Source organism: Allobosea sp. (assembly GCF_030695125.1).
In the GTDB taxonomy this organism is placed as follows: domain Bacteria; phylum Pseudomonadota; class Alphaproteobacteria; order Rhizobiales; family Beijerinckiaceae; genus Allobosea.
Map to the genome: position 1 here is coordinate 1 of NZ_JAUYTP010000085.1, position 56,232 is coordinate 56,232.

The 56,232-nt window shown below is 69.2% G+C and carries 50 protein-coding genes and 1 riboswitch; of the genes, 36 read left to right on the top strand and 14 right to left on the bottom strand.

The features are described from left to right. The 6 genes from Q8S38_RS24195 to Q8S38_RS24220 all read left to right on the top strand — a co-directional run. On the top strand, positions 1-823 hold an 823-nt coding region (locus Q8S38_RS24195), incomplete at its 5' end, for a methyl-accepting chemotaxis protein (protein WP_305682872.1). Positions 824-889: 66 nt separating this feature from the next. Then, complete coding sequence (locus tag Q8S38_RS24200) at positions 890-1,372, top strand: chemotaxis protein CheW (protein WP_305682873.1); 483 nt, start codon at positions 890-892, stop codon at positions 1,370-1,372. Positions 1,373-1,379: 7 nt separating this feature from the next. Continuing rightward, entirely contained in the window at positions 1,380-2,261 is an 882-nt protein-coding gene (locus tag Q8S38_RS24205) for a CheR family methyltransferase (RefSeq protein ID WP_305682874.1), read from the top strand. After that, positions 2,258-3,343: a protein-glutamate methylesterase/protein-glutamine glutaminase gene (locus Q8S38_RS24210; protein WP_305682875.1), complete on the top strand. Its 1,086-nt coding sequence runs from the start codon at positions 2,258-2,260 to the stop codon at positions 3,341-3,343. The genes Q8S38_RS24205 and Q8S38_RS24210 overlap by 4 nt, the downstream gene beginning before the upstream one ends. Before the next feature lie 49 nt (positions 3,344-3,392). Further along, positions 3,393-5,150: a hypothetical protein gene (locus Q8S38_RS24215; protein WP_305682876.1), complete on the top strand. Its 1,758-nt coding sequence runs from the start codon at positions 3,393-3,395 to the stop codon at positions 5,148-5,150. A 174-nt stretch (positions 5,151-5,324) separates the two neighbouring features. After that, entirely contained in the window at positions 5,325-5,777 is a 453-nt protein-coding gene (locus tag Q8S38_RS24220; protein WP_305682877.1) for a Ros/MucR family transcriptional regulator, read from the top strand. 149 nt (positions 5,778-5,926) lie between these two features. On the opposite strand, the gene Q8S38_RS24225 is transcribed toward Q8S38_RS24220, so the two are convergent. Next, entirely contained in the window at positions 5,927-6,868 is a 942-nt protein-coding gene (locus tag Q8S38_RS24225) for an acetamidase/formamidase family protein (protein ID WP_305682878.1), read from the bottom strand. 193 nt (positions 6,869-7,061) lie between these two features. Here Q8S38_RS24225 and Q8S38_RS24230 point away from each other — a divergent pair, with 193 nt between their 5' ends. Beyond that, positions 7,062-8,495 carry an amidohydrolase family protein gene (locus Q8S38_RS24230; RefSeq protein ID WP_305682879.1) on the top strand — a complete coding sequence of 478 codons (1,434 nt, stop codon included), beginning with the start codon at positions 7,062-7,064 and terminating at the stop codon, positions 8,493-8,495. Between the two features lie 30 nt (positions 8,496-8,525). Here the strand turns inward: Q8S38_RS24230 and Q8S38_RS24235 are convergent, their stop codons facing one another. Next, a complete protein-coding gene (locus Q8S38_RS24235) occupies positions 8,526-9,185 on the bottom strand; it encodes a TetR/AcrR family transcriptional regulator (protein WP_305682880.1) in 660 nt (219 codons plus the stop codon). Between the two features lie 90 nt (positions 9,186-9,275). Here Q8S38_RS24235 and Q8S38_RS24240 point away from each other — a divergent pair, with 90 nt between their 5' ends. From Q8S38_RS24240 to Q8S38_RS24250, 3 genes are read left to right on the top strand one after another with little or no spacing between them, the layout of a single operon-like run. Next, on the top strand, positions 9,276-10,511 hold the full coding sequence (locus Q8S38_RS24240) for an efflux RND transporter periplasmic adaptor subunit (RefSeq protein ID WP_305682881.1): 1,236 nt from the start codon (positions 9,276-9,278) through the stop codon (positions 10,509-10,511). Between the two features lie 5 nt (positions 10,512-10,516). Continuing rightward, positions 10,517-13,672, top strand: coding sequence for an efflux RND transporter permease subunit (locus tag Q8S38_RS24245; protein WP_305682882.1), 3,156 nt, complete (start codon positions 10,517-10,519; stop codon positions 13,670-13,672). A 34-nt stretch (positions 13,673-13,706) separates the two neighbouring features. After that, complete coding sequence (locus Q8S38_RS24250) at positions 13,707-15,212, top strand: efflux transporter outer membrane subunit (RefSeq protein ID WP_371125965.1); 1,506 nt, start codon at positions 13,707-13,709, stop codon at positions 15,210-15,212. A gap of 36 nt (positions 15,213-15,248) precedes the next feature. Here Q8S38_RS24250 and Q8S38_RS24255 read toward each other — a convergent pair whose 3' ends face one another. After that, positions 15,249-16,703 (bottom strand): protein adenylyltransferase SelO, encoded by a 1,455-nt coding sequence (locus tag Q8S38_RS24255; protein WP_305682883.1) that lies wholly within the window; start codon positions 16,701-16,703, stop codon positions 15,249-15,251. Positions 16,704-16,829: 126 nt separating this feature from the next. On the opposite strand from Q8S38_RS24255, the gene Q8S38_RS24260 reads away from it, so the two are divergent. From Q8S38_RS24260 to paoC, 14 genes are all read left to right on the top strand, one after another. Next, entirely contained in the window at positions 16,830-19,445 is a 2,616-nt protein-coding gene (locus tag Q8S38_RS24260; protein ID WP_305682884.1) for a bifunctional acetate--CoA ligase family protein/GNAT family N-acetyltransferase, read from the top strand. A 302-nt stretch (positions 19,446-19,747) separates the two neighbouring features. Beyond that, a complete protein-coding gene (locus tag Q8S38_RS24265) occupies positions 19,748-20,215 on the top strand; it encodes a (2Fe-2S)-binding protein (RefSeq protein WP_305682885.1) in 468 nt (155 codons plus the stop codon). Between the two features lie 99 nt (positions 20,216-20,314). Continuing rightward, positions 20,315-22,522 (top strand): xanthine dehydrogenase family protein molybdopterin-binding subunit, encoded by a 2,208-nt coding sequence (locus Q8S38_RS24270; protein ID WP_305682886.1) that lies wholly within the window; start codon positions 20,315-20,317, stop codon positions 22,520-22,522. Next, the gene (gene soxX / locus Q8S38_RS24275) at positions 22,519-22,971 is read left to right on the top strand and encodes a sulfur oxidation c-type cytochrome SoxX (protein WP_305682887.1); all 453 of its coding nucleotides are present in this window, start codon (positions 22,519-22,521) and stop codon (positions 22,969-22,971) included. The genes Q8S38_RS24270 and soxX overlap by 4 nt, the downstream gene beginning before the upstream one ends. Next, positions 22,934-23,428, top strand: coding sequence for a thiosulfate oxidation carrier protein SoxY (locus tag Q8S38_RS24280; protein ID WP_305682888.1), 495 nt, complete (start codon positions 22,934-22,936; stop codon positions 23,426-23,428). Before soxX ends, Q8S38_RS24280 begins: the two co-directional genes overlap by 38 nt. An 11-nt stretch (positions 23,429-23,439) precedes the next feature. Then, positions 23,440-23,763: a thiosulfate oxidation carrier complex protein SoxZ gene (soxZ, locus tag Q8S38_RS24285; protein WP_069053729.1), complete on the top strand. Its 324-nt coding sequence runs from the start codon at positions 23,440-23,442 to the stop codon at positions 23,761-23,763. A 167-nt stretch (positions 23,764-23,930) separates the two neighbouring features. Beyond that, positions 23,931-24,677, top strand: coding sequence for a sulfur oxidation c-type cytochrome SoxA (gene soxA / locus Q8S38_RS24290; RefSeq protein WP_305682889.1), 747 nt, complete (start codon positions 23,931-23,933; stop codon positions 24,675-24,677). Positions 24,678-24,845: 168 nt separating this feature from the next. Further along, a complete protein-coding gene (locus Q8S38_RS24295; protein ID WP_305682890.1) occupies positions 24,846-26,330 on the top strand; it encodes an alpha/beta hydrolase in 1,485 nt (494 codons plus the stop codon). A 282-nt stretch (positions 26,331-26,612) separates the two neighbouring features. Further along, a complete protein-coding gene (locus Q8S38_RS24300; RefSeq protein WP_305682891.1) occupies positions 26,613-27,491 on the top strand; it encodes a LysR substrate-binding domain-containing protein in 879 nt (292 codons plus the stop codon). Positions 27,492-27,600: 109 nt separating this feature from the next. Next, a complete protein-coding gene (metC, locus tag Q8S38_RS24305) occupies positions 27,601-28,785 on the top strand; it encodes a cystathionine beta-lyase (protein ID WP_305682892.1) in 1,185 nt (394 codons plus the stop codon). Between the two features lie 103 nt (positions 28,786-28,888). Further along, entirely contained in the window at positions 28,889-29,905 is a 1,017-nt protein-coding gene (locus tag Q8S38_RS24310; protein WP_305682893.1) for an amino acid ABC transporter substrate-binding protein, read from the top strand. A gap of 474 nt (positions 29,906-30,379) precedes the next feature. Continuing rightward, entirely contained in the window at positions 30,380-31,030 is a 651-nt protein-coding gene (gene paoA, locus Q8S38_RS24315; protein WP_305682894.1) for an aldehyde dehydrogenase iron-sulfur subunit PaoA, read from the top strand. After that, complete coding sequence (locus Q8S38_RS24320; protein WP_305682895.1) at positions 31,027-31,977, top strand: FAD binding domain-containing protein; 951 nt, start codon at positions 31,027-31,029, stop codon at positions 31,975-31,977. Before paoA ends, Q8S38_RS24320 begins: the two co-directional genes overlap by 4 nt. Positions 31,978-31,981: 4 nt before the next feature. Then, positions 31,982-34,189 (top strand): aldehyde oxidoreductase molybdenum-binding subunit PaoC, encoded by a 2,208-nt coding sequence (gene paoC, locus Q8S38_RS24325; RefSeq protein WP_305682896.1) that lies wholly within the window; start codon positions 31,982-31,984, stop codon positions 34,187-34,189. A gap of 85 nt (positions 34,190-34,274) precedes the next feature. On the opposite strand, the gene Q8S38_RS24330 is transcribed toward paoC, so the two are convergent. The 5 genes from Q8S38_RS24330 to Q8S38_RS24350 form a co-directional block, all read right to left on the bottom strand. Continuing rightward, on the bottom strand, positions 34,275-35,021 hold the full coding sequence (locus Q8S38_RS24330; RefSeq protein WP_305682897.1) for an ABC transporter ATP-binding protein: 747 nt from the start codon (positions 35,019-35,021) through the stop codon (positions 34,275-34,277). Beyond that, positions 35,018-36,058, bottom strand: a complete 1,041-nt coding sequence (locus tag Q8S38_RS24335) for a FecCD family ABC transporter permease (RefSeq protein ID WP_305682898.1) — start codon at positions 36,056-36,058, stop codon at positions 35,018-35,020. The genes Q8S38_RS24330 and Q8S38_RS24335 overlap by 4 nt, the downstream gene beginning before the upstream one ends. Next, complete coding sequence (locus Q8S38_RS24340) at positions 36,055-37,170, bottom strand: ABC transporter substrate-binding protein (RefSeq protein WP_305682899.1); 1,116 nt, start codon at positions 37,168-37,170, stop codon at positions 36,055-36,057. The genes Q8S38_RS24335 and Q8S38_RS24340 overlap by 4 nt, the downstream gene beginning before the upstream one ends. A gap of 46 nt (positions 37,171-37,216) precedes the next feature. After that, on the bottom strand, positions 37,217-37,690 hold the full coding sequence (locus Q8S38_RS24345; protein WP_305682900.1) for a copper chaperone PCu(A)C: 474 nt from the start codon (positions 37,688-37,690) through the stop codon (positions 37,217-37,219). A gap of 262 nt (positions 37,691-37,952) precedes the next feature. After that, complete coding sequence (locus Q8S38_RS24350; RefSeq protein ID WP_305682901.1) at positions 37,953-38,351, bottom strand: DUF2946 family protein; 399 nt, start codon at positions 38,349-38,351, stop codon at positions 37,953-37,955. Between the two features lie 145 nt (positions 38,352-38,496). On the opposite strand from Q8S38_RS24350, the gene Q8S38_RS24355 reads away from it, so the two are divergent. From Q8S38_RS24355 to Q8S38_RS24380, 6 genes are all read left to right on the top strand, one after another. Then, complete coding sequence (locus tag Q8S38_RS24355; RefSeq protein WP_305682902.1) at positions 38,497-39,723, top strand: GTP-binding protein; 1,227 nt, start codon at positions 38,497-38,499, stop codon at positions 39,721-39,723. A gap of 85 nt (positions 39,724-39,808) precedes the next feature. Then, a riboswitch (cobalamin riboswitch) is annotated at positions 39,809-40,004 on the top strand. Between the two features lie 127 nt (positions 40,005-40,131). Then, positions 40,132-40,977: a class I SAM-dependent methyltransferase gene (locus tag Q8S38_RS24360; protein ID WP_305682903.1), complete on the top strand. Its 846-nt coding sequence runs from the start codon at positions 40,132-40,134 to the stop codon at positions 40,975-40,977. After that, on the top strand, positions 40,974-42,527 hold the full coding sequence (locus tag Q8S38_RS24365; RefSeq protein ID WP_305682904.1) for an ABC transporter substrate-binding protein: 1,554 nt from the start codon (positions 40,974-40,976) through the stop codon (positions 42,525-42,527). The genes Q8S38_RS24360 and Q8S38_RS24365 overlap by 4 nt, the downstream gene beginning before the upstream one ends. Then, positions 42,524-43,516, top strand: a complete 993-nt coding sequence (locus Q8S38_RS24370; RefSeq protein WP_305682905.1) for an ABC transporter permease — start codon at positions 42,524-42,526, stop codon at positions 43,514-43,516. The genes Q8S38_RS24365 and Q8S38_RS24370 overlap by 4 nt, the downstream gene beginning before the upstream one ends. After that, complete coding sequence (locus Q8S38_RS24375) at positions 43,513-44,349, top strand: ABC transporter permease (RefSeq protein WP_305682906.1); 837 nt, start codon at positions 43,513-43,515, stop codon at positions 44,347-44,349. Before Q8S38_RS24370 ends, Q8S38_RS24375 begins: the two co-directional genes overlap by 4 nt. Next, the gene (locus tag Q8S38_RS24380; RefSeq protein ID WP_305682907.1) at positions 44,349-45,860 is read left to right on the top strand and encodes an ABC transporter ATP-binding protein; all 1,512 of its coding nucleotides are present in this window, start codon (positions 44,349-44,351) and stop codon (positions 45,858-45,860) included. Before Q8S38_RS24375 ends, Q8S38_RS24380 begins: the two co-directional genes overlap by 1 nt. On the opposite strand, the gene Q8S38_RS24385 is transcribed toward Q8S38_RS24380, so the two are convergent. Both Q8S38_RS24385 and Q8S38_RS24390 read right to left on the bottom strand, forming a co-directional pair. Next, entirely contained in the window at positions 45,842-46,063 is a 222-nt protein-coding gene (locus Q8S38_RS24385) for a hypothetical protein (protein WP_305682908.1), read from the bottom strand. The two genes, Q8S38_RS24380 and Q8S38_RS24385, sit on opposite strands and share 19 nt — an antisense overlap. A gap of 28 nt (positions 46,064-46,091) precedes the next feature. Then, a complete protein-coding gene (locus Q8S38_RS24390; RefSeq protein ID WP_305682909.1) occupies positions 46,092-47,351 on the bottom strand; it encodes an MFS transporter in 1,260 nt (419 codons plus the stop codon). Between the two features lie 129 nt (positions 47,352-47,480). Between Q8S38_RS24390 and Q8S38_RS24395 the strand changes: the two genes are divergently transcribed. The 3 genes from Q8S38_RS24395 (at position 47,481) to Q8S38_RS24405 (ending at position 49,978) form a co-directional block, all read left to right on the top strand. Further along, a complete protein-coding gene (locus tag Q8S38_RS24395; RefSeq protein WP_305682910.1) occupies positions 47,481-47,720 on the top strand; it encodes a hypothetical protein in 240 nt (79 codons plus the stop codon). A gap of 352 nt (positions 47,721-48,072) precedes the next feature. Further along, positions 48,073-49,158, top strand: a complete 1,086-nt coding sequence (locus tag Q8S38_RS24400; protein ID WP_305682911.1) for an alpha/beta hydrolase — start codon at positions 48,073-48,075, stop codon at positions 49,156-49,158. Between the two features lie 124 nt (positions 49,159-49,282). After that, positions 49,283-49,978, top strand: coding sequence for an alpha/beta hydrolase family protein (locus Q8S38_RS24405; protein ID WP_305682912.1), 696 nt, complete (start codon positions 49,283-49,285; stop codon positions 49,976-49,978). Positions 49,979-50,019: 41 nt separating this feature from the next. On the opposite strand, the gene Q8S38_RS24410 is transcribed toward Q8S38_RS24405, so the two are convergent. Both Q8S38_RS24410 and Q8S38_RS24415 read right to left on the bottom strand, forming a co-directional pair. Further along, on the bottom strand, positions 50,020-51,018 hold the full coding sequence (locus Q8S38_RS24410; protein WP_305682913.1) for an NAD(P)H-quinone oxidoreductase: 999 nt from the start codon (positions 51,016-51,018) through the stop codon (positions 50,020-50,022). Between the two features lie 192 nt (positions 51,019-51,210). Then, complete coding sequence (locus tag Q8S38_RS24415; RefSeq protein ID WP_305682914.1) at positions 51,211-51,450, bottom strand: hypothetical protein; 240 nt, start codon at positions 51,448-51,450, stop codon at positions 51,211-51,213. A 205-nt stretch (positions 51,451-51,655) separates the two neighbouring features. Between Q8S38_RS24415 and minC the strand changes: the two genes are divergently transcribed. From minC to minE, 3 genes are read left to right on the top strand one after another with little or no spacing between them, the layout of a single operon-like run. After that, positions 51,656-52,405: a septum site-determining protein MinC gene (gene minC, locus Q8S38_RS24420; RefSeq protein ID WP_305682915.1), complete on the top strand. Its 750-nt coding sequence runs from the start codon at positions 51,656-51,658 to the stop codon at positions 52,403-52,405. 32 nt (positions 52,406-52,437) lie between these two features. Then, positions 52,438-53,253: a septum site-determining protein MinD gene (gene minD / locus Q8S38_RS24425; RefSeq protein WP_305682916.1), complete on the top strand. Its 816-nt coding sequence runs from the start codon at positions 52,438-52,440 to the stop codon at positions 53,251-53,253. Next, positions 53,250-53,513: a cell division topological specificity factor MinE gene (gene minE, locus Q8S38_RS24430; RefSeq protein WP_305682917.1), complete on the top strand. Its 264-nt coding sequence runs from the start codon at positions 53,250-53,252 to the stop codon at positions 53,511-53,513. The genes minD and minE overlap by 4 nt, the downstream gene beginning before the upstream one ends. A gap of 50 nt (positions 53,514-53,563) precedes the next feature. Here the strand turns inward: minE and Q8S38_RS24435 are convergent, their stop codons facing one another. Both Q8S38_RS24435 and Q8S38_RS24440 read right to left on the bottom strand, forming a co-directional pair. Then, positions 53,564-54,811, bottom strand: coding sequence for an MFS transporter (locus Q8S38_RS24435; protein ID WP_305682918.1), 1,248 nt, complete (start codon positions 54,809-54,811; stop codon positions 53,564-53,566). Continuing rightward, positions 54,811-56,214 carry an NAD(P)-binding domain-containing protein gene (locus tag Q8S38_RS24440; RefSeq protein ID WP_305682919.1) on the bottom strand — a complete coding sequence of 468 codons (1,404 nt, stop codon included), beginning with the start codon at positions 56,212-56,214 and terminating at the stop codon, positions 54,811-54,813. Before Q8S38_RS24440 ends, Q8S38_RS24435 begins: the two co-directional genes overlap by 1 nt. Positions 56,215-56,232 lie beyond the last annotated feature (18 nt).

Genomic DNA, 56,232 nt, shown 5'->3' on the forward strand with positions numbered 1-56,232 from the left:
CGAGCAGGCCTCGTCCACCGAGGAGGCCTCGTCCTCGATGGAGGAGATGGCGGCCAACGTGAAGCAGAACGCCGAGAATGCGGCGACCACCGAGAAGATGGCCGGCCAGTCGGCCAAGGATGCGGAAGCCTCCGGCATCGCCGTCGGCAAGGCGGTCGATGCGATGCAGACCATCGCCCAGAAGATCAACATCGTGCAGGAGATCGCTCGCCAGACCGACCTTCTGGCGCTGAACGCAGCGGTGGAAGCCGCCCGTGCGGGCGAGCACGGCAAGGGCTTCGCGGTGGTGGCCTCCGAGGTGCGCAAGCTCGCCGAGCGCAGCCAGGCGGCCGCTGCCGAGATCGGCACGCTCTCGGTCGATACGGTGAAGGTCGCGCAGGAAGCCGGCGCGATGCTGGCCAAGCTCGTGCCCGACATCAAGAAGACCGCCGAACTGGTCGAGGAGATCACCGCCGCCTGCCGCGAGCAGGATGTCGGCTCGAGCCAGATCAACCAGGCGATCCAGCAGCTCGACAAGGTGACGCAGCAGAACGCAGCGGCGTCCGAGGAGGTCTCCGCCACCTCCGAGGAACTCGCCGCCCAGGCCGAGCAGCTCCAGACCACCATCTCCTTCTTCAAGCTCGACGAGCGGGCTGCGGCGGTCGAGCCCGTCGCCGTCACCCGGGCGGTCAAGCAGCTGCGCGGCAAGGCCGCCAGCATGGCCGCGGCTATCGCGCCCAAGAAGGCGCCCGCCCGTGCCGGCCGCAAGGTCGGCAATGGCGGGTTTGCCTTCGACATGGACGGGGGCGAGGACCAGGACGACGCCGCCTTCCACCGCGTTTGACCGGTGCGCGCGGCCCTGGCGCCAGCCGGGGCCGCCTTCTGACCGCTTTTCCCCCGCGAGGTCACCATGGCTGATACCGCCCAATATCTGACGCTCGGCATCGACCAGGAGCTGTTCGGCATCGACATCCGCAATGTCCGGGAGATCCTCGACATGCGGCCGATCTCGAAGCTGCCGCATGCGCCGAACTTCCTGCTCGGCATGATCGATGTCCGCGGCGCCGGCTACCCGATCGTCGATCTGCGCACCAAGCTGGGCCTTCCCCGCGCCGAGCCCACCGACGCCACCCGGATCATCATCCTCGACGTGCCGGTCAAGGGCCGCACCATGGGGGTCGGCTTCGTCGCCGACCGGGTCTTCGAGGTCACGGGGCTCGATGCCGACCACACCGAGGCGGCGCCCGATGTCGGTGGCCGCTGGCAGTCGAACTACATCGCCGGCATCGGCCGCAAGGGCGAGGCCTTCATCGTCGTGTTCGATCTCGAACGGCTGATGGAATCCGACGATCTGCCGGGACTGGCTGCGATGGCGCCGGAAAAGGCGGCCTGAGGTGAGCATGCAGACCGCAACGGACGCCTACGATCACCTGTCCGACAAGCATTTCAAGGCCATCGCGGCGTTCATCGAGACGCGCGTCGGCATCAAGCTGCCGCAGACCAAGCGCACCATGGTCGAGGGTCGCTTGCGCAAGCGGGTCCGGGCGCTCGGCCTGCCCGGTCTTCAGGCCTATGGCGCGCATCTGTTCGAGCGCGGCGGGCTGGCTGACGAGACCATCCACCTGATCGACTGCGTCACCACCAACAAGACCGACTTCTTCCGCGAGCCGAGCCATTTCGAGTTCCTGCGCGACGTTGCCGTGCCGCAGCTCACCCTGCGCCAGGGGGGGCGGCCGCCGCAGCTCAAGGTCTGGAGCGCCGCTTCCTCGACCGGCGCCGAGGCCTATACGGCGGCGATGGTGCTGCAGGATCTGGTCGCGGCGGGCAAGGTGGCCCGGTTCTCCATCCTCGGCACGGATGTCTCGACCGAGGTGCTGCGCGACGCGCGCGCCGCGATCTACCCGCGCGCCTTCGTGGCGCCGGTGCCGGCGCCGATGCAGCAGCGTTATCTGATGCGTTCGAAGAACCCGCGCGAGGATGTCGTCCGCGTCACGCCGGAACTGCGCCGCACGGTCCATTTCGAAAGGCTCAACCTGATGGACGAAGCCTACCCGTTCGACCGGGACGTCGACGTCATCTTCTGCCGCAACGTCCTGATCTATTTCGACAAGCCGACGCAGAACGCGGTTCTGTCTCGGCTCGCCTCGCATCTGCGCCCGGGAGGTTATCTGATGCTCGGCCATTCGGAATCGATGGCCGGGAGCGGCGTCGACGCGCTTCGCTCGGTCGTGCCGACCGTCTACCAGACCGCGTCCGCGGCGGGCGCGAGGTCGGCGGCATGACCCGCAAGCCCATCCGCGTCCTCATCGTCGACGATTCGGCTTCCGTCCGCCAGGTGATGAGCTCGATCCTGACGGAGGATCCGGGCATCGAGGTGATGGGCACGGCGGCCGACGCCTTCGCCGCCGCCCGCCGCCTGCAGACCGAACTGCCCGATGTCATGATCCTCGACATCGAGATGCCCGGCATGGACGGGCTCACCTTCCTGCGCAAGATCATGGCGCAGCGGCCGATCCCCGTCATCATCTGCTCGACGCTGACCGAAGCCGGCTCACGGGCCCTGTTCGATGCGCTGGAGGCCGGCGCCGTCGACGTGCTGCCCAAGCCGCGCGTCGACACGCGCACGGCGCTGCTGGAGACCGCCGACCGCCTGCGCCATGCCGTGCGCGCCGCCGCCCAGGCCAAGCTGCGCCCGCGCGAACCGCGGATGGCGATCGAGAAGAAGCTGACGGCGGACGCGATCCTGCCGCCGCCGGTGCCTGGCCGCGTCCGGCATGCGACCGACAGAATCGTCTGCATCGGCATCTCCACCGGCGGCACGGAAACCCTGCGCGAGGTCCTCGAGCAACTGCCGGCGAATTGCCCGGGAATCGCCATCGTCCAGCACATGCCCGAGAAATTCACGCTCGCCTTCGCCAGACGGCTGAACGGCCTCTGCGCGATGGAGATCAAGGAGGCCGAGGATGGCGACGAGGTCTCCACCGGCCGCGTCCTGATCGCGCCGGGCAACCGCCACATGCTGCTCCAGCGCGTCGGCCAGCAATACCGCGTCGCCATCAAGGACGGGCCGCATGTCTCGCGCCACCGCCCCTCGGTCGACGTGCTCTTCCGCTCGGCCGCGCAATATGCCGGCGCCAATGCGCTCGGCATCATCATGACCGGCATGGGCGACGATGGCGCCCGCGGTCTGCTCGAAATGCGCAAGGCCGGTTGCCGTACCCTCGCGCAGGACGCCGAGAGCTGCGTCGTCTTCGGCATGCCCAAGGAGGCGATCGACCTCGGCGCGGCGGAACGGATCGTCAAGCTCTCTCGTGTACCACAGGAGATCATGGCCTGGCCGCAAGCTACGCCAGGACCGGGTTGAGGGTGTGCCGATGCGTGTGGCGTCTGACATGGGAGGAGGAGGAGGGGCCATGGTGACGTTGGCGGACGATCCGTCTCTGTCGCGGCTGATCCTGGCGCTCGAGGGCACGGCCCGCGAGATCGACGTCACCTTCGCTCGGGCCGGAAGCCAGCTCGGCGAAGGGCTGGGCCTGTTCGAGGGGCTCAAGGAACGCCTCTCGACCCTCTCGACCGAACTCTCGGGAGACGGGATCGCCCAGGCGGGCGCGACCCTGTCGGGGCTCGCCGGCGAACTGCGCGCCATCAAGGAGGGGCTGCAGTGCGAGACCGGGGTCCTGCAGGACCTCGCGGTCCACAGCAAGGACGCGTCGCAGGCGCTCGACCGTTTGCTCGAACACATGCGGCTGATCACGATCCTGGCCCGCAGCGCCCGCATCGAGGCGGTCTCGGTGCAGGCGGCGGGCCGCGATTTCGGCGATTTCACCAGCGAGATCGTCACCCTGACGACGCAGGCGCAGCGCACCATCCAGAACTGCGCCCGCGATCATGACCATCTGAGCGCCTTGCTCGGTTCCGCGCTGGCGGCCCAGCGCGATTTCGAGGAGCGCTATGGCGAGGCCCTGACCGCGCTCGCCGACGATCTCGAACGGACGCTGGCCGAGGTCGCCCAGCGCCAGCAGCGCAGTGTCGCGCTGACCAGCGACGCCGCGCAGCACTCCGGCAAGATCGCCATGGCCGCCGGCGGCGCGATCATTTCCCTGCAATCGGGCGACAGCATCCGCCAGCAGCTCGAACATGCGATCAAGGCCCTGCGCCTGCTCGCGGCGATCTCCGCCGGGACCGGCGCGGGCGCCGATCTCGACGCCCGGGAGCGGACCGCCGCCAATCTCGTGCTGCGCCAGCTCGAGGCGGCCCAGCTCGACGAGAGCGCGCAGACCCTGTCGCAGGATGCGGAGTCCATCGAAGCGGCGCTGGCGCTGCTGGAGGGCGACACCGCCGGCCTGCTCGATCTGGTGCGCTCGCTCTACCAGGCCGATGGCGGCCATTCCGGCTCCTTCCTTGCCGACCTGGAGACGAACCTGGCCGAGGCCGCCGACCTGCTGGCCAAATGCGACAGGGCTCGCGCCGGTGTCGACCGCGTCACGGCCACGCTCACCACCGTCCTGCAGACCTGCCAGGAAACGGTCGCGGCGCTGGCGGGCACCGTCTCCAGCATCGTGCTGATCGGCATGAATGCGGGCTTGCGGGCCGCCCGGATCGGCACCGAGGGCCGCAGCCTCGTGGTCATCGCCCAGGAGCTCAAATTCGCAGCCGACCAGGTCGCAGGCGATGCCGCGCTGCTGACCCCGACCTTTGCCAGCATGCAGCAGGCCTCGGCCGGGCTGACGAGCCCGGGTCGCCTCGACGCGACCCATTTCACGGCGCTGAACGAGGCCATGGGCGATTCGCTCTCGGCCATGCGCCAGACCGGGGACCGGCTCGGCGCGACGCTCGCCCAGCTGACGCGCGAAGGCGGCGGTTTCGGCGCCGTCGTGGCGGCCGCGCGGCTGTCTTTCTCCAATGCGGGCGCGATGAGCGATCTGATCGCATCGAGCGCGGTCGAACTGGCCCGGTCGGGAGCGGAGGCGAGGATGCCGGAGGATGCCGGCGTCGCCGAGCGGGTGCGCGGGCTGATAGAGCAGCACGTCTGGCCGAGCTACACCATGGTCGGTGAACGCAAGATCCACCAATCCGTTATGGGCTTACTCTTGCCGGCGCAGACCGGCGGCGCAGAGCCTTCAATCGTCGTCGCCCAGGCCGAGGACAGCGTCGACGACTTCCTGTTCTGAGCGGAAAGATGCACGCAGCGCGTGCGAGATGCATTTGCAGACAACGTCAAAGGATCTCAGAAACCTTTCGAGACAGGTTTCGAGTGGCTATGGATAGACATTGCGCTGTCTTCGTCCTAATCCCAAGATAGTACTCACAGCAATGCTAATCCTTCTCCCGATCGGACCCTCCCCATGGCAGATAACAACGAAGAGCTTCTGGATCTGACGACGTCCATCGTCTCAGCTTATGTCGCCCGCAACAATGTGCCCCGTGCCGACCTCGCCGACCTGATCGCCAGCGTCCATGCGTCGCTCGCCAAGCTCGGCGGAGAGCCCGAGGCACCGGCCGCCGCGCCGCTGGTTCCCGCCGTCTCGATCCGCAAATCGGTGACGCCCGACGCCATCATCTGCCTCGAGGACGGCAAGTCGTTCAAGTCGCTGAAGCGCCATCTCAGCAGCAAATACGACCTGACTCCCGAGCAATACCGCACGAAATGGGGTCTTCCGGCCGATTATCCGATGGTCGCCCCTGCCTACGCCGAGGCCCGCTCGGCGCTGGCCAAGTCGATGGGCCTCGGCCGCAAGGCTGCCGCGCCGGCTGCTCCCGCCGCCAAGACCAAGCGGGTTGCCCGCGCCAAGGCCTGAGTTTTGAGGGCCCGGCGCGCCGGCCCCAGGCGCGCCAGGAACCCGACGGACCGCGATGCGTCTTCAGGCGCGTCGCGCTCCAGATCTCTAGGCTGAATTATCAGGACACGCCCGTAACCCGGGCGTGTCTCTACGTCAGGTCAAGCGAATCAGCGTCGCTCCAGTAGGCTCTTCCTGAGCATGCAGTGGACGCCCTTGTGCTGGTTGACCGTCTGCGTGACCCGCAGATCCGCCGCCATCGAGCACAGCGCATAGGCCTGTTCGCGGGTGATGCCGGTGCGCTCGACGATCAGCACGATCATGTCGCGCAGTGCCTTTTCCGCGCAGCGGTCGAGATCGGGATCCATGCCGCAGGTGATGACATGGGTCGGCGTCTCGGCGCGCGGATAGACAAAGCTCAGATCCTTGCGCACCGTCAGGCGGAACGTGCCTGACAGCGCCGTCTCGATCGCGGTGACATTGACCTCGCCGTCGCCCTGCACGCCATGGCCGTCGCCGACCGAAAACAGCGCGCCGGGCACGAAGACCGGCAGATAGAGCGTCGTGCCGGCGACCAGTTCCTTGTTGTCGAGGTTGCCGCCGAAGGCGCGCGGGATGATCGAGGTGCAGCGCCCCCATTCCAGCGGCGGGGCGACGCCCATGACGCCGAAGAAGGGCGAAAGCGGCAGTTCGAGCCCCCAGGGCATCGTCCCGACCATCCGCGTCTTATCGAGCGGGATGTTCATCATGTGGAAATGCGGGAAGTCGTCGGGCAGCGTGCCGGCGAGCGGCCGGTTGAGGTTGTAGCCCCAGTCCTGCCGCAGCGAGACGGACTCGATGTCGATCTGCAGCACGTCGCCGGGCCAGGCCCCCTCGACCGCCACCGCACCCGTCAGGATATGCGGCCCGAACGGCAATCCCTGCTGCGCGGCATGGATCGCGTGCAGTTCGGGCGGGACATGGAAGCCGGCCGGCGGCAGCGTCTCGGCAGTCCCGCTGACGGATTCGATCGTCACCGTCTCGCCGCTGGCGATCGTCAGGGCCGGCGCGACGCGCGCATCGAAATAGCCCCAATGGCAGGTTTCGGGCGAGGCTTTGAGTGTGTGGAGCATGAGCGGTCCCTGGCCGGTGAGGCGGCCAGAATGGGCTCCATCCGCGTTGCCTGTCGAGTGCCGGCGTGACAGACCGGCCCCCCGCTTTGGACAGTGTCGCCAAGCCGGCGCGCTTCTTGCTGTCGCGCTGCAGGCGCCGGGGCTATCGTTCCGGCACGCCCACGCCACGCCCGCCCGCTCGACGGAGACACCCTTGCGCCAGATCACCGCCGGACACGCCTTCGATGCCCGCCGCAGCCTGACGGACACCACCTTCACGCTCGACGGTGGCGACATCGCCGCGATCGCGCCGGCTTCGGCCTCCCCCGATGACGACATCGTCGTGCTGCCCGCGCTGGTCAACGCCCATGACCATGCCCGCCCGATCCGCACCAGCTCGGTCGGGGGCTTCGCCAAGCCGCTCGAGCTCTGGCTGCACCGGCTGGCGCTGTTTGCCCCCGTCGATCCCTATCTCGCAACGCTGGCGCCGCTCGGCCGCGCCGCGCTCGGCGGCCAGGGCGCGGTGATGATCCACCATGTCCGCCCGATGGGACTGACCGACTTTGTCACCGAGGCGGCTGCCATGGCCCGCGCCGCGCGCGACATCGGCGTGCGCATTGCGTTTGGCGTCGGCATGCGCGACCAGAACCCGCTGGTCTATGGCGACCATGCGCCGGTGCTTGACGATCTCGATCCCGTCGCCCGTGCCGAGATCGAGGCGCGCTATCTGTCGCCGATGCTGCCGATCGCCGAGCAGATGGCCCGGGTCGACGCCGTCGCGGCGGCCATCGCCGGCCCGATGGTCGATGTCCAATATGCGCCCAACGGCCCGCAATGGGGCTCGGATGCGCTCTGGGAGGCGATCGCCGAGGCCTCCGCCCGCACCGGGCGGCGCGTCACCACCCATCTCTTCGAGACGAAGTACCAGCGCGACTGGGCCGACCGGACCTATCCGGGCGGGCTCGTGAAGCGCTGGAAGGACATCGGCCTGCTCTCGCCGCGGCTGACGCTCGCCCATTGCGTCTGGGCCCGCCCCGACGAACTGGAGATGATCGCCGAAGCCGGCTGCGTCATCGCCACCAACACCTCGTCCAACCTGGCGCTGCGCTCCGGCCTGGCGCCTGTTGCCGAGATGGCGGCGCGCGGCTGCAAGGTCGCGCTCGGCGTCGACGGCCAGGCCTTCGACGAGGATGACGACGCGCTGCGCGAATTGCGCCTGCTCTGGTCGCTGCATGGCGGCTGGGGCTTCGACACGGCCATCCGCCCGCGCGACGCGCTTGCCATGGCGCTGGAGACCGGCCGCATCGCGCTCGGCGCACCCGCAGGCGGCCAGCTCGCGGAAGGGCAGGCGGCCGACCTGCTGATCCTCGACCGTGCGGCGCTCGACGAGGATGCGTTGATGCCGGTCGATCCGCTCGACCTCATGTTCGCCCGCGCCAACCGCCGCCATATCCGCGAGCTGATCGTCGCCGGGCGCACGGTCGTCGCTCATGGGCGGGTGCAGGGCGTCGATCTCGATGCCGTGCATGACGAACTGCGCGGCATCTATCGGGCCGGCATCGCCGATCGCGCCGGCCTTGTCACGGCGTTGCCGGCGCTGGAGAGCGCGGTTACGCGGCATTATCTCTCGCGGCTGGGCTGCTGCTGAGGCGACGGCGCGGGGATGGCGCAGGCCCGGTCAGCGGGCCGCCGGCCGCTCCGCCAGCCCGTTGAGGAAAACGTCGATGCAGTGGCGCGCATGGGCGAAACGATCCTCGCGCGTTTGCAGCTCGTCCCCCGGAAAGCGCTTCACCAGCACGCCGAACACCATGTCCATCAGCATCCGCGCGGCGGTCCGGGGCGGGAACGGCCGCAAGACGTCGCGCTCCTGCTGGCGTGCCATCCAGCCGGTCAGCAGTCGAAGCGCCGGTTCTGCCCCCTCCTGCGTGATCGCCTCGGCGATTTCCGGGTAGCGGTCCGAATCGGCCATGGCGAGCCGGATGAAGGCCAGTCTTTCGTTGTTGTCGGCCTCCTCGACGTCGAGGCGGAAGATCGCGGCCAGCGCGTCTGCGGTCGGCAGGTCGTCGTCAGGGCGCGGCAGCGCCAGCATCGTGCGGCGGTTGTCGGCGACCATCGCGTTGAAGAGGTCGGTCTTGGCCGGAAACAGCCGGTAGAGCGTCTTCTTCGAGATGCCGCAGCGCGCCGCGACGCCATCCATCGTCGTGCCGCCATAGCCGACATCGAGAAACAGTTCGCAGGCGAGCGCGACGATCCGCTGCCGCTCTTCCGCGTCCGAACGCTGCTTGGGGCGCCCGCGCGGTCGTCCACCTTGCATCGCCTCTGCCGTAACGTCATTCATTAACCGTCGCCCCTTCGGAAACATCTTTGGGTTTGACAGCCGCAAAAATCAAGCGTTAAGAAACCCAAGAGTTTCCTAATGGGGCATCCAATGCCGATCACCACCTCTCCGACTGCCCGGCGCCTCCTTCTGTCCGGGGCCGCCCTGCTCGGCCTGGGGCTTGCGGGCTGCAACAGCGAGAAGGCCGCCGCGCCACCGCCTCAACCGCAGGCCCAGGTCAGCGTCGTGGTGCTGCGGCCCAAGCCCGTGGCGATCAGCGCCGAACTGCCGGGCCGCGTCGCCGCCAGCCTGGTCGCCGAGGTCCGCCCCCAGGTCGGCGGGCTGATCAAGTCGCGCCTGTTCCGCGAGGGCAGCGAGGTCAAGGCCGGCGATCTGCTCTACGAGATCGATCCCGCGACCTATCAGGCGGCGCTCGACAGCGCGGTCGCATCGCTCGCCCGGGCCGAGGCGTCCGTCCCCAACGCGCAGGCCAAGGTCGACCGCTATCGCGACCTCATCCGCCAGAACGCGATCAGCAAGCAGGATAATGACGACGCCAATGCCGCCCTGGCGCAGGCGCAGGCCGATGTCGCCTCGGCCAAGGCGAGTGTCGACACGGCGCGAATCAATCTCGCCTTCACCAGGGTCACGGCCCCGATCAGCGGCCGCGTCGACCGCTCGACCCTGACCCCGGGCGCACTGGTGACGGCCAACCAGACCACGGCCCTGACCACGATCCGCCAGCTCCATCCGATCAATGTCGACGTCATCCAGTCCAGCACCAATCTGCTGAAGTTCCGCAGCGCCATCGCGGAGGGTCGGCTGAAGCTGAGCGGCCCCAATGTCGCGGTGAAGCTCAAGCTCGATACGGGCACGGAATACGCCCAGTCCGGCAAGCTCGAATTCGCCGAGGCGAATATCGACGAGACCACCGGCACCTTCACGGTGCGCGCCGAATTCCCCAATCCCGACCGCCTCCTGCTGCCCGGCATGTTCGTTCGCGCCGTGATCCAGGAGGGCATCGCCGAAAACAGCTTCCTGGTGCCGCAGCGCGCGGTCGGCCGTAACACCAAGGGCGAGGCGACGGCCAAGTTCGTCGGTGCCGATGGCAAGGTCGAGGAGCGGGTGCTGGTGACCGCGCGCAGCGTCGGCAACAACTGGCTGGTCGATCAGGGCGTGAAGGATGGCGAGCGCGTCATCGTCGAGGGCGCCCAGCTCGTGCGCGCCGGCCAGACCGTCACCGGCAACGAGGTGACGATCGACGAGGCCAGCGGCGAGCTCAAGGCCGCCAACCGTCAGGCCGCGCTGCCCGCGGGCCCGACCGCCGCTCCGACCGCGAAGAACTGATCCTCATGTCCCGTTTTTTCATCGAACGCCCGATCTTTGCCTGGGTCGTGGCCATCGTCATCATGCTGGCGGGCCTGCTGGCCCTGCGCACGCTGCCGGTTTCGCAATATCCGCAGATCGCCCCCACCACCGTCAGCATCAATGCGAGCTATCCCGGCGCCGATGCGCAGACGGTCGAGAACTCCGTGACCAAGGTCATCGAGCAGGGCATGACCGGCGTCGACAACCTGCAATACATGTCCGCGACCTCGACGGCGTCGGGCAGCGCGACGATCACGCTGACCTTCACCAGCGGCGCCGATCCCGACGTCGCGCAGATGCAGGTCCAGAACAAGCTGCAGCTCGTCACCGCGCAATTGCCGCAGACGGTGCAGAACACCGGCATCACCGTCGCCAAGGCCTCGAGCGGCTTCCTGATGGTCGCCGCCTTCGTCTCGCGCGACGGGCGGATGTCCACCACAGACCTCGCCGACTATGTCGACTCGACGCTCAACGACACGCTCAAGCGCGTCGCCGGCGTCGGCTCGACCCAGCTCTTCGGCGCGGGCTATGCGATGCGGATCTGGCTCGATCCCGACAAGCTGCAGAAATACGCGCTGATGCCGGGGGACATCGTCACGGCGATCCAGGCGCAGAACGTCCAGGTCTCGGCCGGCCAACTCGGCGGCCTCCCTCAGACGCAAGGACAGCAGCTCAACGCCACCGTGACAGCGGTCAGCCGCCTCCAGACGGCCGGCCAGTTCGAGAACATCATCCTCAAGAGCGGCTCGTCGGGCTCGATCGTGCGCCTCAACGACGTCGCCCGCGTCGAGCTCGGCGCCAAGGACTACACCACCGCCACGCGCTACAACGGCGCGCCGGCGACGGGGCTCGCGGTCAATCTCGCCACCGGCGCCAACGCACTGAACACGGCCGCCGCGGTGAAAGCGACGATCGACCGCCTCAAGCCGACGCTGCCCGAGGGCGTCGACGTGGTCTATCCCTTCGACACCACGCCCTTCGTGCAGGTCTCGATCGAGAAGGTCGTCCACACGCTGTTCGAGGCGATCATCCTCGTCTTCATCGTGATGTATGTCTTCCTGCAGAACCTGCGCGCCACCCTGATTCCGATGATCACGGTGCCGGTCGTGCTGCTGGGCACCTTCGGCGTGCTCGCGGTTGCCGGCTACTCCGTCAACACGCTGACCATGTTCGCAATGGTGCTGGCCATCGGCCTGCTCGTCGACGATGCCATCGTCGTCGTCGAGAACGTCGAGCGCGTGATGCAGGAAGAGAAGCTCTCGCCCAAGGACGCGACGATCAAGTCGATGGGCGAGATCACCGGCGCGCTGGTCGGCATCGCCACGGTGCTCTCGGCCGTGTTCGTGCCGATGGCCTTTTTCGGCGGCTCGGTCGGCATCATCTATCGCCAGTTCTCGATCACGATCGTTACCGCCATGGCGCTGTCGGTGGTCACGGCCCTGATCCTGACCCCGGCGCTCTGCGCCACGATGCTCAAGCCCGCCGGCGAGCACGCCGCGCGGACCGGGCCTTTCGGCTGGTTCAACCGCGTCTTCGACAAGACGATGAACGGCTATGCCGGCGGCGTCGCGGGCATGATCGCCCGGCCCCTGCGCTTCATGCTGGTCTTCCTGCTGATCGGCGGCGGCATGGTCTATCTCTTCGCACGGCTGCCGAGCTCGTTCCTGCCCGACGAGGACCAGGGCGTCCTCTTCACCATCGTGCAGCTGCCGGTCGGCGCGACGCAGGATCGCACGCTCAAGGTACTCGACCAGGTCCGGCAGCACTATCAGGAGAACGAAAGGGACCTCATCGAGGGCGTTCTTACGGTCACGGGCTTCTCGTTCAGCGGCTCGGGCCAGAATGTCGGCATCGCCTTCGTGCGGCTCAAACCCTTCGAGGATCGCGTCGGCAAGCAGGCGACGGCCCAGGCGATTGCCGGCCGCGCCATGGGCGCCTTCCGCTCGATCAAGGACGGCATGGTGTTCGCGCTGGCGCCGCCCTCGATCCAGGGTTTCGGCAACAGTGCCGGCTTCGAGTTCTATCTGCAGGACGTCGCCGGCGCCGGGCACGCCAAGCTGATGGAGGTCCGCAACCAGCTGCTCGGGCTCGCCGCGCAGAGCCCGGTGCTGACCGGCACCCGACCCAACGGCCAGGAGGACACGCCGCAATACGCCGTCGAGATCGACCAGGAGAAGGCGAGCGCGCTGACGCTCTCGCTGGGCGACGTCAACACGACGCTCTCCACCGCCTGGGGCTCGGCCTATGTCAACGACTTCATCGACCGCGGCCGCGTGAAATCGGTCTATGTCCAGGCCGATGCGGCGTTCCGGATGCAGCCGGAGGATATCGGCCGCTGGTATGTCCGCAACAGCGGCGGGTCGATGGTGCCGTTCTCGGCCTTCTCCTCGGGCCACTGGACCTATGGCTCGCCGCGGCTCGAGCGCTACAACGGCGCCTCGGCCGTCAACATCCAGGGCGCCGCGGCCGCCGGCGTCAGCTCCGGCGCGGCGATGGACCAGATCGATGTGCTGGCGCAGAAGCTTCCCGCCGGGTTCAACCACGAGTGGACCGGCTTGTCCTATCAGGAGCGGCTCTCGGGCAGCCAGGCGACGGCGCTCTATGCGCTGGCCATGCTGGTCGTCTTCCTCTGCCTCGCGGCGCTCTACGAGAGCTGGTCGGTGCCCTTCGCGGTGATGCTGTCGGTGCCCATCGGCATCTTCGGCGCGCTGCTGGCGGCGACCATCTTCGGCCAGACCAACGACGTCTATTTCAAGGTCGGCCTGCTCACCACGATCGGGCTGGCGGCCAAGAACGCGATCCTCATCGTCGAATTCGCGATCGAGCAGGAGGCGGCCGGCAAGAGCCTCGTCCAGGCGACCGTGGACGCCGCGCGCCAGCGGCTGCGGCCGATCCTGATGACCTCCTTTGCCTTCATCCTCGGCGTGCTGCCGCTGGCGATCGCGACCGGCGCCGGCTCCGGCAGCCAGAACTCGATCGGCATCGGCGTGATGGGCGGCATGATCGCCGCGACCGTGCTCGGCGTGTTCTTCGTGCCGCTGCTTTACGTCCTCGTCGCCGGAACGGTCCGGCGCTGGCGCAAGGCTCCGGCCGACGCCGCCGCCGGGACTGCGGCCGAGACCCCGGCAGAGGCGCATTGAGGACATGACGCGGATGACGAAGACGGCTTTCGCCATGAACCTCTCGATCGGGACCATCCCGGCCCGCCTTGCCGGCCTGCCGCGCCTCGCCGGCGTCAGCCTCATGGTGGTCGCGCTGGCCGGCTGCGCCGTGGGGCCGGACTACGCCGCGCCGGGTCAGTTCCTGCCGACGAACTGGGGCAATGCGCCGAAGACGAACAAGCCGCTCGAGACGCGCCAGCTCGCGCAGTGGTGGAAGAAGCTCGGCGACCGGCGCCTGAACGAGATCGTCGATCGCGCGGTGGCGGGCAATCTCGACGTCGCCTCGGCCAAGGCCCGCATCCGGGAGGCCCGCGCGACGCGGCGGCAGGCGATCGGGGGACTGTTCCCCCAGGTCGATGGTTCCGGCGCGGCGACGCGCTCGCGCACGGCCGCCGCGACCTCGGCCAGTGGCGGAAACACCACCGGCAACCTGTTCCAGTCCGGCTTCGATGCGAGCTTCGAGCTCGACCTGTTCGGCGCGAATGCCCGCAATGTCGAGGCGACGACCTATGGCGTCGATGCGGCCGACGAGGATCTCCGCGCCACGCTTTTGACCCTGATCGGCGATGTCGCGACCAACTATACGGAGGCGCGGGGCGCCCAGGCGCGCGCCGCGCTCGCCCGCCGCACGGCCGCCTCGCAGCGCGAGACCGAGCGGCTGACGCGCAACCGCTTTACGGCCGGCACGGCTTCGGCCCTCGACGTCGAGCGCGCGGCCGCCCAGGCCGCCACCACGGAAGCCGCCATCCCGACGCTGGAGGCGGCCTATGCGCAGAGCCTCCACCAGCTCGGCATCCTGACCGGCGAGGCGCCGACCGCGCTCGCCGGCATCCTCGGCTCCGGTGGACCGATCCCGGCGGCACGCGGCACGCCGCCGGCCGGCATTCCCGCCGACGTTCTGGTTAACCGTCCCGATGTCCGCCGCGCCGAGCGCCAGCTCGCCCAGTCCACGGCCAAGATCGGCCAGGCGGAAGCGGCGCTCTATCCGAGCGTCAGCCTGACCGGGAACATCCGCACAACCGCACTCAAGACGGGCGATCTCGCCAAGAACTCCTCGATCGGCTGGTCCTTCGGGCCGTCGCTGAGCGTGCCGATCTTCAACGGCGGCGAGCTGCGCGCCGCCGTCGAGGTCGCCGAGGCGCAGCGCGACCAATCCGACGCGGCGCTGCGGCTGGCCGTGCTGACCGCGCTGCAGGATGTCGAGAACTCGCTGGTGAACCTCGCCAAGGAGCGGGTGCGGGCGGGCAAGCTCTCGGCTGCCGCCACCTCCTACCGCGAGGCGGCCCGGCTCTCGCGCACGCTTTACCAGTCCGGCGCTGCGAGCTTCCTCGACGTGCTCGACGCCGAGCGCTCGCTCTACAGCGCCGAGGACACGCTGCTGCAAAGCCGCGTCGCCGTGACCTCCAACTTCGTCTCGCTCAACAAGGCGCTCGGCGGCGGCTGGGACAAGCCTGTCGACGTCTTGCTGCCGCGTCTCGTCGACACCCACACCGGTCCGCATCTGCGCGCGGCCTACTGAGGCGGCTGCGTCGCCTCCCGGCGGCTCAGCCGGGCCTCAGGTGCCGCAGAACGTCCGCCGCACGCGTTCATGCTGCTGCGGCGGGTTCTCATAGGCCGCGAACGCCTCGCGGTCCTCGAAGGGCCTGGCCAGCACGGTCATCAGCGTCTCGAACGGTGCGAAGTCGTCGCGCTCCTGCGCCGCCTCGATCGCGGCGGCGATGCGGTGATTGCGCGGGATATAGGCCGGGTTGACCGAGAGAATCGCGCCGGATGCGGTCGCCTTGCTGCGCTGCCGCCAGCGTTCCAGCCAGCCCTCCAGCGCCGGGTCGTTGGCCAGCACCGCGCGCAGCGGCTCCTCGCCCGCAACCCCGGCCTTCAGCCGGCTGAGATGACGGAAGCTCAAGGTGAAATCGGCGCCATGCGCGCCGAGCAGGCCGAGGAATTCGGCGCCCAGCACGGTGTCGGCCTCGCTGTCGCCGGGCAGCCCGAGCTTGCGCGCGATGCCGGAGTCATAAGCCGCCTGGAAACGCGGCGCGAAGGCCTCCAGCGCCGTCTGGGCGAGCGCGACCGCCGCGTCGGTATCATCAGCCAGCAGCGGCAGCAGCGCCTCGGCTAGCCGCGTCAGGTTCCACAAGGCGATGCTCGGCTGGTTGCCATAGGCATAGCGGCCGCCGGTATCGATCGCGCTGAGCACGGTCTCCGGATCATAGCTGTCGAGGAAGGCGCAGGGGCCGTAATCGATCGTCTCGCCGGCGATCGAGCAATTGTCGGTGTTCATCACGCCATGGATGAAGCCGACCAGGAGCCAGCGCGCGATCAGATCGGCCTGCGCCGCGATCACGGCGTCGAGCAGCGCCAACGCGGGATTGTCCGCCGCGGCCGCCTGCGGATAGTGCCGGGCGATGACATGCTCGGCGAGCAGCCGCAGCGCCTCGATATCCTTTCGCGCGGCGAAGAACTGAAACGTACCCACCCGGATATGGCTGGCGGCGACGCGCGTCAGGATCGCGCCCGGCAGAACCGCCTCGCGCATGACAGGCGCGCCGGTCAGGACGAAGGCGAGCGCCCGCGTCGTCGGAATGCCGAGCGCCGCCATCGCCTCGCTGACGATGTATTCGCGCATCACCGGGCCCAGCGCCGCACGGCCGTCGCCGCTGCGCGAGAAGCGGGTGCGTCCGGCGCCCTTGAGCTGGATGTCGCGGCGCCTGCCGAGGCGGTCGACGACCTCGCCGAGCAGGATGGCGCGGCCGTCGCCGAGCTGCGGCGAGAACTGCCCGAACTGATGACCGGAATAGGCGGTCGCGATCGGCGTCGAGCCCGGCGCGACCGCATTGCCGGCGAGCATCGCGACGCCCTCGGCTCCCGCCAGCCAGGCCGCATCGAGCCCGAGTTCGTCGGCCAGGGCCGTGTTCAGTTGGACCAGACGCGGCGCGGGCACGGGCGTCGGCGGCGTCAGCGCAAAAAAGCGCTCCGGCAATTCCGCATAGCTGTTGTCGAAGGCGATGGGCATGGCGCGTCCTGCAGGCGGGGCGGTGATGGGCTGTCGTCGAAAGCCGGGCCGGGAGCCGATGTTCCCGCTGCGGCGGATCGACCGGCCGTCACATATTCCCGGCGTGCTTTCTGATAGAGTGCAAACATGGCGACCATCAGATTGAAACGCATGCTCGAGCCGGCGTCCATCGCCGTGGTGGCGCCGCCGGGAGCCGCGACCATTCCGCTTTTGGAGGGCATTCGCCGCGGCGGCTATGCCGGCGCGGCCTTCGTCCTCGGCGGAACGCAAGCCGAAGGCTTCCAGCCTGTGGCCGGCCTCGACGATCTGCCCGAGGCGGTCGATCTGGTGATCGCACCGGCGCAGGCTGCTCTCGCAACCATCGCCGCCGCAGGCCGGCGCGGCTGCGCCGGGGTCCTTGTTGTCGATGGCGACCGCGCCGACGCCGCCAGCCTGGGCGAGGCCGCGAGGCGGGCCGGGGTCCGGTTGATCGGACCGGATTCGCTCGGGATCGTCGCGCCGCGCCTGCATCTGAATGCGAGCTTCGCGCCATTCGTGCCCGAGGCCGGCAGCATCGGCCTGCTCGCGCAATCCAGTTCGATCGCGGCCGGCATCCTCGCCTGGGCGGCACGACGCAAGGTCGGATTTTCCGGTGCCGTGACGCTCGGCGCTGCGGTCGATGTCGATATCGACGATGGTCTGGATTATTTCGGCCGGGACGGGCGGACCCGCGCGATCCTGCTGGCGCTGGACGAGGTCGAGGATGCGGCGCGCTTCCTGTCCTCGGCGCGGGCTGCGGCGCGGCTCAAACCCGTGCTGGTGCTGAAACCCTGGCGCGCGACAATCGCCTCAACGTCGCAGACTCATGCCGGCCTGATCGTCACCGGCGACCGCGCCCATGACGCCGCCTTCCACCGCGCCGGGCTCTTGCGCGTCAACGATCTCGACGAGCTCTTCGCCGCCGCCGAAACGCTCGGGAGGACGCGGCCGCTCGCCGGTGGACGGCTGGCGATCGTCAGCAATGGCGCAGGGCTCGCGGCCCTGGCCGCAGGGCGCCTGCGGCAGCTTGGCGGTCGGCTCGCGACGCGCCTGACCGAAGGCGCCGCCGGGGTCGACGACGCGGTCATCGAGGTCGCCACGCCGGCGCAGTATGGCGCGGCCGTCACGGCCCTGCTCAACGATGACGGCGTCGATGCGGTGTTGGCGGTCCAGGCGCCGCATCTCGGCGCGGAAGCGGAGGCCTGTGCCGAGGCCGTGGTCGCTGCGTCCCGGGAAGCGCGCAGCACCAAGCCGGTCCTGGCCGCCTGGATCGGCGCCGACGAGACCATCACGGCCCGGTTCGCCGCGGCCGGCCTGCCTTCCTTCGCCACCGGCGCCGAAGCCGTGATGGGGTTCCAGCATCTGCTGCGTCATGCACGCCTGCAGGCCGAGCTGATGGCGACGCCGCCCTCGGCCGAGGATGTGCCGCCGCCCGATCTGGCGCAGGCGCGCGCCATCGTCGCCAAGGCCCTGGCGCAGCAGCGCGACTGGCTGGATCCCGACGAGGTGTCGGCGCTGCTGGCGATCTACCAGATCCCGGAGCTACGCCCGGTGGTGGCGGTGGATATCGAGGCGGCGGTCGCCGCCGCGCGGCCCTTGCTGGCGCGGGGCCGGCCGGTCGCGCTCAAGATCGTCTCGCCCGACATTCCCCATAAATCGGATGTCGGCGGCGTCGCGCTGGATCTCGCGACGGAAGCCGCGCTGCGCGAGGCGGCGCAGACCATGCTGGCGCGGGTTCGCGCCGACCGGCCTGAGGCGCGGATCACGGGGCTCGCGGTGCAGCCGATGGCGCTGCGCGCTAAATCGCGCGAACTGATCGTTGGCTTCGCGACCGACCCCTGCTTCGGACCTGTCGTGGTCTTCGGCCGCGGCGGCACCGCCGCCGAACTGATCGACGACAGCCACGCCGCCCTGCCGCCGCTCGATCTCGGCCTCGCCGGCCGGCTGATCGCCCGCACCCGCGTCTCGCGGGTTCTAGCGGGCTATCGCGACGTGCCGGCGGCGCGGGTCGATGCGGTGGCCGCGGTCCTGGTCGCCGTCGGGCAGATGGCGGTGGACCTGCCCGAGATCCGGGAGCTGGATCTCAACCCGCTGCTGGCCGACGAAACCGGCGTGGTGACCGTCGATGCGCGCATCATGCTGCAGCGCGAGCCGGACAAGCGGCGGCGCCCGGCGATCCGGCCCTATCCGGCGAGCTGGCGCCGGCAGCTCACCCTGCGCGGCGGCCGCAGCTTCGATGTCCGGCCGATTCGGCCCGAGGACGAGGGCGCCATCGCCGAGATGCTGCTGAAGGTGACGCGGGAGGATCTGCGCCTGCGCTTCTTCGCGCCGGTGAAGAGCTTCAGCCACGCCTTTCTCGCGCATCTGACCCAGCTCGACTATGCCCGCGCGATGGCCTTCGTCGCCTTCGAGGAGGCGACGGGCCAAGTCGCCGGCGTGGTGCGCCTCCACACCGATCCGGGCCTGGAGGAGGCCGAATACGCGATCCTGCTGCGGTCCGATCTGAAGGGCGTCGGGCTGGGCTGGGCGCTGATGACGCTGATCATCGAATGGGCCAGGGCCGAAGGGCTCAAGACGATCCGCAGCCAGGTTCTGGCGGAGAACACGCGCATGCTGACCTTGTGCCGCGAGCTCGGTTTCGAGATCGGCAACGACCCCGAGGATTCCGCGCTGCGCGTCGTCACCTTGTCGGTGGAGACGGCCGTGGCGCGCCTGCGGCGCTGACGGCCGCGCCCATCACGTTGCCGTGATGCTGCACGCCGCCTGGATGAGCGGGGAGGGCTGCGAACCGGCTGTTTCGGTTTATCCGACGGACAAAATTGCGGTTTCCGGATGCGAAAGACCGGGCTTTCCGGCTGATCACGTCGCGTGATCGCCCCAGGCTCAGCCGTTGGCTTGCGGCCGCAACTGAGCTTCACTCTGTTCCAATTCAAGTCTGGCTGGCGCGCCGTGGGGCGTGCCGGCTTTGCGGCGGGGCGCGATGGCTCTCCCGCCGTCCTTCTTGACCAAAAACCGGGAGGTCTGCGGTGGCGAAGCTCAACGTGAACGGCAAGATGCTGGATGTCGAAGCAGCCGGCGATACGCCGCTGCTCTGGGTGATCCGCGAGCAGATCGGCCTGACCGGCACGAAGTATGGCTGCGGCGTCGCGCAGTGCGGCGCCTGCACGGTGCACATCGATGGTGTCGCGACGCGAGCCTGCGCGCTGCCGCTGAGCGCCGTCACCGCCGAGCAGAAGATCGTCACGATCGAGGGCCTCTCCCCCGACGGCAAGCATCCGATCCAGCAGGCCTGGATCAAGCACGAGGTGCCGCAATGCGGCTTCTGCCAGAGCGGTATGATCATGGCGACCGCCGCCCTGCTGCAGGCCAATCCGAAGGCGACCGAGGCCGACATCGCCGCCGAGATCACCAATATCTGCCGCTGCGGCACCTATGCCCGGGTCAAGACCGCGATCCTCGATGTCGTCGCGGGCGGGACGCTCGGCCGCGGCTGAGTTCTCGCCTGGACTTGTTTCCCCATGCGCGGGGTCGAGCGCGGCCGGATCTGGACAAGACCGCCGCTTCCCTCGCGACCAACCGATCCGGAGGACGACATGACATCCGCCTCGACCACCCCTGAGACCACCGCTTCCGCCCGCAAAGGCCTGTCCCGCCGCGGGATGCTCGCCGGCTCTGCGGCAGCAGCAGGCGCCTTCAGCTTGGGCTTCGCCATCCCCTTCGGCGAGGCTCAGGCGCAGGGCGCCGTGCCCGAGATCAACGCCTGGGTCGTGATCCATCCCGACGACAAGGTGGTGATCCGCATCGCCCGCTCCGAAATGGGGCAGGGCACGCTGACCGGCCTCGCCCAGCTCGTCGCCGAGGAGCTGAACTGCGACTGGTCGAAGGTCACGACCGAATATCCGACGCCGGGCCAGAACGTCGCCCGCAACCGCATCTGGGGCAATTTCTCGACCGGCGGCAGCCGCGGCATCCGCGAATCGCATGAATATGTCCGCAAGGGCGGCGCTTCGGCCCGCACCATGCTGATCCAGGCGGCGGCCAGCGAGTGGAACGTTCCGGCCGCCGAATGCACCGCCGAGAAGAGCGTCATCACGCACAAGGCCTCCGGGCGCTCGCTGCGCTACGGGCAGGTCGCCGCCGCGGCCGCAAAGATCGAAGCGCCCAAGGACGTCGCGCTGAAGGACCCCAAGGACTGGATCATCGCCGGCAAGCCGCTGGCCCGGCTCGACACCGCCGACAAGACCACCGGCGCCAAGATCTACGGCATGGACTTCAAGCTGCCGGGCATGCTCAACGCCGCGATCAAGGACTGCCCCGTCTTCGGCGGCAAGGTGAAGAGCTTCGACGCCGCCAAAATCAAGGCGATGCCCGGGGTGAAGCATGTGCTTCCCGTCGGCGACAGCGCCGTGACGGTGGTGGCCGACACCTGGTGGCAGGCCAAGACCGCGCTCGACGCGCTGCCGATCGTCTGGGACGAGGGCCCGCACGCCAAGGTCTCCAGCGCGAGCCTGGCCGAGTGGCTGAAGGAGGGGCTCGATGCCCCCGGCGCCGTCATCGGCAACCAGAACGGCGACGTGAAGGCCGCGATCGCCGGCGCCGCCCGCACCATCGAGGCGGTTTATTCCTACCCGTTCCAGAACCATGCCTGCATGGAGACGATGAACGCGACGGCGCTCTACACGCCCGAGAAATGCGAGGTCTGGACGCCGACGCAGAATGGCGAGGCGGCGCTCGCTGCGACCGCCGAAGCCTCGGGCCTGCCGATCGCCAAATGCGAGGCCTACAAGATCGATCTTGGCGGCGGCTTCGGCCGGCGCGGCGCGGTGCATGACTGGGTCCGCCAGGTCGTCGCCATCGCCAAGCAGATCCCCGGCACGCCGGTGAAGCTGATCTGGTCGCGCGAGGAGGACATGCTGCATGGCCGCTTCCACCCGCTGACCCAGTGCAAGATGACCGGCGCGCTCGACAAGGACGGCAATCTGACCGGCCTTCACATGCGCATCTCCGGCCAGTCCATCGTCGCCGGCATCTTCCCGCAGAACATCCAGAACGGCCGCGATCCGGTCGTCTTCCAGGGGTTGAACGCCTCGGGGCCGGAGGCCTCGATCGGCTATTCGATCCCCAACCTCCTGATCGACCACGCCATGCGCAACCCGCATGTGCCGCCGGGCTTCTGGCGTGGCGTCAACCTGAACCAGAACGCGATCTATCTCGAATCTTTCATCGACGAGCTGGCCAATGCCGCCGGCAAGGACCCGCTCGAGTTCCGCCGAGCCCTGATGAAGAACCACCCCAAGCATCTCGCCGTGCTGAATGCCGCGGCCGAGAAGGCGGGCTGGGGCAAGCCGCTGCCGGCGGGCGTCTTCCGCGGCATCTGCCAGACCATGGGCTTCGGTGCCTATGTCGCCGCGGTGGCCGAGGTCTCGGTCAGCCCCGAGGGCAAGCTCAAGATCCACCGCATCGTCGCGGCGACCGATCCGGGCCATGTCGTCAATCCCGCGCAGGTCGAGCGCCAGATCGAGGGCTCCTTCGTCTACGGCCTCTCGGCGGCGCTCTACGGCGAGATCACCATCAAGGACGGCCGCGTCGAGCAGGAGAACTTCGACACCTATGAGGTGATGCGGCTGGAGGCGATGCCGGCGGTCGAGACCGTGCTGGTGCCGTCCGGCGGATTCTGGGGCGGCGTCGGCGAGCCGACGATCGCGGTCGCGGCGCCTGCCGTGCTGAACGCGATCTTCGCCGCCACCGGCAAGCGCATCCGCAACCTGCCGCTCAAGAACGCCGACCTGAAGAAGGCGTGAGCAGGGCCGGCATGCGGGCGCGGATCGGGTTGGGCGCAGCCCTGCTGGCTGTCTCACCCGCCGCCGCGCTCGAACCCTTCGCGGTCGTTGGTGACGCGATCCCCGCGCCGCTCGGCGGCCTCGCCGGCGACGGCCAGCGCGGCGCGGCCCTGGTCCGGGACCGCGAGCGCGGCAACTGCCTGATCTGCCACCAGGGCGCGGACCCGTCCGAGCCCTTTCAGGGCTCGATCGGGCCGCCGCTCGCGGGCGTCGGTGCGCGGCTCGACGCCGGCCAGATCCGGCTGCGGCTGGTGGATGCCTCGCTTTTGAACCCGCAAACCGTGATGCCGCCCTATTTCAGGACGGAAAACCTGCAGGATGTCGCCCCGGCCTTCCGGGGAAAGCCCGCCCTCTCGGCCCAGGAGATCGAGGATGTCGTCAGCTATCTCGCCACGCTCCGTGCGGACTGAAGCGGCAGTCGACCGCCGCAGCCTCATGGCGGGCGCGGCGGCCGGCCTGCTGGCCGCCGGGCTTCCGGCCGAGGCTGCCGCCGACACGCCGCCGGAGCTCGCACAGCTCATTGCCCGCGTCACCGAGGGCGCTGTGCCAGAGCGCGCGCGCATCAGGCTCGAGATCCCGGCGCTCGCCGAGAATGGCAACTCCGTCGACACCCGGATCGTCGTCGACAGTCCGATGACGCCGGCCGACCATGTCCGCTGGATTCATCTCATCGCCGAGAAGAACCCGTTTCCGGACATGGCGCGCTTCCATCTCGGCCCACGCGCCGGGCGCGCCGATGTCGCGACCACGCTGCGGATCGCGCAATCCCAGAAGGTCGTGGCGCTGGCGTCGCTCAGCGACGGGCGCTTCGTCATGACGGATGCCGACATCGTCGTGACGCTGAGCGCCTGCATCGACGGCGGCTGAGGAGATATCCGATGAGCTTCAATGCCCGCATCACCCTGCCCGCCCAGGCGAAGGCCGGCGAGATCGTCGAGATCCGGGTGCTGACCCGCCACCCGATGGACCGCGGCGGCCAGTCCGACGGCAAGGGCGGCACCGTGCCACGCAAGATCCTGAACCGGCTGACCGCTACCTATGCCGGCGAGCCGATCTTCCGCTTCGACATGCACACCGGCGTCTCGGCCAACCCCTTCGTCTCGTTCACGACGCGGGCGATCGAGACCGGCGACATCGTCTTCGAATGGCGCGAGGACGGCGGCGCGACCTACACCCGCACGGCCCGGCTGACCGTGACGTGAGGGGGAGAGCGGTTCCGATCGTGCCTCACCGCGGGTCATCCCGGACGCAGCGCAGCGGAGATCCGGGATCCATTCCGGAGGCAATCCGAGCAGGCGCTCCGGAATGGATCCCGGGTCTCCCTTCGGTCGCCCGGGATGACCCGTGTGGTTTGGGAGCGATCGGTTTCGTGGTCGCGGTCATCTGTCTCATTCTCCAGACATCCGCCGCCCTCGCCGAAATCCGCTCCGGCACCGACTTCCTCTCCCCCGAACTGCGCCGGCAGCAGGCCGATGAGACGCGCAATCCCGGCTTCTTCTGGGTCGAGCAGGGGCGTGAGCTGTTCACCCGCAAGCCGGCCGGCGACGGGCAGGCCTGCATCGCCTGCCATGTCGAGCCGCAGCAGAGCCTGCGCGGCGCCGCCACGCGCTACCCGCAGGTCGATGCCGCCACCGGTCGGTTGATGAACCTCGAGGGCCGCATCGAGCAGTGCCGGGTCGAGCGGCAGTCGCAGCCCGCCTTCGGCTACGAGACGCCGGACCTGCTCTCGCTGACCGCCTATCTCGCTTCGCTCTCGCGCGGCCTGCCGATGCAGGTCACGACCGACGGGCCTGCGCAGCCCTACTACGAGGCGGGCCGGGCCTTCTTCGCGCGCAGGCAGGGCCAGCTCAACCTGTCCTGCCAGCAATGCCATGACGGGCTCGTCGGCCAGAAGCTGCGGGGCGACACGATCAGCCATGGCGCCGGCACCGGCTATCCCGCCTACCGGCTCGAATGGAACGAGGTCGGCTCGCTGCACCGGCGCCTGCGGGCCTGCTCGCTCGGCGTGCGCGCCACCCAATTCGAGGCCGGCGGGCCGGAATATCTGGCGCTCGAGCTCTACCTGGCCGGGCGGGCGCGCGGGCTGCCGGTCGAGACGCCGGCGATGCGGCGCTGAGGCGGGGCGTGCCGCCGGAGTTCGGGGGGGGCGGACCACGAAATGGGACGCCGGGGCCGGTTTTGGGATGCCTGGCACTCCCCCGTGCGGGTCCGGGCGGACATAAACGACGTTCAAGGCCCCGGCCGGTGACGCAGGCCGGGGGCTGTCTGGACGGGACGAGACGACATGCGGGTTTTTCTGCGCAAGGCCTTGAAGCGCACGGCGCTTGCCGTGGTGATCGCCTCGCTCACGCTGCTGGGGCTGCGCATCTACGACAGCCAGCGCGGCGCGCCGCTCGAACCCTGGCACACCCATATCCCCAAGGAGCTGTCGATCGCCGAGCTCGATCGCGGCGGCTGGCAGGATTACCTGAAAGCCGAGGAGCAGGCCTTTGCCGGTGTCCGCGCGCAGGTGACGCAGAAGCTCGGCCCTGACGAGCGCGTGCCGGTGAACCGCTATTTCGACGGCAGCCCGATCCATCCGGCGGGGTTCAAGCAGGACTGGAACCGCTCCTATGTGCTCCGGCCCGACGGTCCGCCACAGGGCGCCGCCGTCTTCCTGCACGGGCTGACGGATTCGCCCTACAGCCTGCGCCATGTCGCCAGCCAGTATCGCGAGCGCGGTTTCGTGGCGGTGGCGCCCCGCCTGCCGGGCCATGGCACCGTGCCGGCTGGGCTCACCGAAGTCGATTGGGAGGACTGGCTGGCTGCGACGCGGCTGGCCGTGCGAGAGGCAAGGCGCCTCGCCGGGCCGTCCGCGCCGGTGCACCTGGTCGGCTTCTCCAATGGTGGGGCGCTCGCCCTCATGCATGCGCTGGAGGCGCTGGATGATGCGAAGCTGCCGCGGGCCGATCGCCTGGTGCTGATCTCGCCGATGGTCGGGATCACCGCCTTCGCTCGCTTCGCGGGCTTGGCCGCCCTGCCGGCGGTCCTGCCGGCCTTCGCCAAGGCGGCCTGGCTCAGCGTCCTGCCCGAGTTCAACCCGTTCAAATACAATTCCTTTCCGGTCAACGGCGCACGGCAGTCGCATCTGCTGACGGCGGCATTGCAGCAGAAGATCCTCAGACAAGCGCGCGAGGGGCGGCTCAAGGACCTGCCGCCGCTCCTGACCTTCCAGTCGGTGATGGATTTCACCGTCTCGACCCGCGCGATCATCACCTCGCTCTATGTGCATCTGCCCGCCAATGGCAGCGAGCTCGTGTTGTTCGACCTCAACCGCAGCGCCAAGTTCGGCCCCTTGCTGAACACCTCCGCCGACACGCTGCTCGGCCGCATGCTGCCCCCGGTGCCCCGGAATTTCCGGCTTGCGGTGATCACCAATGCGAGCCCCGATTCGAGCGAGGTGATCGAGCGGGTGACCGAGGCCGGCGCCAGCGCGGAAACGGACCGGGCGCTCGGCCTGTCCTATCCGCGCGACGTGTTCTCGCTCTCGCATGTCGCGCTGCCGTTTCCGCTGACGGACGGGCTCTACGGCATGACGCCCGACCCGGCCGATGATTTCGGCATCCAGCTGGGCTCGGTTGCGGCGCGTGGCGAGCGCGGCACGCTGATCGTCAATCTGGACGCGCTGCTGCGCATGTCCTCGAACCCGTTCTATCCCTATCTGCTCGGCCGGATCGACGAGCGGCTGGGGGCGCCTGGGCAGGCGGCCGCGGAGAGGCCGGCGGAGTAGGGGACTGTCGACCTCGCCGCCCTTTCGCATGAGCCACCCGAGCGCAGCCGCTCCCGATTCCGCCCCGAGCCGGCTCGTGCCACCAATCGCTCCGGCGATGGCCTGCAGGTCTTCCGCCCTGCCGAATCCGGGCCACGTCGCCGCCGCCCGGGCCGTCTCGACCGCGACACGGACGGCCCGGTGCGGATCCGCGATTCGGCTGGATTGCGGAGACCGTCGCGCTATGGTTTTCCTGCTCGGCCCTGCGCGTTCGGACAGGCAGCCTCCGGAGTGCCGAGATCCGTGAACAGCCGTCAGATCGAGACCTTCGTCGCCGTCATGAAGGCCGGCACGATTTCGCGGGCGGCCGAGTTGCTGGGCGTCACCCAGCCCGGCGTCAGCCGCACCATCGCCGATCTGGAAACCTCGATCGGCTTCCTGCTGTTCGACCGGGTTCGCAACCGCATCGTGCCGACGCCGGAAGGCCGCCTGCTTTATGAAGAGGTCGCGGCGTCGTTTCGCGGAATGGACAAGATCCGCTCCGCCGCCGCGCGCATCCGCGACCATGGCGCCGGCCAGATCCGTGTCGCCTCGCTCTCGGCGCTCGGTTTCTCCCTCGTGCCGAAGGCCGTCCGGCGCTTTCGCGACAGGCGCCCCGACACCGCGGTGACTCTGATGGTGCTGCCGTCGCGTGATGTCCGCGACGGCGTGGCGGCGGGTGAGTTCGACCTCGGTCTGGCCGCCGACGAGGTCGATGTCAGCGGGCTCGTCCACCAGCCCTTCGTCTCGCCGCGGGCCTTTTGCGCGATGCCTGCTGGCCATACCTTGGCGGAGCGCAGCGTGATCACGCCGCACGACCTCGCCGGCCTCGATTTCGTAGCCTATGTCCCCGAGGATCGCGCGCGCCAGCGCCTCGACCTGATCATCGCCGAGGCAGGGGCGGCCCCGCCGCGGATCGTCGTCGAAACGATCTACGCCGCCACCGTCTTCGCGCTCGTCTCGGAAGGTGTCGGCATCGGCCTGGTCAGCCCCTATGCGATCGCGGGCTTCGATCAGTCGCGGGTCGTGCTGCGGCCCTTCGAGCCTGCGGTACACAGCAAGAGCGTTCTGCTCCTGCCCTCGGACCGACCCAAATCGCAGCTGGTCCGCGACTTCATCGACTGTCTGATGGCCGAACGCTGAGCCGACTGATCGACCGACGCCATAACATCAGAGCATCGGCTTATGCCTTTCGCCTGATTGCGGCATTCCGGCGATCGCTTACGCATGGTCCCACGAAGGGATTCCCACCATGCATGACTCCACCCGTTGCGTTCACCACCCGGCCGTCAACGAGGAAGGCTACGCCTCGCTGGCCGTGCCGACGCATCGCGCCTCGACCATCGTCTACAAGGACGCGGCGAGCTTCGCGGCGCGCAAATACCGCGGCTTCGACGGCTACACCTACGGGCTGCACGGCACGCCGACGACCCGCACGCTGGAGGCGCAGCTCACCGCCCTGCATGACGGCGTGCGCACCGTGCTGGTGCCGTCGGGCCAGGCGGCGGTGACGATGGTGATGCTCGCCGTTCTGATGCCGGGCGACAAGGTGCTGATCCCCGACCATGTCTATCCGCCGGTGCGCAGCTTCTGCGAGGATTACCTGAAGCCGCGCGGCATCGCCTATGGCGTCTATGACCCGCTGGTCGGGGCCGGCATCGCCGATCTCATCGACGCGGCGACGAAGCTTGTCTGGGTCGAGTCGCCGGGTTCGGGCACGATGGAGGTGCAGGACGTGCCCGCCATCGTGAAGGCCGCCAAAGCCAAGGGCTGTCTCGTCGGCTGCGACAACACCTGGGCGACGCCGCTCCTCTTCAAGCCGCTGGCCCATGGCGCCGATTTCGCCTGCGAGGCCCTGACCAAATATGTCGGTGGCCATTCCGACCTGCTGCTCGGCTCGATCACCGTGTCCGACATGGCGCTTCGCCAGAAGCTGAAGGAGCTCCTGCGCGGCTATGGCGTCGGCGTCTCGCCCGACGAATGCCAGCTCGCCTTGCGCGGCATCGAGACGATGGCGCTGCGCGTCGCGCATATGGGCCGGGTCTCGGAGGATTTCGCCCGGCGCCTGACGCATTCGCCGGCGGTCGAGACCGTGCTGCACCCGGCGCTGCCCTCCTGCCCCGGCCATGAATTCTGGGCGCGCGATATGGGCCGCTCCTCGGGCGTGTTCAGCCTCGTGCTGAAGCCGGTGCCGGAGGAGGCGCTGGAGGCCGCGCTGACGGCGCTGAAGGTCTTTGCCATTGGCGCCTCCTGGGGCGGCACGCGCAGCCTGATCGCGCCGATGGCGGTGAAGGGCGACCGCAGCGTCGTGCCCTGGACGCCCGAGGGCACAGTGCTGCGCATCAGCATCGGTCTGGAGGACGAGGACGACCTCTGGGCCGATCTCGACGCGCTGCTGGTCGCGCTCGAACCCAAGCCGGCCGTCAAGGTCGCCTGAGACAAGACAAGACAAGCCGGGATGAGACCGACGCGGCGGGCATGCGCCCGCTGCGCGAGGAGAGCTGTGCCTGACGACGACTGCCATAAAACAGGGGAACACCATGAAACACGCGCTTATCGGGCTGACTGTGATCGCGGCGCTGGCCACACCGGCCGCCGCCCAGACCAGCGGCACGCTCGCCAAGATCAAGGAGCGCGGCCACGTCATCTGCGGCACGAGCCCCGGCGTCGCCGGCTTCTCGATCCAGGACGCGGCCGGTCGCTGGAACGGCTTCGACATTGACATCTGCCGCGCGCTCGCGGTCGCGATCTTCAACGACCAGGACAAGGCGAAGTTCGTGCCCCTGACGTCCAAGGACCGGCTGATCGCCCTGCAGGGCGGCGAGATCGACGTCCTCCCGCGCACCACGACCTGGACGCTGTCGCGCAATCTCGGCCAGGGCGTCACCTTCACCGCCGTCAACTACTATGACGGGCAGGGCTTCATGGTGGCAAAGAAGCTGGGTGTCACGAGCGCGTCCCAGCTCGACGGCGCCTCCATCTGCGTCGCGCAGGGCACGACCAGCGAACTCAACCTCGCCGACTACTTCCGCAAGCTCGGCATGAAATACGAGCCCGCCGCCTTCGCGACCTCGGAGGAGGCGCTGAAGGCCTATGAGGCCGGACGCTGCGACGCCTATACGACGGATGTTTCGGCGCTCGCCGCGGTCAAGCTGAAGCTGCAGAACCCTGAGGCCTACGAGGTTCTGCCCGAGGTCATCTCCAAGGAGCCGCTGGGGCCATGGGTCCGCACCGGCGACGAGGGCTGGTTCAACCTCGTGCGCTGGACTGTGGCCGCTCTGGTCAACGCCGAGGAACTGGGCGTGACGCAGGCCAATATCCGCGAGATGAGCCAGTCCACCAATCCCGAGATCCGGCGCTTTCTCGGGCAGGACGGCAAGTTCGGCGAAGCGATGGGGGTGACCAACGACTGGGTCGTGCGGATCATCGCCACCGTCGGCAATTATGGCGAATCCTTCGATCGCTATCTGGGCGAGCAGTCGCGCCTGAAACTGAAGCGTGGTCCCAACGCGCTGTGGACCAAGGGCGGCCTCCAGTACAGCCCGCCGTTCCGCTGAGACAGACCGGACCTGCGGCGGCCGCGCGCCCGCAGATCGGCCGGCGCCGATCAACGCGATCCTGACCATCCCGCCCGCTGGCCGACGAGGCCCGTGGGCGGATGCATGGACGAGGGCGACACATCAAGGCCGAGCGCCAGGGCCCGGTGACGCCGTCACGATCTTCGAACGGCGCGGGCCCGTCGCCTCGTTTTCGGATCGATGCGCCCGCCCGCAGGGAAGCCTCTGTGCGCGATCGTTGGCATGGTTCTGCCTGGCGAAAGACGGCTTCGCGCGCGATGCGATCGCTTGCGCGCAGGTGCCGCGATCGTGAGCGAGCGTCATCACGGCAATCGCGCATCGGGCTGGAACGTTTCCAAACTCTGAGTGGTTGAGGGGCCAGTCATCCGCGCAGCGCGGCATGTGGCGACAGCGTCCTCAAGCGGCGCGGGTCGTCGCGCCGTCGCAGCGAGCGCCCCCATCCTCGGAGAACTCATGCAATTTCCCAGCGACATGGCGGCGACACGCCGCGACATGCTGATCGGCACAGCCGCCGCGATGGCCACCACATCGTCGGGCTCGCGGCTGGCGGCCCAGACACCCGGCACGCCGGCGTCCAACGATCTGGCCCCCGTGATCTCGCGCGTTTCCTTCGAGGTCAACGGCGCCAGGCGCGAACTCAGCCTCGACGCGCGCACGACATTGCTCGACGCCTTGCGCGAGCACCTGCATCTGACGGGAACCAAGAAGGGCTGCGATCATGGCCAGTGCGGCGCCTGCACGGTCATCGTCGATGGCCGGCGCGTCAATTCCTGCCTGACGCTCGCCGTCATGCATGAGGGCAACACGGTCACCACCATCGAGGGTCTGGGCACCCCCGACAATCTGCACCCGATGCAGGCGGCCTTCGTCAAGCATGACGGCTACCAGTGCGGCTATTGCACGCCGGGCCAGATCTGTTCGGCGGTCGTCGTGCTGGACGAGATCAAGGCCGGCGTCCCCAGCCATGTCAGCGCCGATCTCAACGCGGCGCCGGAGGGCACCGAGGCCGAGATCCGGGAGCGCATGAGCGGGAACATCTGCCGCTGCGGCGCCTACCCCAACATCGTCGACGCCATCACCGAAGTCTCAGGGAGGAAGGCATGAAATCCTTCACCTACGAACGCGCCACCACGCCGACCGAAGCCGCTGCGGGCGCCGCCCGCAACCCGGGCGCGCGCTTCATCGCCGGCGGCACCAATCTGCTCGACCTGATGAAGCTCGAGATCGAGACGCCGCGCCATCTGATCGACGTCAACGACCTGTCCCTCGACACCATCGCGCCGACGCCGGAGGGCGGGCTGCGCATCGGGGCGCTGGTCCGCAACACCGATCTCGCGGCCGATGCCCGTGTCCGGCGCGATTACGGCGTGCTGTCGCGGGCGCTGCTCGCCGGCGCCTCGGGTCAGCTGCGCAACAAGGCGACGACTGCGGGCAATCTGCTGCAGCGCACCCGCTGCCCCTATTTCTACGACACCAACCAGCCCTGCAACAAGCGCCGGCCCGGCAGCGGCTGTGCTGCGCTCGACGGCTACAGCCGCTCGCTGGCTGTCGTCGGCGCCAGCGAGGCCTGCATCGCGACCTATCCCGGCGACATGGCCGTGGCGATGCGCGTGCTCGATGCGAAGGTCGAGACCGTGAAGCCCGATGGCGCGACGCGCGCCATCCCGATCGCCGAATTCTACCGCGCCCCCGGCGACACGCCGCATCTCGAGACGACGCTAACGACCGGCGAGTTGATCACGGCCGTGACGCTGCCCCAGCCCGTTGGCGGCAAGCAGATCTACCGCAAGGTACGTGACCGCGCCTCCTATGCCTTCGCGCTGGTCTCCGTCGCCGCGATCGTCCAGCCCGATGGGTCGGGTCGCGTCACGGTCGGCGGCGTCGCCCACAAGCCCTGGCGCATCGAATCCGCCGAGGCGCGCCTGCGCGACGGTGCCAAGCCCGTGACCGACGCTCTGCTGGCGAACGCCCGCACCACCAAAGACAACGCATTCAAGCTCCCGCTGGTCGAGCGCACGCTCGCCGCCGTGCTTGCCGAAGCGAGGGCCTGACGCCATGAAGTTCGACACACCCGCCACCACGAACCCGATCGATCGGCTGAAGGTCGTCGGCCAGCCGCTGGACCGGATCGACGGGCCGCTCAAGGTCACCGGCACGGCGCGCTACGCCTATGAGCAACACGACGTCGCGCCCAACCAGGCCTATGGCCATGTCGTCGGCGCCGCCATCGCCAAGGGCCGCATCGTCGCGATGGACCTCGCGGCCGCCCGCCAGGCACCCGGGGTTCTGACGATCGTCACCGCCGAGACCGCGGGCAAGCTCGACAAGGGCGACTACAACACCGCGAAGCTGCTGGGCGGGCCGGAGATCGAGCATTATCACCAGGCCGTGGCGCTGGTCGTCGCGGAGACTTTCGAGCAGGCCCGCGCGGCGGCACAACTGGTCGTGGTGCGCTATGCCGAGACCAAGGGCGCCTTCGATCTCGGAGCCGCCAAGGACGGGGCGCCCGACGCGCCGTCCGAGGACGAAAGCCCGACGCAGACCGCGGTCGGCGATTTCGACAAGGCGCTGGCCGCAGCGGCGGTGACGCTCGACCAGAGCTATTCGACGCCCGACCAATCCCACGCGATGATGGAGCCGCACGCCTCGGTCGCCCATTGGGAGAGCGACAAGCTGACGCTGTGGACGTCCAACCAGATGATCGCCTGGACCGTCGGCGATCTCGCCAAGACGCTGCGCATCCCCAAGGAGAACGTCCGGCTGGTCTCGCCGTTCATCGGCGGCGGCTTCGGCGGCAAGTTGTTTCTCCGCAGCGATGCGGTGCTGGCGGCGCTCGGCGCCCGCGCGGCGCGGCGGCCGGTGAAGGTCGCCTTGCAGCGGCCGCTGATCTTCAACAACACCACCCATCGCCCCGCCACGATCCAGCGCATCCGCATCGGCGCCACGGCCGACGGTAAGATCACCGCCATCGGCCATGAGAGCTGGTCGGGCGACCTGAAAGAGGGCCAGCCGGAACTCGCGACCCAGCAGACGAAGCTGCTCTATGCCGGCGCCAACCGGATGACCTCGCTGAAGCTCGCGGTGCTCGATCTGCCGGAAGGCAATGCGATGCGCGCGCCCGGTGAAGCGCCGGGCCTGATGGCGTTGGAAATCGCCATGGACGAGATGGCCGAGAAGCTGAAGCTCGATCCCGTCGCGTTCCGTATCCTCAACGACACGCAGGTCGATCCCGAGAAGCCCAAGGTGGCGTTTTCGCAGCGGCATCTCGTCGAATGTCTGCGTCAGGGCGCCGAGCGCTTTGGCTGGGACAAGCGCTCGGTCAAGCCTGGAACCACGCGCGACGGCAAATGGCTCGTCGGCATGGGCGTGGCTGCCGCGTTCCGTGGCAATCTGGTGATGAAATCGGGTGCCCGCGTCACGCTCGGGACGGACGGCGTCGTCACCGTCTTCTCGGACATGACCGATATCGGCACCGGCAGCTACACCATCATGGCGCAGACCGCCGCCGAGATGATGGGGCTGCCCATCGACAAGGTGAAGGTCGAGCTGGGCGATTCGACATTCCCCGCCTCGGCCGGGTCGGGCGGGCAATGGGGCGCCAATTCGGCGACGTCGGGCGTCTACGCGGCCTGCGTCAAGCTGCGCGAGGCGGTGGTGCAGAAGCTCGGCTTCAACTCTGCCGACGCGGTGTTCGAGGATGGGGCGGTCAAGGCCGGCAACCGCGCCGTCCCGCTGACCCAGGCCGTCGGCGACGGCGCGATCACGGTCGAGGACACCATCGAGTTCGGCGATCTCGACAAGACGTACTCGCAGGCAACCTTCGGCGGGCATTTCGTCGAAGTCGGCGTCGATGCCGCCACGGGCGAGGTCCGCCTGCGGCGCATGCTGGCGGTCTGCTCGGCGGGCCGCATCCTCAATCCGAAATCGGCCCGCAGCCAGGTCATCGGCGCGATGACGATGGGCGCCGGCGCGGCCCTGATGGAGCATCTCGTCGTCGACAAGCGACGCGGCTTCTTCGTCAACCACGATCTCGCCGGCTACGAGGTGCCGGTTCATGCCGACATCCCCCATCAGGAGGTCGTCTTCCTCGACGAAACCGATCCGATGTCCTCGCCGATGAAGGCCAAGGGCGTCGGCGAGCTCGGCATTTGCGGCGTGGGTGCTGCCATCGCCAACGCGATCTACAACGCGACGGGCATCCGCATGCGCGACTACCCGATCACGCTCGACAAGCTGATCGACAGGCTGCCCGCGGTGGCCTGAAGGCTGACGCTCCGGCCGTCGTCGGAGCGTCCGTTCCTGCGGTGATGGCGGGAGGCGAGGGCGGTCGCGATGCGCCCTCGCCCTGTCACAACGCCCGCAGCGGCGTCACGATCAGGCGCCCGTCGGGCGCCGAGGACAGCGCCGCCTCGACCCCGAAGACGGCCGCAACCATGCGCTCGTCGATGACGGCACCCGGTTGGCCGCAGCACACGACACGGCCCTGGCGCATCACCATGACCGCGTCGGCAAAGCGCGCCGCGATGTTGAGGTCGTGCAGGATGACGAGCGTGGTCAGCGACCGTGCCCGGGTCATGCGCAGGACGATCGCCAGCACGTCGAGTTGGTGGCGGATGTCGAGCGCGCTGATCGGCTCGTCGAGCAGGAGCAGCGCAGGCTCCGACGCCAGCGCCTGTGCCAGGAAGACGAGCTGGCGCTGGCCGCCGCTGAGCTCGCCGAGATAGCGCGAGGCCAGCGGCATCAGGTCGAGTTCGCCCAGCACCGCCTCGACCGCGGCGAGATCCTCCGGGCGCACCCGCAGGCCCAGCCGCCCGAGACGCCCAAGCAGCACCGCTTCGAGCACGGTCAGCGCGGCGCGCGCGCCGATGTCCTGCGGCATGTAGCCGATCCGCTCCGGCCGCATGGGCGAGCCGTCGAAGCTGACCACGCCCTCATGCTTCACCAGCCCGGCGATGGCCTTGACCAGCGAGGACTTGCCCGAACCGTTGGGGCCGATCACGGCGAGAACCTCGCCGGGATGGGCGGTGAGGTCCACTGCCTCGATCGCCTGCGTGGCGCCGTAGCGGACGCTCAATCCTTCGACGGTCAGCTTCACCAGAAGGCCCTCCGGTTGCGCAGGATCAGCCAGACGAAGAAGGGCACGCCGATCAGCGAGGTGACGATGCCGATCGGCACGATGGCGCCGGGCAGGACGGTCTTGCTGGCGATCGAGGCGAGCGAGAGCAGCAGCGCGCCATAGAGCGCCGAGGCCGGCAGGAAGCTGCGCTGATCCTCGCCAACCAGCATCCGCGCGATATGCGGCGCCACCAGCCCGACAAACCCGATCGTCCCGACGAAGGCGACTGCCACCCCTGTCAGCGCCGAGATCAGCACGAAGGAGCGCAGCCGCAGCTGCCGGACATCGACGCCCAGGCCCCGCGCCCGCTCGTCGCCGAGCTTCAGCGCGGTGAGCCGCCAGACATCGGCGACGAGAACGGGGATGCAGGCGACGAGCACCGCCGTGATGATCCAGAGCTTGCTCCAACTCGCCTTCTGCAGCGAGCCGAACAGCCAGAACACGATCTGCTGCAGCGCCTCGGGCGAGGCGACGAACTGCAAGAGCGCCAGCAGCGCCTGGAACAGGAAGAGCAGCGCGATCCCGGCCAGCACCAGCATCTCGGGCGAGGATTCCCGCGCCTGGCCGATGCCGTAGACACCCGCGCAGGCGATTGCTGCGAAGAGGAACGCCATCAGCGGGATGCCCCAGGCCTCGGGCACCGGCATGGCGACGCCGAGCACGATGACGAGCGCCGCCCCGAAGCCGGCCCCGGCCGAGACGCCGAGCGTATAGCTCGACGCCAGCGGGTTGTTCAGGATCGTTTGCATGATGGCGCCGGACAATCCCAGCGCCGCCCCGACGACGAGCGCCACGAAGGCGATCGGCAGCCGGATCGACCAGACGATGGCATCGACCGTGCGGTCCTGCGCCAGCCCGAACACCGATTTCGCCACCGCCGCGACCGGCAGGAAGGCCGGCCCCGTCGCGACGTCGAGCACGAGGCTGACGAGGATGGCGACGGAGCCGATGGCGAGCACCGCGACGCGGCGCGCGCCCATCGCGGCATAGGTCGCGGTGAGGGAGATCGCGCTCATGGCTTGAGCGGCAGCATCCAGGTGCCGCTGAAGGCGATCGGCAGGAAGGCCTTGTGATAGGCCCGGAACGATGCGACCGGGTCGACATCCGCGAAGGCCTCCGGATAGAGCCGCTTGGCGATGTATTGCATCGCCACGAAGTCGTAGAGCGTGCGGGCGAGCCCATGCTCGATGGCGTTGATGTCGCCGGCCTTGATCGCCTTCAGCTCGGCCCAGCCGGCGCGCTGCGCATAGGGCATCAGGCTGGCGCGGGTCTCCGTTTCCGGGATGTCGTAGCCGGTGCGCACCGCCTTGGGCCGGTTCACCCAGGAGGACGACGCCATCAGGATCAGGTCCGGGTTCTCGGCGATGACGGCCTCCGCATTGAGCGGTCCCCAGGGCCCGGGGATCTTGCCGGTGGCGATGTTCTCCGCCCCGAGCGTGGTGATGATCTTGCCCCACATCGTGTTGTTGTAGGTGTTGCCGATCGTCTCCGCCCCGGCCTGGCCGAGTTCGACATAGACTTTCTTCGTCGGGGCGCCGGCCGCCTTGGCCTTCGCGACGCGGGCGAGCACGTCGTTGTACTCGCGCTCGTAGAGGCTCGCGAGACCTTCGGCCCGGGCTTCCGTCCCCATCACCTTGCCGAGTGCGCGCGTCGAGGCGAGATGGCGCTCGAGCAACTGGGCGTTGTAGTCGATGATGACGACGGGGATGCCGGCGCCCTCGATCTGCTGCATCTGCGTGGCCAGGGACTTGTAGCCCCATTCCGACATCAGCAGCACGTCGGGCTTCAGCCCGATGACCTTCTCGGCGCTGAAGGTGTTGTCGTCGCTATGGCCGATATCGGGCATGGCGGCGAGGTTGGGGATCACCGCCTTGTAGCGGTTGAAGATCACCGGCCGCCAGCCTTCCCAGGGCGCGCGCGAGATGCCGACGACTTTCTGCCAACCTTCGACGCCGGCGACCGCGGTGAACTCCTCGAAATTGAAGTTCACCGCGACACGCTTCACCGGCAGATCGACCGTGACCTTGCGGCCGAGCGCGTCGGTGATCTCGGTGGGCGCGGCGAGCGCCGCAAGCGAGGAGGCCAGCAGCGCCGCGCCGGCCAGGAGGGATTTGAATGAGAAATGCATCTTGGGGTTCCGTTGGATTGAAGGGGTCGTCGTTGCGGGCGAGGGCTCAGTGCTTGTGGGCGGGCTCGCGCGCGCCGACGCCCTGGACGGCGAATTCGACCGCGACCGTGCCGGCCTTCTCGAATTGCAGCGTCCCCTTGACCGCCTCGCCCTCCTTGAGGGGGCGCTTCAAATCCATGAACATGATGTGATAGCCGCCGGGCTTCAGCTCGGCCTTGGCGCCCGGCTTGATCTCGAGCCCGGTATCCAGCGGGCGCATCGTCATGATGCCGTCCTTCACCGCCATCTCGTGGATCTCGATGCGGCCGGCGATGTCGGAGGCGCCGCCGATCAGCCGGTCGGGCGCGCTGCCGCTGTTCTGGATCGTCAGATAGCCGCCGGCGACCTTGGCGCCGGCCGGCGTCGCGCGCGTCCAGGGATGGTCGATCTTGAGCGAGCCGAGCGTGTAGTCATGCGCGAGCGCCACCACGCTGGTGAGCGTCAGCATCGCGGCGGCGAGATAGTGCAGGGGCTTGTTCATGGCAGGATCCTCGAGGGGTTGACGACGTCGGGTGGAATCGTGAGCCGGGCGGCCGTCGCGGTCGGATTGCGCGCGGCGACGGACAGAACGGGCTCAGGGCGTGCGGCAGAGGGATCGCGAGGCGATCAAGGACGAGCGGGCAGACGGAGCGGTCTCGTCAGCAGGGACGCCGGCAAGGTCTTTGCCGGGATCGCAGAGCGAAAGACCCGTCGCGAGCCTGTCGCCATCGTCGCAAGGAGCGTTGGCGCAGCCCGGCTCTGGTTTAGACGAGAGCGGGGGGCGCGCGCGGATTGGCCGGCGAACGGCCGGCGACATAGCCCTGCGGCGCGTCGAGATGGCGCGCGAAGGCGATGAGATCGACGGGGCGGTGAACGACGGGCACGAAGCTCGCGGCGGGTGTGGCCAGGCCACCGCCCGACAGGGCGCAGCCGATCACGCAGCAGCTCGTCCGGTCATGCTGGGCCGTGCCCTGGTCGGACGCCGAGGGCGCCGGCATCTCGCCCGGCGCGCAGAGTGCCAGGGCCAGCGACCGGTCGAGGCTCATGCTCGCGGCATGGGCCCCCGAGGACAGCCCCGTGAAGACCGCCTGCAGCACGAGCAGATAGGCCGCGATGATCGCGACCCAACGGCGAGATGCTGCGTTTTTGCGGAATGCGGACAAGGACGTGTCTCCCGGCTCGCTTCCTAGCACCGGGACGAGGCCTGTCAAAGGGGGGCGCTGCGGCGGCTTGTCCACCGGGCCCTGTTGACAACCAAGTAATGTTATACTGTAACAAAATGGACTCTCTCCCCTGGGACTGCCCGCCATGACCGACGCCCTCTTCATCGACCGCCGCCTGCCCGTGACCGTGCTGTCCGGCTTTCTCGGTGCCGGCAAGACGACGCTGCTGAACCACATCCTCAACAACCGCGAGGGCAAGCGCGTCGCGGTGATCGTCAACGACATGAGCGAGGTCAACATCGACGCCGACCTCGTGCGCGAGGGTGGGGCGGGCCTGTCGCAGACGCAGGAGAAGCTCGTCGAGATGAGCAATGGCTGCATCTGCTGCACGCTGCGCGACGATCTGCTCACCGAGGTGCGCCGGCTCGCCGCCGAGAAGCGCTTCGACTACCTGCTGATCGAGGGCACCGGCATCGCCGAGCCGCTGCCGATCGCCGCGACCTTCTCCTTCCGCGACGAGAACGACCAGTCGCTCGACGATGTCGCGCGGCTCGACACCATGGTCACGGTCGTCGATGCGCTCAACCTGCTCGCCGATTACGACAGCCGCGACTTCCTGGCCGATCGCGGCGAGACGGCGGGCGAGGGCGATGGCCGCACGCTGGTCGATCTCCTGGTCGAGCAGATCGAGTTCGCCGATGTCGTCGTCATCAACAAGATCGGCGAGGCGACGCCCGAACAGCGCGAGAAGGTGCGCCAGGTCGTGCGCGGATTGAACGGCGATGCGCGCATCGTCGAGGCCGAATTCGGCCGTGTGCCGCTGTCTGCGGTGCTCGACACGAAGCTCTACAGCGAGGAGCGCTCGCAGGAACATCCGCTCTGGCACAAGGAGCTTTTCGGCTTCAAGGACCATGTCCCCGAGACCGAGGAATACGGCATCCGCTCCTTCGTCTACCGGGCGCGCCGCCCTTTCCACCCGCGCAAGCTCTACGATCTGCTGGAGCAGCGCCTGCCCGGCGTGATCCGCGCCAAGGGCCATTTCTGGCTGGCGACCCGGCCGCGCTGGGTCGGCGAGTACTCGCTGGCCGGTCGCATCACCCGCACCGAGGGCATGGGCAGCTGGTGGGCCGCGGTGCCCAAGGAACGCTGGCCGCGCTCGGAGGAGTTCGCCTCGCTGATGCGCAAGCACTGGTCGCAGACCTGGGGCGACCGGCGCCAGGAACTGGTCTTCATCGGCACGCAGGCGATGGACGAGGCGGTCATTCGCGCCCTGCTCGATTCCTGCCTCACCGGCAGCCCGGCGACCGGCATGACGCAGGGCCTGCTCACGCTCGAGGATCCCTTCCCCGCCTGGGACCGGCAGGCGGCCTGAGACATGCGCGATCTCGGAAAGGCCGGGCGCCGCGCCGCGCCCGCGATGGCCTGCGACATTCTGTCTTGCGGCGCAGCATCCGGCATGCTCTTTTCGCCGCGTCGGTTCCCGAGAGGGATCAAAAGGGAATCCGGTGCGGGCCCGTCAGGGCGCAAATCCGGAGCTGCCCCCGCAACTGTCAGCGGCGAGCGACGTTCGATCATGCCACTGGGCTCGCCCGGGAAGGCCGAACGAAGCATCGACCCGCGAGCCAGGAGACCTGCCGACGTCGTGAAGCCAATCAACCGGGCGGGGTGCCCCGGAAGGAGCTCTGATGACGGTCGCTCTCCCGCGCGGGCTTTTCGCGCGTCCGGAACGCAACGGCGCCACAGCACCGACCGCTCCCCGCTCGCGGGAGCCCGGTGACGGATGCTGCAGGAAACAACCCTAGACGCCGGGCAGGACGCGGCCCATTCGAGCTCGAATTTCGGCCTGAAGGACGAGATCCGGACCTATTGGTCCAAGCGCGCCGAGACCTTCGATCTCTCCTACGGCCACAGGATCCGCTCCACCGGCGAGTTCGACGCCTGGTCGAGACTGATCGCGCACCATGCCCCGATCGGCCCCGGCGACCGTGTGCTCGAGCTTGCCTCCGGCACGGGCGAGGTCACGCGCCTGTTGTTAGGCTTCGGCTGCAGCGTCGATGCCATCGATCTCTGCGAGCCGATGATCGAGCGCGCGAAGACGAAACATCGTGGCTCCGCCGTGCGCTTTCATCTCGGCGATGCCGAGAACACGATGATGCCCGACGCCCTCTACGATCTGGTGATCTGCCGCAACCTCGTCTGGACGCTGGTCGATCCGCAGGCCGCCCTGGCGGACTGGCTGCGCGTGCTGAAGCCCGGCGGCGCGCTGGTCGTCGTCGATGGCGACTGGGTCAACCGCTCGCGGCGGGCGAGGCTGCTGCAACGCCTGTCGGGATGGGTCGACCGGCTGACGGCCGCGCCGCATCTCTGGGACGAGGCGGCGCATCGGCGCATCATGCGCGGCGTCTTCTTCCGCAACGGGCTCAAGGCGCCCGCCCTCGCCACCATGGCGTCGGCTGCCGGCTTCGTCGCCATCCGCACCGGCCCCTTGACCGGAATCAGGCGCCGCCAATTCGCCTCCGCCTCCTGGAGCGAGCGGCTGCGGCTGCTGGCGACCTATGACGACACCTTCATCCTCTCGGCCCGCAAGCCGACGCTCGCCGCCAACACCCCCGGAGCCTCCCCATGATGTCCACGCCCCTCGACCGTCGCGCCCTCCTGTCGGGGGCGCTCGCCGGCGCGGCCGCGCTCGCCGCGCGCCCGACCCTCGCCCAGGCTGCGGGTCCGGCCGAGCTGCGCATCGCCCAGCCCTGGGAGGTCAAGACCCTCCAGCTCGGCGAATCCGGCTTCACCTTCACCCGCGCCGGCATCACGGAAACACTCGTCGCCTCGCTGCCGGACGGGCGCATCGCGCCGGGCCTGGCCCAGTCCTGGAGCGTCAGCGACGACGGGCTGCAATGGCGCTTCCGGCTGCGCGACGCCGTGTTCCATGACGGCACGCGGCTCGATGCCGCGACAGCCAAGGCGTCCTTCGACCGGCTGCTGCCGCAATCGCTCTATCTGAAGCGTGCCGGCATCGCCGCCGTCCATGCAGATGGTCAGGACCTCGTGCTGAAGCTCGAGAAGCCGTTCGGCCCGCTCCTGTCCTATCTCGTCGACAACTCGGCCGCGCTGCTGGCGCCCGGCGCCTTCGACGGCGAGGGCCGCGTGCGGGCCATCATCGGCACGGGACCGTTCAAGATCGGCGCGGCCGAGCTGCCCCGCAGCCTGGCGCTGGTCCGGCACGAAGCCTATTGGGGCGAGAAGGCGCGCGTCGCCGCCGTTCGCTACGACGCGGTCGGCAATGGCGACACCCGCACCAACATCGCCGTCGCCAAGGATGCCGACATCGTCTTCAACCTGGCGGCGCAGGGCGTCGGCCGCGCGGGATCGGCCGGCATGACGATCGAGCGCGTGATCATTCCCCGCACCCACATCCTGATGCTGAACTGCGCCAAGCCGCAATTCGCGGAAGCTCCGGTGCGCCGGGCGCTCAGCATGGCACTCGATCGCGAGGGCATCGCGGCGGGCATTATGCGCAACAAGGCGCTGGCGGCGACGCAGTACCTGCCGCCGACGCTGGCCGAGTGGCACTTCGCCGACCTCGCCCCGCTCCGCCAGGATGTCACGGCCGCCAACGCCCTGCTCGACGCTGCCGGCTGGCCGCGCGGCGCCGACGGCATCCGCGCCAAGGGTGGCGTGCGCTTTGCCGGCACCGTCCGCACCTTCGCCAACCGGCCTGAGCTGCCGGTGATCGCCACCGCGATGCAGGCGCAGCTGCGCGCGATCGGCTTCGATCTCGCCATCAGCGTCGGCGAGGCGCAGGCGATCTTTGAGGCGCAGAAGGACGGCTCGCTCGAACTGGGTCTCAGCTCGCGCAATCTCGTCATCGTGCCCGACCCGATCGGTACCATCGCGCTGGACTATGCCGCCGACAGCATCGCGCCCGGCTCGACGGGCACCACCGGCTGGCGCCATGATGGGTTGAGGCAGGAGGTGGCGCGCTATCTCGCCGAGGCGGACGACAGGCGCCGCGCCACGGCAAGGCGCGCCATCGCCGGCATCATCCATGAGGAGCTGCCGATCATCCCCGTGACCTGGTACGACCAGATCGTCGCCGTTCATCCGCGGGTTTCCGGCTTCGTCACGGACCCGCTCGAGCAGCGCTACTTCCTCGACAGGGTCACGATCGCGTCGTGAGTGCAGCCCGGTCTTCGTTCTGGCCCGGCGGTGCGGCGGGCACCGTCCTGCGCATCGTCGCCTCACGTCTGGTGCAGGCGGTGCTGACGGCGCTCGTCCTCGCCAGCCTCTGCTTCGCCTTCGTCCAGGCGCTGCCGGGGGATGCGGCCCTGCGCATCGCCGCCGCCCGCAGCGGCGACGACCGGGTCACGGCGGAGTCTGTCGCGCGAGTGCGCGAGCAGGAGGGCTTGGATCGGCCTGTCCTGGCGCAATATGCGAGCTGGATCGGCCGGCTCGCCCAGGGCGATCTCGGTCACTCGCTGGTGTCGCGCCAGCCCGTCTGGCAGGAACTGGCCGAGCATGGCCGCTTCACGCTCGGTCTCGGCGCGCTGGGCTGGCTGCTCTCCTATGCCATCGCCCTGCCGCTCGGCATCGCCTGCGGTTTCAGGCCCGGCGGCTGGCTCGACCGTGGCACCAATGCGCTGGCGGTGGCGCTCGCCTCGATGCCGAGCTTCCTCGTCGGCATCGGCCTGATCTCGCTCTTCGCGCTCACCCTGCGCTGGCTGCCGCCGGCGGGGTTCCGCACCGGCGCGCATATGGTGCTGCCGGCGCTGACGCTGGCGCTGGGGCTGGCCGCCTTCTCGGTGCGGATCATCCGCAATGCGGTGGTCGAGGTCCGCGGCGCCTTCTACATGACGTTTGCGCGCATCCGCGGCCGCAGCGCCGGCTCCGCCTTCCTGCATCATGGCGTGCGCAATGCGGCGATCCCCGTGGCGACCTTCGCCGCCCTGCAGTTCGCCTATGTCGTCGACGGCTTCGTCGTGGTCGAGACGCTGTTCAACTATCCGGGCCTCGGCGATCTGCTCGTCAAGTCGCTGCTGGCGCGCGACGTGCCGATGATCATGGGGGCGGGCATGGTCGTCGGGCTGATGTATGCGGCGGTCAATCTCCTCGCCGATCTCGCCTGCATCGGGCTCGATCCGCGCCGTCTCGCGGGGCGCGGCGCATGACGCTCGCCCTGACGCATCCGCCCGCCCGCATCCGCCGACCGCTCGTCGCCCCTCTGCTGCTGCTCGGCGGCCTCGCGGCGCTGGTCGTGATCGGCCCGCTCGTCATCCCGCATGACCCGGCCGCGCAGGACCTCGTCCGCACGCTGGAGGGGCCGAGCGCGCAGCACTGGTTGGGCACCGACCATCTCGGCCGCGACATTGCCGCCCGCCTCGTCCATGGCGGCGTGCGCTCGCTCGGCATCGCCGTCTCCTGCGTCGGCTTCGCCACCGGGGTCGGAGTCGCGCTCGGGCTCGTGGCGGCCTATGCCGGCCGCGTCGCCGACATTGCAATCATGCGCCTGGCCGACCTGATGCTCGCCTTCCCCGGCCTCCTGCTGGCGCTGCTGATCTCCGGCTTCCTCGGCGGCGGCGTCCTGCCCATGCTGATCGGCATCAAGCTCGCGCTCTGGCCGCAATTCGCGCGGATGGCCCGCGCCATCGCCATCGGCGAGCTGGCGCAGCCCCATGTCGAGGCGGCGCGCCTCGCCGGCTTCCCCGCGCTGACCATCCTGCGCCGCCATGTCCTGCCGCCGGTGCTCCGCCAGACGGTGACGCTGGCGACGCTGGGGCTCGGCGCGGCGATCATGTCGATCTCTTCGCTCGGCTTCCTCGGGCTGGGCCTGCAGCCGCCGACACCCGAATGGGGCGCGATGATCAGCGAACTCCTGCCCTATCTGGCGGAGGCTCCCGTCCAGATGGCGGCGCCCTGCCTGGCGATCTTCCTCGCCGTGCTCGGGGCCACGCTGCTCGGCCAGGCCCTCGCCGAGCCACCCGCTCTGCCGGAGGAGATGTGATGACCGCGCCCGCACTGGCCCTTTCGGGACTGACGATCCGGGACCGGAGCGGCACCGCTCTGGTCTGCGATGTCGACCTGACGCTCGAGGCCGGCTCCGTGCTGCTCCTGATCGGCGAGACCGGCAGCGGCAAGAGCCTGATCGCCCAGGCCGTGATGGGCCTCCTGCCGGCCGGCTTCTCCGCCAGCGGCAGCATCGCCATCAACGGGCATGCACCGGTCGAGGCCAGCCAGGCCGGGCTGCTGCGGCTGCTCTGGTCGCGCGAGACGCTGCTGTTGCCGCAGGAGCCCCGCGCCGCCCTCGACCCGACGATGCGGATTGCGCCGCAGCTCTGGGATGCCGGGGCGCGCGACGGCACGGCGTGGCACGGCGAGGCCGGCCACGGGCTGACGACGCAGGAGGCGCTGGCCGCAGTCGATCTGCCGCCGCGCGTCTCGCGCGCCTTTCCGGCCGAGCTCTCCGGTGGCATGGCCCAGCGTGTCCTCGTCGCCTCCGCGCTGGTCGGCCGCGCGCCGCTGGTCGTCGCCGACGAGCCGACCAAGGGGCTCGATGCCGCGCGCGTCGCCCAATCCGCCGCGCTGCTGGCCTCGCTCGGCGGCGCCGGGCGCGCGCTGCTCGTGATCACGCATGACGTGGCGCTGGCGCGCGCGCTCGGCGGTCAGCTGGCGGTGCTCCGCGACGGGCGCATCGTCGAGCAGGGCCCGGCGGACACCGTCTTCGCGGCCCCCGACCATCCCTATACGCGCGCCTGGCTCGCCGCCGACCCCTCGACCTGGCGGCCCTGCCTGCGTTGCTGCGACCTCGAGGCGCCGGTGCTCTCCGCGCATGGGCTGTCCTTCGGCTTCAGCCGCGCGGAGCCGCTGTTTTCCGGTGTCGACGTCCATATCCCGCCCGGCGGCATTCTCGGCCTCACCGGGCGCAGCGGCTGCGGCAAGACCACGCTCGGCAACATCCTGCTCGGCCTGCAGCCCCCGTCGGCCGGAGCCGTGAATTGGCAGGGCGTCGACCCCTATCGCGATCGCGCCGGCGCGCGCCGCCTGCGTCAGCGCTACCAGAAGCTTCACCAGGATCCGGCGAGCGTCTTCCTGCCGGGACGCAGCTTCGCGCGCCAGTTTGCCGATCTCGCCGAGGTCGTACCGGGTCTCGTACTCGATGACGCGCTGCCGCCGCTGCTGGAGCGGCTGAGGCTCGACCGCAAGCTGCTCGCGCGGCGCCCCGGCGAGGTCTCGGGCGGAGAGGCCCAGCGCCTGGCGCTGGCGCGCATCCTGCTGCTGAAGCCGGCGCTGATCGTCGCCGACGAGCCGACCTCGCGCCTCGACCCGCTGGTCCAGCGCGAAGCCATCGCGCTGCTGGCGGAGATCGTCGCCAGCGAGAGCCTCGGCCTCGTCCTGATCAGCCATGACCGGGCGCTGCTGGCGGCGACCGCCGACGAGGTGCTCGACATCGGCGCGGGCGAGGGCGCCACGATCTTGCCCGGCTATGCGCGCGGCCTTCAGGAGGCCTCGTCGTAGCCGAGATAGGCGCCGAGCTTCATCATCGCCTTGTAGAGCGCCCGCCCGGTCGCATCGTCGACGATCAGCGCCTGGTCGTCGACGATGAGATAGATCAGGTTCTCGTCCTGCCAGTCGCTCGACCGGCCGAACTCGAGGTTGAGCGGCGCGGTGGTGTCGGTGACATCGACGAGCGCGCCGTCGAAATAGGGTGTGGACGTCATGGGGCGGCTCCTGGGCTTCCGGCGCCGGCTAGCGCTTGGTGATCTCGAAGTCGGGGATGCTGGGCCCGGTCGAGGCTCGCTCGCCGTCGCGCAGGATCGGCGAGGGCTTCTGCGATATCCGCAAGGTGATGTAGATTGCGACCAGCAGCGACAGCCCCATCAGATAGACGAGCATGCCGGGCGGGCCGATGAGTTGCATCAGGGCGGTGGCAGCCACCGGCCCCAGCGCCGATCCCACGCCCCAGAGAAACAGCAGTTGCGCGGAGAGGCCGACCGCCTCCTCCCGCCCGATCCGCAGATAGGCATGCGTCACCGCGACCGTGTAGAGCGGGATGGCGCAGCCGCCGATCAGCGCAAACAGGCCAAACAGCCAGAGGCTCCCCTGGGCTGCGCCGCCTGGCGGCACCAGCAGCAGCACGGCGGCGGTGACGGCGACGAGGCTGACCGCGCCGAGCATGATCGGGCGGCTGGCGACCCGGTCGGCGAGCAGGCTCATCGGCCACTGCATCAGCAGCGCCCCCATCTGGATGCCCGCCGTGAGCAGGATGGTCGTCCGCTGGTCGAGCCCCGACAGGATGCCATAGGCCGGCACGACATTGGTCAGCGGCCCGCTGACCAGCCCGACATAGAGGCAGCCGACCACGGCGGCCGGCGCCTGGCGCCAGAGCGTGCGCAGCCCCACCGCGACGACATCGCTCGATTCGGGGCCGCGCGCCCGGGTCAGCGCGACGGGGATCAGCGCCAGCGAAAACACCATGCTGGCGAACAGGAAGACGTCGTGGGACTGGATCGCGAGATAGCCGACGCCGAGCTGCGAGCCGATCATCGCGACGCGGTTGAGAATCTGGTAGGCGCCGAAGATGCGGCCGCGCCGCGCGCCGCTGGCCTGGCCGCTGATCCAGCTCTCGATGCAGATGCCGTGGCCGGCCGCCGCCAGCCCCATCAGCAGGCGCGAGGCGCTCCACCAGGGTTCGGGGATCAGGGGGAAGCTCAGCGTCGCGGTTGCCTGCAACGCCGCGAAAACCGCAAAGCCGCGGATATGGCCGATCCGGCGCACGAGCGACGGAATCGTGAAGCAGCCGATCAGGAAGCCGAGCGAATAGGCGGAGGCGACGAGGCCGATCAGCAGCGGCGGCTGACCGGCGATCGCCATGCGCAGCGGCACGACCGTGTTCACGATCGTGCCGGCGACCTGCAGCAGCAAGGCGCCCGTCACGATCGCACCGAGCGCCGCGACCGATCCCGTTGCGGCCGGGGCAGGCGCCCCCGACGGGGCGGAGCCGCTCATCGCAGGCGGCCGCATGCAGCCGAGCGCAGGAGCCGGCCGATCGGGGATCGCGGCTGCGCCTTCGCCGCCAAGCCTTGCGCCGGCGGCACGAGGTCATATCTGCCGGGGCCACCGAACGAGGCCTGGCCTATGCAGACGACCGATTTCCGCTTTCCCGGAGTGCTGAACTCCAAGGAACTCCTGATTGCCGAGGCGGTGCAGGCGCGCGCCTGGGCGAAGCTCGCTGGCGAGGGGCGCCTGCCCGATGATGACACCGCCGCCAAGGCCAAGCTCGGCGGCATCGTGGTGCGGCTGATGGCGGATGGATCGCAGACGGTCGGCGATCTGGCGGCCGCCGCCATCGCGACCTTCGAAAACGAGGGCCGCTGAGGGCATCGGGGCGGTCGCGTTGATATCATCCCTAGTCTCTTTCAAGCCTCGAGGGCCTCGAGGGTCTCGCTGCCAGCGCGGCTCGCCCGGAGGGCGAGTCAGACCGGCTCCTTGTGCGTCGCGGCCATATCAGCACGGCTGACGCCCGCTTGCCATCGCGACGGGCGGACGGATCACAGCGGCTTCGCCGCGAGGGCCGCGCCAAGCGCGATCGCGCGCAGCTTCAGGCGCTCTGCGATGTGCAAGCTCGGCCCGAACAGGCCACGCAAACGTGTCCATCATCGATGCCGGGCCGGGAACAGGCGGTGACTCCAGCCGTTGGGGCAGCACGCCCACCAAGGATTCCCATTCCATGCTTTCCACCACATTGAAGACTGTGTCGCTTGCCGCCCTGCTCGCGACGAGCGCCATGATCCCTGTCTTGGCCGAGACCCCGCCGCCGGCTGCCGTCCCGGCGACGATGACGGCGGCCAAGCCCGATGCCGACATGGCGGAGGTGCTAGCAGTTCTGGCGGGCCTGGGTGGCAAGCCGATCGAAACTCTCGAGCCGGGCGAGGCCCGCAAGCAGCCGACGCCGACCGACGCCGTGATGAAGATCATCAAGGACAGGAAGCTCGACGTGAAGCCGCATGAGGGCCTCAAGGTCTCCAACAGCCGCTTCGCCGATATGGGCAATCTGAAGCTGCGCTGGTACGTGCCGGAAAGCGCGACCAAGGACTCCAACCTGCCGATCATCATGTTCTTCCGCGGCGGCGGCTGGGTGATCGCCGATCTCGACGTCTACGACGCCACGCCCGCGGCGCTGGCCCGGAAGACCGGAGCGGCCGTAGTGTCGGTCGACTATCCGATGGGCCCGGAGAACAAGTTCCCGGCCGCCCATGACGAGGCGATCGAGGCCTACAAATACGTGCTGAAGAACGCGCAGGGCTGGGGCTACGACGCCAACCGGATCGCCCTGGTCGGCGAGAGTGCCGGCGGCAACCTGGCGATCAACACAGCCATCGCCGCACGCGATCAGAACCTGACCAAGCCGGTGGCCATCGTCTCCATCTATCCGGTCGCGACGACAAGCCTCGATACGCCCTCCAAGAAGGAGCAGGCCGCCGCCAAGCCGCTGAACACCCCGATGATGGCCTGGTTCGTGAAGCACGCCACCAAGTCCGAGGCCGACGCGCAGGATCCGCGGCTCAATCTCGTGGCTGCGGATCTCAAGGGCCTGCCGCCGACGACGGTGATCAATGCCGAGATCGACCCGCTCAAGTCGGATGGCGACGTGCTCGTCGCCAAGCTGAAGGAGGCCGGCGTCGACACCACGCATCAGCTCTACACCGGCGTGACGCATGAGTTCTTCGGCATGGATGCCGTGGTCGCCAAGGCGGCCGAGGCCCAGAACTTCGCCGTCACCCGGATCAAGCAGGGCTTCGACGCGCGCAAGTGATGCGGTCGCGACCTCGGTCGAATTGACAGAGCGGATCGGCCATCTGGTCGATCCGCTCCCGCGTGAACCACCGGCCCGGCCCATGCGCCGCGTTGCCATCCGGCCAATCTGCTCAGGAGCCATGATGTTTGATCGCCGTACCGCCCTGCTGGGAATGACCGGAGCCATGCTCGCCGCGAACCCGCCCGCCGCCGACGCCCGCTCGGCCGTCACGATCGATCGTGTCCAGGGCGCGGGCACCGGACGGCGGCCCCTCGTCGTGCTTCTGCACGGCGCCGACGGCGTGACCCGGCGCGCCCAGTACCAGTTCGCCGCGCAGATTCTGGCGGCCCAGGGCTACACCGTGCTGTTCCCGCATTACTTCGAGGTGACGGGGGATCGTCGCGCCTCCTACAGCGAGATCGGCAGCAATTATCCGGTCTGGCGCGGCGGCATCGGCACGGTGATCGACCAGGTTTTGGAGGACCCGACGATCGATGCCTCGCGGCTGGCGCTGGTCGGCATCTCACTGGGCGGCGCGCTCGCTCTGTCGCTGGCCGCGCGCGACCGGCGCATCAAGGCCGTGATCAGCTATTTCGGCTTTCGCCCGGGCGATCTCGACGAAGGCCGGCCGCAGGCGCCGACGTTGATCCTTCACGGCGACGCCGACCGCGTCGTGCCCGTCAGAAACGCCGCGCAGATTGAAACCCTGCTCCGAGCGCGCGGCGTACCCGTCGAGACGCAGATCTATCCCGGCGAGGGCCATGGCTTCAGCCACGCCACGCAGGTGGACGCTGCGACGCGCAGCGTCGCCTTCCTGCGCCGCCATCTCGGGGCGTGAAAGGGCCGCGATCCTGCGATCGGGGCCCGATTGATCGACGATCAGGCGAGATCGAGCATGATCTTGCCGAGATGGGCGCTCGATTCCATCAGCTCATGCGCCTGTCGGGCCTGCTCCAGCGGGAAGGTCGCGTGGATGATCGGCCGCACGGTCCCGGCCTCCAGCAGCGGCCAGACATCGCGGCGCAGATGCGTGGCGATCTCGGCCTTGAGCGCGACCGAGCGCGGCCGCAGCGTCGAGCCGGTGAGGGTCAGCCTTCGGATCATCACCGGCGTCAGGTCGAGTTCGGCCTTGCTGCCCTGCAGGAAGGCAATCTGCACCAGCCGCCCCTCCACCGCCAAGGCGGCAATGTTGCGCTGGATGTAGGGTCCGCCGACCATGTCGAGGATGACGTCGACGCCCCGGCCCTCGGTCAGGCGCTTGACCTCGGCGCCGAAATCCTGGGCGCGGTAGTCGATCGCCTCGTCGGCGCCGAGCGCGCGGCAGAACTCGCATTTCTCCGCCGAGCCCGCCGTCGCATAGACGGTCGCGCCGGCGTTCTTTGCGAGCTGGATCGCGGTCGAGCCGATGCCGCTCGACCCGCCATGGATCAGGATCGTCTCGCCCTTCTTGAGGCGCCCGCGCGTGAAGACGTTGTCGTAGACGGTGAAATAGGTCTCGGGCAGGCCGCCGGCCTCCAGCAGCGAGAGCGGCTTGGGCACGGGCAGGCAGAGTGCCTCCTCGGCGACCGCGTATTGCGCATAGCCGCCGCTGATCAGCAGTGCGCAGACCGCCTCGCCGATGCGGGCTTCCGCGACGCCGTCGCCCACGGCGACGATCAAGCCCGACACCTCGAGCCCCGGCACCTTGGTCGCGCCGGGCGGCGGCGGATAGCCGCCGGCGCGCTGCAGGCAGTCGGGCCGGTTGATCCCGGCCGCCGCCACCGCGATCAGAACCTGCCCCGGGCCAGGCTGCGGCACTGGCGCGGTCTCGATCTCGATCACCTCCGGGCCACCGGGGCCTGAAAAGCGCACCTGCTTCATCATCTGCGGCAAGGCCATGTCGGTCGTTTCTCCCTCAACGGGCGTTGTGTCAGCGGGCTTGATCCGCTGTTGTGGCGCTCGCCCCGCCTGCGTTCAAGAGCGGTGAGCATGCGCCTGGTCCAGGACAGGCCATCGTCCGGAGCAGCACGCGCCTTCGACATCATCGCCGGCAGATCGGCGACCTGATTCGGCCTCGGCCTTCGACAGGGCCTATTCGCCGGTCGGGGCGAGCCGGCAGGTCGAGCGGGTGAAGACCTCGATCTGGGACAGGGCGGCGTCGAGCGTCGCGAAGGGCCCCTGCTTCATCGAGCGCATGCTGTCTGCGACGCGTTCGCCGGGGATGATCCGGTAATCGTCGGGGGCCGAGAGTTCCACGACGCCGATGGTGCGTCCGAGCAGGTCGACCAGGGTCCAGGAGGTCGGACCGCTCGGCGTGACGATGATATCCATGGTGCAGGCTCCATGAGGCGCTCTGCCTCGACGCAACGATCGCACATTTCCGGCTTCGATGCCGTGTCAATCGACTGGCGGTGACGGCGAGCGGCGGGTCGCTGGCGTCGGGCTGCCGGGGCCGCGAAGCCGCCGAGGCGATGGCCTTATTTACCCGCCGTTAACCATTGTCTCGATACACCGAAGACACCGAAAATTTACCAAGATGACCGCCGTGTTAACCAAACCCAGGCCCATCCGCCTCAAGGGGCGATCCTATCTTGCGCTGACGCTGACGCCGGAACTCCCCGTCGAGGACTGGCTGGTGCGGCTCGACGAACTGGCGGCCTTGTCCGCTGGCTTCTTCCTGCGGCGGCCCGTGGTGCTCGACATCGAGGGGCTCGATCTCGACCGTTCGGAGCTGCGCGATCTCGTCGACAAGCTCTGCGCCCGCGGTGTCCGGATCATGGGCATCGAAGGCGCCCGCGCCTCGATGCTGGGGGCCGATCTGCCGCCGGCGATGTCGGGCGGGCGCTCGGCCGCCGATGTCGAGGCCCCCGTCGCCGACCCGGCGCCGGAGCCGGTGTCGGCCATGGCGATCGCCGCGGAAAGCATCGTGCGCTCCGATCCCGGGCCGGCCAAGCCGACACCCTCGATCATCGTCACCCAGCCGGTGCGCTCGGGCCAGTCGCTCTTCTTCCCCGAGGGCGACGTCACCATCGTCGGCTCGGTGGCCTCGGGCGCCGAGATCGTCGCGGGCGGCTCGATCCATGTCTACGGCACGCTGCGCGGTCGCGCGCTCGCTGGCACCATGGGCAATGCCTCCGCCCGCATCTTCTGTAGCCGGCTCGAGGCCGAGCTGCTGGCGATCGACGGCTTCTACAAGACCGCCGAGGACATGGAGCCGGAGCTGCGCGGCAAGGCCGTGCAGATCTGGCTCGAAGGCGAAACATTCAAGGTCGGGTCGATCGCCTGACCACGCGACATCGGGACAATCGGGAGACGTTTATGGGCAAGGTCATCGTGGTCACCTCGGGCAAGGGCGGCGTCGGCAAGACGACGTCGTCCGCCGCGCTGGGGGCAGCGCTCGCGAAGGGCGGCGACAAGGTGGTGGTGGTGGATTTCGACGTCGGGCTGCGCAATCTCGACCTGGTGATGGGCGCCGAGCGACGGGTGGTCTACGACCTCGTCAACGTCATCCAGGGCGAAGCCAAGCTGACCCAGGCGCTGATCCGCGACAAACGCGTCGAGACGCTCTACCTGCTGCCCGCCTCGCAGACCCGCGACAAGGACAACCTCACCTCCGAGGGCGTCGAGAAGGTCATCGCCGCGCTTAAGAGCGTGTTCGACTGGGTCATCTGCGACAGCCCCGCCGGCATCGAGCGCGGCGCGACGCTGGCCATGCGCCATGCCGACATCGCCATCGTGGTGACCAACCCGGAGGTCTCCTCGGTGCGCGATTCCGACCGCATCATCGGCCTGCTCGATTCCAAGACGCTCAGGGCCGAGAACGGCGAGCACATGGAGAAGCATCTTCTCCTGACGCGCTACGACCCTGTCCGCGCCGAACGCGGCGACATGCTCAAGGTCGACGATGTGCTCGAGATCCTGTCGATCCCGCTGCTCGGCATCATCCCCGAGAGCATGGACGTTCTGCGCGCCTCCAATCTGGGTTGCCCGGTGACGCTGGCTGACGACCGCAGCGCGCCCTCGATCGCCTATTGCGACGCCGCCCGCCGTCTCAAGGGCGAAAACCTGCCGATCATGATCCCGGGCGAGAAGCGCGGCTTCTTCGGCAAGATCTTCGGAAGGAAAGCGGCATGAACTTCCGTCGTTTCTTTTCGCGCGCCCAATCGGCCCCCGCCGCCCGCGAGCGCCTCAAGGTCCTGCTGGCGCATGAGCGCGCTGCCGTCGGCGATTCCGACCTGGTAACGAAGCTGCGCGACGAGATCCTGCGTGCGATCTCGAAGCACATGCAGATCGATTCCGACAAGGTCAGCGTCAAGATGGAGCGCGGCGCCCAGGTCTCGACGCTGGCCGTCGATATCGAGATCCCCTTCGAACTCACCCGGAAGGCCGCCTGAGGCGGCGGTCCGGCCAGGCATCCCCGCCCGATCCCTGCGCTTCGCCCCGGTCAGCGTTCGACCGGGGCGGGCGTCATCGCGACGGGGTAGCGTGACAGCACAAACAGCGCGGCAGCCGCCGCGCCCGAGAGCAGGATTAGCAGGATCGTGCTCGGCATGAGCCCGGCCCGCTCGACCATGACCGCGAAGGCCACCGGCGCGGCCGCGCGGATGGCCAGTCCTGGTGCCGAGAGCTTGCCCAGCATCGCGCCATAGCCGGCCGGGCCGAAGAGCCGCAGCGGCACCGTGCCTCGCACGATCGAGCTCAGCCCCATGCTGACGCCATAGGCGATGGCGAAGAGCCCGGCGAGAGTCGCCGTCGTGCCGCTGACCAGCAGCAGCGCAAAGCCGATCGGCATCAGCGTCGCCGAAACCCAGGCCGTCGTCGTCGGCTCCAGATTGGTGCCAAACAGCATTTCGACCAGCCGTCCGGCCACCTGCGAGGGGCCCACCATCGCGCCGATGCCGACGGCGAGCGCCCCGCTGAGGCCCAGTCCCTGCAGCATCGTCAGCATATGCACCGACATCGCCGACATGACGAAACCCTGCAGGGAGAACGCCAGGGCCAGCAGCAGGAAGGCGCGGGTTCGCGCCGAGCCGACAAGATAGGCTTCCGGCGCGTCGTTTGGCCTGTCGGCATGCGCTGTGACAGCCTTCGGGCCGCCCCGCGCGGGCAGCAGCACGAGATGCAGGGGAAGGCACAGGGCGAGATAGCCGAGCGCGTAAATCTGGTAGATGGCCCGCCAATCGTAGACGGAGAGCAGCGCCGTGGTCAGCGGCCAGAACAGGGTCGAGGCGAAGCCGCCGATCAGGGTGAGCTTGCTGATCGCACGCCGCGCGCCCGCGCCCTCGGCTTGCGTCAGCGCGGTGAAGGCGGCGTCATAGAGCACCAGCGTCGAGACGGTCTCGAGCACGATCATGGCCCCGTAGAAGCTCACAGGCTCGCGCGCCTGAGACAGGGCGTAGAGCGATCCGGCGGCGAGAACCGCACCCAGGCTCATCATCGCCCGCGTGCCGTAACGGTCGATCAGCTTGCCGGAAAAGGGAGCCGCCAGACCGCCGGCCAGCAAGCCGGCCGCGAAGGCGCCATAGGTCCATTCCGGGGCCCAGCCGAAGCTCTTGGTCATCTCGGGGGCGAGCACGGCGAAGGCATAGTACAGCGCGCCATAGCCGGCGACCTGGGTGACGCCGAGCGCGAGGATCAGACCCAGACCGCCGCGCGCGGCGGGCTGGGGGAGCGATGTGGGCAGGGTCGTCATCAGGCCGTCGTCAGCTCCGCTTCGCGTACGGCCGTGCCGCAGCCGCAGCCGGTCTGGCCGGCTTCCTTCGCCTGCGAGTCGTCGGCGCAGCAGGCGGCGCTGGCGGCCGGAGCCGGCCCGCCGCAGCAGCCCGCCGCAGCCGTCTTGCCGCCGCCCGCCTTGCCGCCGCCCGGCGTGGCGCTGCAGACGCCCGTCTCCGGCAGCACGAGCTCGACCCGCCGCGCCGCCTCGTGGTCGCCTGCGAGCGCCGCGACGATGGAGCGGACCTGCTCATGGCCCGTCGCAAGCAGGAAGGTCGGGGCCCTGCCATAGGACTTCATTCCGGCGATGTAGAAGCCGGGCTCGGGATGAGCGAGCTCGGCTGCGCCATGCGGGCGTACCGTGCCGCAGGAGTGTTCGTTGGGGTCGATCAGCGGCGCCAGGACCGGCGGGCATTCCAGCGCCGGGTCGAGCGCGACCCGCAATTCCCTGAGCGGGCCGAGGTCTGGCCGAAAGCCGGTGGCGACGATCAGTTCGTCGACCGGGACAGTGCGGCCGTCATCGGCGATCAGCCGCAGGCCGGCTGCGAGGCGCTCGATGCGGTCGAGCCGGTATCCGGTTTCGACGATCAGGCGGCCGCTCTCGACGAGCCGCGCGATGCGCAGACCGAGTTCGCCGCGCGCCGACAGCTGGTCGGCGGCCCCCCCGCCATAAGCCTTGGCGACATCGGCTCCGCGATAGAGCCAGGTGATGGCCGTCGCCGTGGGGGCGTCGGGAAGGGCGGCGAGTGCGGTCAGCGTGCCCACAGCCGAATGGCCGCCGCCGAGCACGGCGACCCTGCGGCCTGCATAGCGCGCGCGATCGACGCCGAGCACATCCGGCATGCCGTAGCGGATGAGGTCCGCATTCGGCATCTCGCCGATCGCGGGTAGCCCGCCCGAACCGGCGGGATTGGGCGAGAACCAGGTGCCGGAGGCGTCGATGACGGCGTCCGCGAAGAGCGTCGTCTCCTCGCTGCCGGCGCGGCAGCGCAGCGCGAAGGGCGCGGTCTCGCGCCCGGCGGTGCGGACCTTGTCGAAGCCGCGGCGCGAGACGGCGAGGACTTCGGTTCCGAGGCGGATGCGGTCGCGCAATGCGGGCACGGCGGCCAGCGGGGCGAGGTAGCGCGCCACGAGGTCGCCGCCGGTCGGATAGGCGGCGCCGTCCGGGCGCGTCCAGCCGACCGTCTTCAGCAGCCGCTCGGCTGCCGCATCGACATTGAAGGCCCAGGGGGAGAACATCGGCACATGCGCCCAGTGTCGGACGGCATGGCCGACCGCAGTCCCCTTCTCCAGCACGACCGGATCGAGCCCGCGCTCGAGCGCATGCGCGGCGGCCGCAAGGCCCACCGGTCCCGCCCCGATGATGGCGATGGTCTGGCTCATGTCGTTCCTCCTCTCCAG

Excerpts from the sequence above, each read along its gene's own strand:
- Q8S38_RS24200 (WP_305682873.1), top strand. The coding sequence starts at position 890 with ATGGCTGATACCGCCCAATATCTGACGCTCGGCATCGACCAGGAGCTG.
- Q8S38_RS24205 (WP_305682874.1), top strand. The coding sequence starts at position 1,380 with ATGCAGACCGCAACGGACGCCTACGATCACCTGTCCGACAAGCATTTC.
- Q8S38_RS24210 (WP_305682875.1), top strand. The coding sequence starts at position 2,258 with ATGACCCGCAAGCCCATCCGCGTCCTCATCGTCGACGATTCGGCTTCC.
- Q8S38_RS24215 (WP_305682876.1), top strand. The coding sequence starts at position 3,393 with ATGGTGACGTTGGCGGACGATCCGTCTCTGTCGCGGCTGATCCTGGCG.
- Q8S38_RS24220 (WP_305682877.1), top strand. The coding sequence starts at position 5,325 with ATGGCAGATAACAACGAAGAGCTTCTGGATCTGACGACGTCCATCGTC.
- Q8S38_RS24225 (WP_305682878.1), bottom strand. The coding sequence starts at position 6,868 with ATGCTCCACACACTCAAAGCCTCGCCCGAAACCTGCCATTGGGGCTAT.
- Q8S38_RS24235 (WP_305682880.1), bottom strand. The coding sequence starts at position 9,185 with ATGAATGACGTTACGGCAGAGGCGATGCAAGGTGGACGACCGCGCGGG.
- Q8S38_RS24240 (WP_305682881.1), top strand. The coding sequence starts at position 9,276 with ATGCCGATCACCACCTCTCCGACTGCCCGGCGCCTCCTTCTGTCCGGG.
- Q8S38_RS24245 (WP_305682882.1), top strand. The coding sequence starts at position 10,517 with ATGTCCCGTTTTTTCATCGAACGCCCGATCTTTGCCTGGGTCGTGGCC.
- Q8S38_RS24250 (WP_371125965.1), top strand. The coding sequence starts at position 13,707 with ATGAACCTCTCGATCGGGACCATCCCGGCCCGCCTTGCCGGCCTGCCG.
- Q8S38_RS24255 (WP_305682883.1), bottom strand. The coding sequence starts at position 16,703 with ATGCCCATCGCCTTCGACAACAGCTATGCGGAATTGCCGGAGCGCTTT.
- Q8S38_RS24260 (WP_305682884.1), top strand. The coding sequence starts at position 16,830 with ATGGCGACCATCAGATTGAAACGCATGCTCGAGCCGGCGTCCATCGCC.
- Q8S38_RS24270 (WP_305682886.1), top strand. The coding sequence starts at position 20,315 with ATGACATCCGCCTCGACCACCCCTGAGACCACCGCTTCCGCCCGCAAA.
- Q8S38_RS24280 (WP_305682888.1), top strand. The coding sequence starts at position 22,934 with ATGTCGTCAGCTATCTCGCCACGCTCCGTGCGGACTGAAGCGGCAGTC.
- soxZ (WP_069053729.1), top strand. The coding sequence starts at position 23,440 with ATGAGCTTCAATGCCCGCATCACCCTGCCCGCCCAGGCGAAGGCCGGC.
- Q8S38_RS24295 (WP_305682890.1), top strand. The coding sequence starts at position 24,846 with ATGCGGGTTTTTCTGCGCAAGGCCTTGAAGCGCACGGCGCTTGCCGTG.
- metC (WP_305682892.1), top strand. The coding sequence starts at position 27,601 with ATGCATGACTCCACCCGTTGCGTTCACCACCCGGCCGTCAACGAGGAA.
- Q8S38_RS24310 (WP_305682893.1), top strand. The coding sequence starts at position 28,889 with ATGAAACACGCGCTTATCGGGCTGACTGTGATCGCGGCGCTGGCCACA.
- paoA (WP_305682894.1), top strand. The coding sequence starts at position 30,380 with ATGCAATTTCCCAGCGACATGGCGGCGACACGCCGCGACATGCTGATC.
- Q8S38_RS24320 (WP_305682895.1), top strand. The coding sequence starts at position 31,027 with ATGAAATCCTTCACCTACGAACGCGCCACCACGCCGACCGAAGCCGCT.
- paoC (WP_305682896.1), top strand. The coding sequence starts at position 31,982 with ATGAAGTTCGACACACCCGCCACCACGAACCCGATCGATCGGCTGAAG.
- Q8S38_RS24335 (WP_305682898.1), bottom strand. The coding sequence starts at position 36,058 with ATGAGCGCGATCTCCCTCACCGCGACCTATGCCGCGATGGGCGCGCGC.
- Q8S38_RS24340 (WP_305682899.1), bottom strand. The coding sequence starts at position 37,170 with ATGCATTTCTCATTCAAATCCCTCCTGGCCGGCGCGGCGCTGCTGGCC.
- Q8S38_RS24345 (WP_305682900.1), bottom strand. The coding sequence starts at position 37,690 with ATGAACAAGCCCCTGCACTATCTCGCCGCCGCGATGCTGACGCTCACC.
- Q8S38_RS24355 (WP_305682902.1), top strand. The coding sequence starts at position 38,497 with ATGACCGACGCCCTCTTCATCGACCGCCGCCTGCCCGTGACCGTGCTG.
- Q8S38_RS24360 (WP_305682903.1), top strand. The coding sequence starts at position 40,132 with ATGCTGCAGGAAACAACCCTAGACGCCGGGCAGGACGCGGCCCATTCG.
- Q8S38_RS24365 (WP_305682904.1), top strand. The coding sequence starts at position 40,974 with ATGATGTCCACGCCCCTCGACCGTCGCGCCCTCCTGTCGGGGGCGCTC.
- Q8S38_RS24375 (WP_305682906.1), top strand. The coding sequence starts at position 43,513 with ATGACGCTCGCCCTGACGCATCCGCCCGCCCGCATCCGCCGACCGCTC.
- Q8S38_RS24380 (WP_305682907.1), top strand. The coding sequence starts at position 44,349 with ATGACCGCGCCCGCACTGGCCCTTTCGGGACTGACGATCCGGGACCGG.
- Q8S38_RS24385 (WP_305682908.1), bottom strand. The coding sequence starts at position 46,063 with ATGACGTCCACACCCTATTTCGACGGCGCGCTCGTCGATGTCACCGAC.
- Q8S38_RS24390 (WP_305682909.1), bottom strand. The coding sequence starts at position 47,351 with ATGAGCGGCTCCGCCCCGTCGGGGGCGCCTGCCCCGGCCGCAACGGGA.
- Q8S38_RS24395 (WP_305682910.1), top strand. The coding sequence starts at position 47,481 with ATGCAGACGACCGATTTCCGCTTTCCCGGAGTGCTGAACTCCAAGGAA.
- Q8S38_RS24400 (WP_305682911.1), top strand. The coding sequence starts at position 48,073 with ATGCTTTCCACCACATTGAAGACTGTGTCGCTTGCCGCCCTGCTCGCG.
- Q8S38_RS24405 (WP_305682912.1), top strand. The coding sequence starts at position 49,283 with ATGTTTGATCGCCGTACCGCCCTGCTGGGAATGACCGGAGCCATGCTC.
- Q8S38_RS24410 (WP_305682913.1), bottom strand. The coding sequence starts at position 51,018 with ATGGCCTTGCCGCAGATGATGAAGCAGGTGCGCTTTTCAGGCCCCGGT.
- Q8S38_RS24415 (WP_305682914.1), bottom strand. The coding sequence starts at position 51,450 with ATGGATATCATCGTCACGCCGAGCGGTCCGACCTCCTGGACCCTGGTC.
- minC (WP_305682915.1), top strand. The coding sequence starts at position 51,656 with ATGACCGCCGTGTTAACCAAACCCAGGCCCATCCGCCTCAAGGGGCGA.
- minD (WP_305682916.1), top strand. The coding sequence starts at position 52,438 with ATGGGCAAGGTCATCGTGGTCACCTCGGGCAAGGGCGGCGTCGGCAAG.
- minE (WP_305682917.1), top strand. The coding sequence starts at position 53,250 with ATGAACTTCCGTCGTTTCTTTTCGCGCGCCCAATCGGCCCCCGCCGCC.
- Q8S38_RS24435 (WP_305682918.1), bottom strand. The coding sequence starts at position 54,811 with ATGACGACCCTGCCCACATCGCTCCCCCAGCCCGCCGCGCGCGGCGGT.
- Q8S38_RS24440 (WP_305682919.1), bottom strand. The coding sequence starts at position 56,214 with ATGAGCCAGACCATCGCCATCATCGGGGCGGGACCGGTGGGCCTTGCG.